This window comes from Streptomyces sp. H27-H1 (assembly GCF_026627445.1).
In the GTDB taxonomy this organism is placed as follows: Bacteria; Actinomycetota; Actinomycetes; order Streptomycetales; family Streptomycetaceae; genus Streptomyces.
Genome location: NZ_JAPNLJ010000016.1, coordinates 108969 through 163331, shown reverse-complemented (window position 1 = coordinate 163331; position 54363 = coordinate 108969). Strand labels below are relative to the sequence as shown.

Genomic DNA, 54363 nt, shown 5'->3' with positions numbered 1-54363 from the left:
TCACCGGGGCCATCAGCACCCCGCACTCGATGCCGGCGTCGGTCAGGGTGCGGACGGCCTGCAGCCGGGCGGCGGGGGAGGGGGTGCCCGGTTCGACCGTGCGCCACAGGGCGTTGTCGGTGAAGCCGACGGAGACGCAGATCCCGACGTCGGCGACGGCCGCGGCCTGCTGGATGAGGGGGAGGTCGCGCAGGATCAGCGTGCCCTTGGTGAGGATGGAGAAGGGGTTGGCGCGCTCCCGCAGCGCCTCGATGATCCCGGGCATGAGGCGGTAGCGGCCTTCGGCGCGCTGGTAGCAGTCGACGTTGGTGCCCATCGCGATGTGCGCACCGGTCCAGCGGGGCGAGGCGAGCTCGCGGCGCAGGAGCTCGGGGGCGTTGGTCTTGACGACGATCTGGGAGTCGAAGCCGATGCCGGTGTCGAGGTCGAGATAGCCGTGCGTCTTGCGCGCGAAACAGTAGACGCAGGCGTGACTGCAGCCCCGGTAGGGGTTCACGGTCCATTCGAACGGCATGCGCGAGGCGCCGGGGACCCGGTTGACGATCGACCGGGCCCGTACTTCGTGGAAGGTGATCCCGCGGAATTCGGGGGTGTCGAAGGTGCGGGTGACGACGGAGTCGGCTCCGAAGAGCGCGGCCGGCCCCGTAGTGCCCTCGGTCAGGTTGTCCCAGCGCATGATGCGCCTCCCTCGGTAGCTCGACTCCGAGAATAGAACAAACGTTCCCATGATCGTGCGGGGCGCATATCCGTTCAGTCGCGGCGGGCCCGCGTGAGAGGTTCGCCGGATGGGGGGAATGGGCCGGGAGGTCCTGGCCCTCGCCGAGATCCGGGCCGGGGCGGCAGTTCTGGCCGAGGAGACCGCGTCCCTGCCCTACCACCCCTGCGTGCTGACACTGGACGGCTGGTGGCGCGGCGAGGAGGGGCCGGTCCACGGCGAATGCGAGGCCCGGAGTCCTGCCCGCACCCCCCACGCCTCGCGGAACCGCCGTGCCATGCCGCGGCGCGCTACCTGGAGGCCCTGCCCGGGGACACCCTCCTCGTGGACGTGAGCTGCCACCTCTGACCCGGATTTGGGCGCCCGCGCCGGAGGTGGTTGGCTTGGCGCGACGAGGATCACCACTGCTGGAGGAGTAGCCATGGCGCAGGTCGAGGCCACCACGGAACGCATCATCGGGGCGGACGCGGAGACCGTGTTCGACGCGCTGGCCGACTACACCGGGACCCGGAGCAAGCTGCTGCCCGAGCACTTCAGCGAGTACGAGGTGCGCGAGGGCGGCGACGGCGAGGGCACCCTGGTCCACTGGAAGCTCCAGGCCACGAGCAAGCGGGTCCGCGACTGCCTCCTCGAGGTCAGCGAGCCCACCGACGGCCAGCTCGTGGAGAAGGACCGCAACTCCTCCATGGTCACCACCTGGACGGTCACCCCGGCGGGCGAGGGCAAGTCCAGGGCCGTCGTCACCACCGTGTGGAACGGCGCGGGCGGCATCGGCGGCTTCTTCGAGCGCACCTTTGCGCCCAAGGGCCTGGCCCGGATCTACGACAGCCTCCTCGCCAACCTGGCCACCGAAGTCGAGGGCTGAGCAAGGCTGTTGCCGGTGAGGCCGGGTATCGGGCCTCACCGGATCGGGTGAAATGAAACCCGCCCGACCCCGGGACGAAGGCGCGCGGAGGCCGGGCGTGGCCCCGGGCTCCGGCGACGGCCGGAAGGCTAGGGTGGGGGCCCTGAGCGCTACCGACCGCCCGGGGGCCCGATGAAGATCCTCATCTCCGCCGACATGGAAGGCGCCACCGGCGTCACCTGGCCCGCCGACGTGCTGCCCGGGACCCCGCAGTGGGAACGCTGCCGGACCATGTTCACCTCCGACGTGAACGCCGCCGTCCTCGGCTTCTACGACGCGGGCGCCGACCAGGTCCTCGTCAACGAGGCCCACTGGACCATGCGCAACCTGCTGCTGGAGCGGCTCGACGCGCGCGTGGAGATGCTCACCGGCCGCCACAAATCCCTCTCCATGGTCGAGGGGGTCCAGCACGGGGACGTCGACGGCATCGCCTTCGTCGGCTACCACACGGGCGCGGGCGCCGAAGGCGTCCTCGCCCACACCTACCTCGCCAACTCGATCACCGGGGTCTGGATCAACGGGACCCGCGCCAGCGAGGGCCTGCTCAACGCGCACGTGGTCGCCGAGTACGGGGTCCCGGTGGTACTCGTCACCGGAGATGACCTGACCTGCGTCGACGCCGCCGGCTACGCCCCGGACGCGGTGACCGTCGCCGTCAAGAACCACGTCTCGCGCTACGCCGCCGTCTGCCGCACCCCGGCCCGTACGGCCGCCGACATCCGGGCCGCCGCCAAGGAGGCCGCCGCCCTCGCCGTCCGCCACGAGCCGGTCCGAGGGGGGCCGTTCACGGTCGAGGTGGAGTTCGACGCCGAACACCTCTCGATGGCGGCAACGGTGGTGCCCGGAGTCGAGCGGTGCGGCGAGCGTAGGGTCGGCTACACCAGCGGGACGATGTACGAGGGGATCCGGACCTTCAAGGCGGTCACCACGATCGTCTCGGCAGCGGTGGAGGAGCAGTATGGCTGACATGTCCGACCCGGCCGGGAGCGGCGCCGGCACGCGCGTCGCCCCGGGCACGCGGGGCGCCCCCGGCGTCGCCGTCGACCTGACGGCGCTCGACGAGGCCGTCGAGTTCACCTCCGGTCTGATCCGCATCGACACCACCAACCGCGGCGGCGGCGACTGCCGGGAGCGGCCAGCCGCCGAGTACGTCGCCGAGCGGCTCGCAGGCGCAGGGCTGGAGCCCGTGCTGCTGGAGCGCACCCCCGGCCGCACCAACGTCGTGGCCCGGATCGCCGGCACCGACCCCGCCGCCCCCGCCCTCCTGGTCCACGGCCACCTCGACGTGGTGCCGGCCGAGGCCGCCGACTGGAGCGTCGACCCCTTCTCGGGCGAGGTCCAGGGCGGGGTGGTCTGGGGCCGCGGCGCCGTCGACATGAAGAACATGGACGCGATGGTGCTGGCCGTCGTACGGGCCTGGGCGCGAGCCGGAGTGAGACCCCGGCGGGACATCGTGATCGCCTACACCGCCGACGAGGAGGACAGCGCCGTCGACGGCTCGGGCTTCCTCGCCGACCACCATCCGGAACTCTTCGAAGGCTGTACCGAGGGCATCAGCGAATCCGGGGCCTTCACCGTGCACACCGCTCCCGGCCGGGCGCTCTACCCGATCGCCGCCGGCGAACGCGGCACCGCCTGGCTGAAGCTCACCGCCACCGGCACGGCCGGACACGGCTCCAAGCCCAACCGGGCCAACGCGGTCAGCCGCCTCGCCGCCGCCGTGGCCCGCATCGGCGAGTACGACTGGCCGGTCCGGCTCACCGATACCGTCGTCGCCTGCCTCACCGAACTCGCGGCCCTCCAGGGGATGTCGGTGAACCCCCGCGTCCCCGGCTTCGACCTCGACGCCGTGCTCGGCAAGCTCGGACCGGCCGCCACCCTCGTCGAAGCCACCGTCCGCAACAGCGCCAACCCGACCATGCTCAGCGCCGGTTACAAGCTCAACGTCATCCCGGGCACCGCCACCGCGTACGTGGACGGCCGGATGCTGCCCGGCGGCGAGGCCGAGTTCACCGCCACCCTCGACGCGCTCACCGGACCCGACGTGCGCTGGGAGTTCCACCACCGGGAGGTGGCCCTCGAAGCCCCCGTGGACGGGCGGACGTACGGGATCCTGCGCGAATCCGTCGAGGCCTTCGACCCCGACGGGCACGTGGTGCCCTTCTGCATGGCGGGCGGCACCGACGCGAAGCAGTTCTCCCGGCTGGGCATCACCGGCTACGGCTTCTCCCCGCTCAAGCTGCCGCCCGGCTTCGACTACTGGTCCCTCTTCCACGGAGTGGACGAGCGGGTGCCCGTCGACGCCCTGCACTTCGGCGTCCGCGTCCTCGACCGCGCCCTGCGCGCGCTGTGATGGACCTCGGGACGGCCCCCTACGGCAGCTGGCCCTCGCCCATCGGCGCCGCACTCGCCGCCTCCCTCGACGGGAGGCCCGAGTACGTCGGCGCGATCGGCGCCGAAGTGTGGTGGACGGCGCCCCGGCCGGCCGAGGGCGGCCGCCGGACCCTGGTCCGCAGGCCCGCGGACGGCGGGCCCGCGGTGTGCGCGCTGCCCGCGCCGTGGAACGTGCGCAGCCGGGTCACCGAGTACGGCGGCATGCCCTGGACGGGTACCGAACAGCCCCTGGGCGGGCCGCTGGTGGTATTCGTCCACTACGCCGACCAGCGGCTGTACGCGTACGAGCCCGACGCGCCAGGCAGCCCCGGGCCGCGGCCCCTGACCCCCGTATCGACGGTCGGCGGCGGGCTGCGCTGGGTCGACCCGGTGCTGCGCGACGGCGAAGTCTGGTGCGTGCTCGAGGAGTTCACCGGATCGGCGCCGACCGATGTGCGGCGCGTACTGGCCGCCGTAGCGCTGGACGGGTCGGCTGCGGAAGACCGCTCCCGGGTAAGGGAGTTGACCGACGACAGGTACCGGTTCAGCACCGGGCCCCGGCTCTCCCCGGACGGGGGCCAGGCCGCCTGGCTGGTGTGGGACCACCCCCGCATGCCGTGGGACGGCACCGAGCTGCGGCTCGCCGAGGTCACGCCCGACGGCCGGCTGGTGGATCCACGTACCGTACTCGGCGGGCCCGAGGAGGCCGTCGCGCAGGTCGAGTGGACCACCGGCGGAAGCCTCCTCGCGGTGAGCGACCGGGGTGGCTGGTGGAACCCGTACCGGGTGGACCGGGGGCCCGGCGGGGAAGCGGTGGCCGTCAACCTGTGCCCCCGGGAAGAGGAGTTCGGCGGGCCGCTGTGGAAGCCGGGGCTGCGCTGGATGGCGGCGCTCCCCGACGGGCTGGTCGCCGTCCTGCACGGCCAGGGCTCCCCGGTGCTGGGCGTGCTCGACCCGGAGAGCGGGGACCTGGTCGACGCGGCCGGCCCGTGGACGGCCTGGCAGCCCACGCTGGCCGTCAGCGGCACCCGGGTCTACGGGGTCGCGGCCAGTCCCCGCAGCCCGTACGAGGTGGTGGAGCTGGACACGGCCACCGGGCACGCCCGGGTGGTGGGCGGCCTCGGCTCCCCGGGGGCGCAGAGGACTCGCGGGGCCGACCGGGCCCAGCAGGGCGGCAGGGCCGGACAGCCGGACCGGGCCGACCCGGCGTACTACCCCGAGCCGCAGAGCAGGACCTTCTTCGGCCGGGGCGGCCGGGAGATCCACGCCCACGTCTACCCGCCGCACCACCCCGTGCTGCGCGCCCGGGCCGACGAACTTCCCCCGTACGTGGTGTGGGCGCACGGCGGCCCCACCGACCACGTGCCGCCCGTACTGGACCTGCACATCGCCTACTTCACCTCGCGCGGCATCGGCGTCGTCGAGGTCAACTACGGCGGTTCCACGGGCTACGGGCGCGCCTACCGGGAACGGCTGCGCGAACAGTGGGGCGTCGTCGACGTGGAGGACTGCGCCGCCGTGGCGCGGGCCCTGGCCGCCGAGGGCACCGCCGACCCGGACCGGCTCGCGATCCGGGGCGGCAGCGCGGGCGGCTGGACGGCGGCGGCCTCGCTCGCGGCCACCGGGCTGTACGCGTGCGCCGCGATCATCTACCCGGTGCTGGACCTGGCCGGCTTCGCCGCGGAGACCCACGACCTGGAGTCCCGCTACGTCGACGCCCTCGCCGGACCCCCGCAGACCCTGGCGCTGCGCAACCGCGAGCGCTCCCCGGTGGCCCGCGCCGACCGGATCACCGCGCCGTTCGTCCTGCTCCAGGGCCTGGACGACCCGGTCTGCCCGCCCGCGCAGGCGGAGCGGCTGCTGGCCGCGATGCGCGGTCGGTCGGTGCCGCACGCCTACCTCGCCTTCGAGGGCGAGGGGCACGGCTTCCGGCGTGCGGACACCATGGTCCGGGCACTGGAGGCGGAGCTGTCGCTGTACGCGCAGGTGTTCGGGTTCGAGCGGGATGACATCCCCCGTCTGGCCCTGTCCGACTGAGCCCCCGGCCCGCCGCGAGCCGACGATGGGGCCATGGGCTCTCACACGTCCAAGAGCCGCGGCAGGGGCCGCGGGCCGGTCACCCCGGGCCGCGCCGCCGTCGCCGCGCTCGCGGTGCTCACCCTGGTGTTCATCTTCGAGAACACCCGCCCCACCAAGATCAGACTGCTGATCCCGCAGGTGACGATGCCGCTGTACGTCGCCCTCCTGATCGCGGCGGTGCTGGGCGGACTGTGCGGCGCCTATTTCTCCCGGCGGCGCAAGGAGGGCCCGTAGAGCGCAGGCGGGACGGCGCTCGGCGGGATGGCGCTCAGCCCGAGTGGACCCAGATGCGGAGCGGGCCGATGGCGGTGAAGCCGTGGCGCAGCGCCACGGCGAGGTCGTCGCCCGACTCGTAGCCGACGGCCGGCAGGCCGGGCCAGAGCGCGGCGGTCAGGGTCAGCGCGCCCGTCCAGGCCTCGTCGTCCGGGGTTCCGTCGGCGCCGAACACGTTGGAGATCCCGACGACCTCGCCGGTGCGGTTGGCGGCGGCCCCGGCGAGGATCCGCCCCTCGGCGTCCCGGCCCGCGAGGAGGGCGATGTCCCCGGCACCCCCGGGCCCCGCGGCGTCCTGGCCGGCTGCGGGGAGCAGCCCCGGGTGGAACAGGCCGGCGCTCTCCTCGCCGTCCCAGGCCGTCTCCCAGGCCTCCAGCTCCGCGGCGGAGGTGATCCGGCTCCACTCCAGGGCCGGGGTGGCGCCAGGGAGGGCGGACGGGTCGGGCTGCGGCCCCTGCGGCCCCTGCGGCCCGCCGACGGCGCCGAGTTCACCGCCCGGGCGCGCGAGAGCCGCGAGCTCCACCATCCGTGGCTCTCCCCGCCCGCGACCGCCGCGGCCTACGAGGCGTACGCAGCCCCGCCGACGGCGGGCGCGGGAGCCGCCAAGGCCGGATTCCTCGTGTGCGAGCGGGAGTCGGGCGCCATCGCCGGCTTCGTGAACGTCAACAACATCGTCCTCGGTGCCTTCCGGTGCGGCGCGCTCGGGTACGGGGCCTTCGCGCACGCGGCGGGCAGGGGGCTCATGAGGGAGGCACTCGGTCTGGCCGTCGGCCACGCCTTCGCGGCCGACGGCCTCGCGCTGCACCGGCTGGAGGCCAATATCCAGCCGGGCAACACCGCCTCGATCGCCCTCGTCCGGGGGCTCGGCTTCCGGCTGGAGGGGCTCTCGCCGGACTTCCTCCACGTCGACGGCGCCTGGCGGGACCACGAACGCTGGGCGATCACGGCCGAAATGCCTCCTCCCGGGGCCCCGCATCGCACAGGATGAGTCCATGCGAACCCTCGTGCTCCTCGACGCACCGTCCAACCTCGGACTGCGCCCACCGTCCCCGGGCACCGTTCCCGGGGTGTACAAGCTGGCGGGGGCCCTGCGCGAACAGGGCCTGCTGGCCCGCCTTGGCGCGCGCGAGGGCGGGGTGGTCGTCCCGCCGCGCTACGACCGGGGGGACTGGAAGGAGGGTGACGGGGTGTTCCACGCCGGGCCCCTCGCCGAGTACACCGTCGCCCTCGCCGACCGGATCGAAGAGCACCTGCGCTCCGGGGAGTTCCCCGTCGTCCTCGGCGGTGACTGCTCCATCCAGCTCGGAGCCTCCCTGGCCATGCGGCGCCTCGGGCGGTACGGCATCGCCGCGATCGACGGCTCCGCCGACTTCCGCCACCCCGGGAACGAGACCGTCAACGGGCCCGTCGGCGCGGCCGGCGGCGAAGAGCTGGCGCTCGCCACCGGGCGCGGACAGGCGGACCTCGCGAACCTGGAAGGCCTCGGGCCCTACGTGCTCGACGAGGACGTACGGCTCTTCGGACTGCGCGACGGGGACCCGGACCTCCCCGAGTTGCGCGCCGCCGGGATCTTCGCCGCCACGGTCGGGGCGATCCGTGACCGCGGCGCCGGGCCGGTGGCCCGGACCGCCCTGACCGGGCTGCAGCCCCCGGCCACCGCCGGGTTCTGGGTCCACCTGGACGCCGACGTACTGGACCCGTCCGTGATGCCGGCCGTCGACAGCCCGGACCCCGGCGGGCTGATCCCCGACGAACTCGCCGAACTGCTCGGCGTGCTGATCAGTTCCCCGCGCTGCGTCGGACTCAACGTCACCATCTACGACCCGGACCTGGACCCCGACCGACGCGCCGGAGCCCTGCTCGCGGACCTGGTGGCGGGGGCCTTCGCCTGACGCGCCCTCCGGCCCGGCCCCGCCCGGGGCCGGGCCGGAGCGGGGATGCCGTTCAGACCCCGATCGCGCCGTCGATGCGCTCGCGCAGCAGGTCCGCGTGCCCGTTGTGCCGTGCGTACTCCTCGATCATGTGGATCAGCACCCAGCGCAGCGAGACCTCGCCCCGCCAGCCGTCCTTCCCGCTGACCTCCAGGTCGGGCGCCCGCCGCGTGAACCGCTCCGCGAACTCCACCTCCGTCCGCCAGGCCTCCCAGGCCCCTTCGGCCATCCCGGGCCCGGACACCGCACCGTCGAAGTCCCCGTCGGGATCGGCCGCGGAGGAGAACAGGGGCGGCGCCTCCAGTGCGGCCAGCACCTGCCGGAACCAGCGGCGCTCCACGTCGGCGAGGTGGCGGACCAGGCCCAGCAGCGACAGCGTGGACGGCTCCACCGACCGTGCGGCCAACTCCTCGTCCAAGCCCTCGCACTTGAGCCGCAGTGTCGCCCGCTGTGCTCCCAGCATGCCGACGAGCATCAGCCGCTCGTCGCCGGTCGCGGGTCCGGTGAACCGGCTCCCGGATTCGTCCCCCGCGAAGAACTCGCCTCTTCTGCTCAAGCCGCTCATGCCCTCCATGATCGGCCACCGGCCCGTGCGGCAGAAGGCTTTGCGTAATCCTGACCGGTGGTGATCCGCCGAATCCCTGTGCACCGGCGGCCGCGGCGTGTTCCATTTCCCTCATGGCCACCACCGTCCGCCGCTCCGTACTGACCCTTCCCGCAGCCCCGTTGGGTCCCGAGAATCCGCTGCCCGCCCTCCGTGCACCCGACGGGGTGCACGCGCTGGACGATCTCCCCCGGCCGCCGCTGGGAGGTGCCCCGGGGCGCGAGGGCCTGCCGCGTGACATGGCACGCCAGATCGGGTACGAGCCATTGCGCTCGCTGCTGCCCGTCCGGATCCGCGACGGTTATCAACGGCAGCGGAGCGAGGGGCAGTTCGAGACGATCGTCATCGAGAACGCGCATCTGCGCGCCGTCGTCCTGCCCGGGCTCGGTGGCCGGATCCATTCGCTCGTCCACCTCCCCACCGGACGCGAACTGCTCTACAGGAACCCGGTGTTCCAGCCCGCGAACTTCGCACTGAACGGAGCCTGGTTCTCCGGCGGCATCGAATGGAACCTCGGCGCCACCGGCCACACCACCCTCTCCTGCGCCCCGCTGCACGCCGCACTCGTCCCGGCGCCCGACGGGGGCGTCATGGTGCGGCTCTGGGAGTGGGAGCGGCTGCGCGACCTGCCGTTCCAGGTGGACCTGTGGCTGCCCGAGGACTCGGAGTTCCTCTACGTGGGCGTGCGCGTGCGCAATCCGCACGAGCGGCCCGCGCCCGTCTACTGGTGGTCCAACATCGCCGTGCCCGAGGACGCCGGCACCCGAGTCCTGGCCCCGGCCGACCAGGCCTGGCACTTCGGGTACGAGCGCTCCCTGCGGCGCGTCCCCGTACCCGGCTGGGAGGGCGCGGACCGCACCTACCCGCTGCGCAGCGCCTACCCGGCCGACTTCTTCTACGAGGTCGAAGCCGGGGCCCGGCCCTGGATCGCCTCCCTCGACGCGGCCGGGCAGGGACTCGTACAGACCTCGACGGCCCGGCTGCGCGGCCGCAAGCTCTTCGTCTGGGGCGCCGGCGAGGGCGGCCGGCGCTGGCAGGAGTGGCTGACCGAGCCCGGCACGGGCGGGTACGCGGAGATCCAGGCCGGGCTGGCCCGGACCCAGCTGGAGCACGTGAGGCTGGAGGCAGGCGCGGAGTTCAGCTGGCTTGAGGCCTACGGACCCCTGTCCGCGGACCCCGCGGCCGTGCACGGGGACGACTGGTCGGCGGCCCGCGCCGCGGCCGGGACGGCGCTGGAGACCGCGCTGCCCGGGCCGGCCGTGGACGCGGCGTACGAGGCGTGGCGCGGGTGCGCCGACACCGAACCGGGGGAGCGGCTGGCGGCCGGCTCCGGCTGGGGCGCGCTGGAAGTGCTGCGCGCGGGCCACAAGCTGCCCGGCACCCCCTTCGCCGAGGACACCATCGAGGAGGACCAGGCCCCCTGGCTGGAGCTGTGGCGCACCGGGGTCTTCCCCGCCCCGCGCCGGGTGGCGCCGCCCGGCCCGAGCCTGGTCGCCCCGCACTGGCGGGACATGCTGGAGACCGCTCCGGCGGACCCGCTCACCGAGTACCACCTCGGGGTCGCCCAGTGGCACGCCGGGGACATCGCGCAGGCGGTACGCAGCTGGGAGCGCGGGCTCGCCCTGGCCCCCTCGCGGTGGCCGCTGCTGAGGTGCCTGGCGGTCGCCGACGACCTGGCCGGCGACCCGGCCCGGGCCGCCCGCTGGTACGCCGAGGCCTTCGAGGACCTGACCCAGGAGAGCCGGGGCGGCGTGAGCTGGCTGGCCGCCGAATCGGCGCTGGGCCGGGAGGCACTGGCTTCCCTGCTGGCGGCGGGGCTGCTGCCCCAGGCGCGCACGGTGTGGGACCGGCTGCGTCCCGCCCTGCGCGACGAGGGCCGGTTCCGGCTGTCGGCGGCCCGGCTGCTCGCGGCGGAGGGTCATGTGGGCGCGGCCCGGCGGGTCTTCGAGGAGGGCTTCGAACTGGCAGACCTCCGCGAGGGCGAGGAGACGCTCTCGGAGGTCTGGGCCTCCCTCACGGACCGCCCGCTGCCGGCCCCGTACAACTTCCGGATGCGCCCGCCGGGCGAGTAGCCGGGCGGCCGAGTAGCCGGGCGGCCGAGTAGCCGGGCGGGCGGGCGGGGTGGCTACCGGGTGTAGGCGCGGATGCGGTAGCGCAGGCCGGCAGTCGAGAACTGCCAGTCCCCGTCCTCGGCCACGGTCCACGCCGGATCCAGGTCCGGGGCGTAGGTGTCGCCGTCCACCTTCGTGTCGACCTCGGTCACCGAGAGCATCGTGGCCTGGGCCAGGGCAGCACGGTAGACCTCTCCGCCGCCGATCACCCAGCACGCCGCGGCGGGACCGGCCGACGCGGCCGCGAGCTCCAGCGCCCCGGCGATGGACCCGGCGCGCTCCGCGCCCTCGGCGGACCAGTCGGGATCCCGCGTCACCACGATGTTGCGCCGGCCGGACAGCGGGCGGAACCGCGCGGGCAGCGAATCCCAGGTCTTGCGGCCCATCACCACCGCATGGCCGAGGGTGGTGGCCTTGAAGTGCGCCATGTCCTCGGGCAGCCGCCACGGAATCCCGTTGTCCGCGCCGATCACACCGTCGGGGGTCTGCGCCCAGATCAGTCCCACGTGCGCGGCGGCACCCGGGGCGGCGACACCCGCGGCGGCGGGCGCGCCGTGCGTACCGGCACTCATACCGCGACCGGGGCCTTGATGGCCGGGTGGTGCTGGTAGTCCAGCACCTTCACGTCGGAGTAGGCGTAGTCGAAGAGCGAGTCGGCCTGGTGCAGCTTCAGCTGGGGGAACTCGAGGGGGGTGCGGGAGATCTGCTCGGTCACCTGCTCGACGTGGTTGTCGTAGATGTGGCAGTCACCGCCGGTCCAGATGAAGTCGCCCGGCTCCAGCCCGGCCTGCTGCGCCACCATGTGTGTGAGCAGGGCGTAGCTGGCGATGTTGAACGGCACGCCGAGGAACAGGTCCGCGCTGCGCTGGTACAGCTGGCAGGAGAGCTTGCCGTCGGCCACGTAGAACTGGAAGAAGGCGTGGCACGGCGCGAGCGCCATCTTGGACAGCTCGGAGACGTTCCAGGCCGAGACGATCATCCGGCGGGAGTCCGGGTCGCGGCGCAGCGTGTCGAGGACCTCGCTGATCTGGTCGATGTGCTCGCCGTCCGGGGTGGGCCAGGAGCGCCACTGGGCGCCGTAGACCGGGCCGAGGTCGCCGTTCGCGTCGGCCCACTCGTCCCAGATGGTGACGCCGTGCTCCCGGAGCCAGCCGACGTTCGACTCGCCGCGCAGGAACCACAGCAGCTCGTACACGATCGACTTGAGGTGCACCTTCTTGGTGGTGACCAGGGGAAACCCCTGGGACAGGTCGTAACGCAGTTGGTGCCCGAAGACACTCCGGGTGCCGGTGCCCGTCCGGTCGGCCTTGGCCGTTCCGGAGGTGAGCACCAGCTTCAACAGGTCTTCGTACTGGGTATCCGCCACGGACACCGAGTCTACTGGGCCGCCGCCGGAGGTCGAATCAGCCCGCGGTCGAATCAGCCGGAGACCGGAGCGGCCTCGACCAGGCCGTCGGCGATCAGGCCGGCGAGGACCGCCTCGCCGACGGTCACGACCGCCGTCTGGGGGCGGATCATCACGGTGATCTCCTTGATCAGCCCCTCCGGGCCGGCGGAGTCCCCGGGGGCCAGGTGCAGCATGTCGATGCCGTGGACCTGGCGGCCGTTCACGGTGGTGCGGAACGGCAGGACCGTCGCCGGGCCCTCGACCCCGTCGGCGCCGTCGGCGCTGCCCTCGAAGTGACCGACGTAGCGGAAGTCCTCGAAGGTGCGCAGGAGGACGCCGAAGAGCGCCAGCACCATGGCCTTGCCCTCGAAGGGCTTCGACTTCACCGGGCTGTTGAGCCGGACGTCCTCGGTGAACAGGGCGTCCAGGGCGGCGAGGTCGCGGTTGCCCACGGCGGCGCGGAATCGGTCGGCGGTGCTCATGGCGGCTCCTGGGTCCTTCAGCCGGCGATCCGGACGGTCACCGGCCGGGATCTGAATAGTCATCGATCTGATTAGTCAGTTTCTTGACTATCATGAGCCGCGCGGTCCTGAGAAGACGCTGCCGCGCACGAACCCGAGGAGACCGACCGATGGCTTTGCGCCACGCCGTACTGGCGGCGCTGCTCGACGAGGAGCTGAGCGGCTACCAGCTGGCCAAGGCCTTCGGCACGGGCGTGGCCAACTTCTGGCACGCCCTGCCCCAGCAGCTCTACGCCGAGCTGGCCCGGCTGGAGGGGGAGGGCTTCATCGCGGGCCGCGAGGTCGTCCAGGACACCCGGCCCAACAAGCGCCTGTTCCAGGTCACCGACGCCGGACTGGCCGAGCTGGAGCGTTTCGCGGCCACCGCCACCAAGCCCTCCGTCATCCGCGACGACCTGCTCGTGAAGATCCAGGCCGCCGACCACGTCGACACGGGGGCACTGATCGCGCAGCTCGCGGAACGGACCGCCTTCGCGACGGCCAAGGCGGAGCTGTTCGAGACGCTGCTGCGCACGATGCGGGGCGAGCGCACGGAGGAGGAGTTCCTGCGCCGCGGCGCACGGATCGGCCCCTACCTCACCTGCCTGCGCGGCTTGGAGTTCGAGCGGGCCAACCGGGCCTGGTACGAGCGCACCACGATCATTCTGAACGAGAGGCGGGCATCCCGTGGAGAGCAGTGAGCAGCGGCGGCCGACCCGGTACGTGGCTCTCGGGGACAGTCAGAGCGAGGGCGTGGGAGACGGGGACGACCGCACCGGACTGCGCGGGTGCGCCGACCGGTTCGCCGAGCTGCTCGCGGTGCACGAGCCCGGTGTGCTCTACGCCAACCTGGCCGTGCGGGGCCGCCTCGCGGCGGGGGTCCGCGAGGGGCAGCTCGCACCCGCCCTCGCGCTCCGTCCCGACCTGGCCACCGTCGTCGCCGGGGTCAACGACGTGCTGCGGCCCCGGTTCGACGCCGACGAGGTCGCCGGGCACCTGGAGGCGATGTTCGCCGCGCTCACCGCGCAGGGCGCCCGGGTCGCCACCGTGACCTTCCCCGACATCGCCAAACTCGTCCCGCTCGCCAAGGGGGCGGCCCCGCGCGTCACCGCGCTCAACGAGCGGATACGGCGGGCGGCGGAGCGGCACGGGGTGGCCGTCGCCGACTTCGCCCGCCACGAGGCGTCCACCGACCCCCGGATGTGGAGCGCGGACCGGCTGCATGCCGCGCCGTCCGGCCACGCGATGATCGCCGCCGGTGTCGCGCACGCCCTGGACCTGCCCGGCAGCGACGACGCGTGGACCCGCCCGCTGCCCGGCCCCGCGCCCGCCGCCCCGGCGGGCCTGCGGGGCGTCGCCGGGGAGCTGCGGTGGGCCGTGGGCTTCGCCGGGCCCTGGATCGGGCGGCGGCTGCGCGGCCGCTCCTCCGGGGACGGCCGCACGGCCAAGCGGCCCGAGCTGCTCCCCGTACGCCTCGCGGCCTGACCGGGAACGGCGGACCGGGTGCGGCGGCCGGCCCGGCGCATGGCGGACCGGGGCTGAGCTTGAGGCGGGCCGGGGCGGGCCGTGCCTGAGCCGGACTGGGCCTGGACCGGGGACCCTGGGTCAGGCGCGGCAGATGATCTCGCCGTTCAGGACCGAGAACCAGGCGTCCGGGGCCGCGCCCCAGCTGTGCCAGGAGTCCGCGGCGGCCGCCAGCTCCGCCTCCGTCGCGTGTCCGCCGCCGGTCGCGAGCCCGGCGTAGGCCGAGGCCGTCGTACGGTCCGCCCACAGCGCGGACCACCACGCGGCGTCCTCCTCGGTCGCGTAGCACCACGAGGTCGCCGTGCAGGTCACGTCCGTGAAGCCGGCCGCCCGCGCCCACGCGCGCAGGCGGCGCCCCGCGTCCGGCTCGCCGCCGTTGGCGCGCGCGACCCGCTGGTACAGGTCCTGCCACTCCTCCAGGCCGGGGGTCGCCGGGTACCAGGTCATCGCCGCGTAGTCCGCGTCCCGCGCCGCCACGATCCCGCCGGGCCGGCACACCCGGCGCATCTCGCGCAGCGCCCCGACCGGATCGCCCACGTGCTGCAGCACCTGGTGGGCGTGGACCACGTCGAAGGAGTCGTCGGGGAAGTCCAGGCAGTGGACGTCGGCCGTGGCGAACTCGATGCCGGTCAGACCCCGTTCCTTCGCGTACGCGGCGGCCTGCTCGATCACGTCCTGCGCCGCGTCCACCGCCGTGACCCGGCCCTGCGGCCCCACCAGCTCCGCGAGGTCCGCCGTGATCGTGCCCGGGCCGCAGCCCACGTCCAGGACGGACATCCCCGGGCGCAGCTCGCCGATCAAATACGCGGCGGAGTTGCGGGCGGTGCGCCAGCGGTGCGAGCGCAGTACCGACTCGTGGTGCCCGTGGGTGTAGACGGCGGTCTCGTGCGTGGCGTTCATGAGAAGGGGCTCCTTCGTCGTCGAAGTGCTGTGTCGGGCGTGCTGTGTCGAGCGGTGGTTTCACCCTAAGGGATCTGTTCGTAGTGTGAGATATGTGTTTTGACATGTGGACACCATGCTTGCGTGCCAAGGGAATTGGGCGGGCGGGTGGCGGGCCGGGGTGGGGGCGAGGACAGTGAAGCCGGGGGAACGCGGTGGAGGGGACGACCCTGGTGAAGGACGGTGAGGTCCATGCCGGACCCGCTGCTCGACCGGCATGCCGAGGCGCTGCGGCTCTTCGGCCAGTACGTCCACGCGGTCCCGGACGCGCAGTGGGACGCGCCGACGCCCTGCGGCGAATGGAACGTGCGCGACCTGGTCAACCACGTCACCGCCGAACAGCTGTGGATACCGCCCCTGGTCACCGACGGCCGCACCGTCGAGGACATCGGCAGCACCTTCAACGGCGATGTCCTCGGCACGGATCCGGGCGCCGCCTGGGACGAGGCCTCGGCCGCCGCGCACACCGCCTTCGAGATCCCCGGGGCGCTCGGGCGGACCGTCCGGCTCTCGTACGGGCCCGCGCTGGGGTCGGCGTACTGCTCGGAGCTGACCGCGGACTGCGTCGTCCACACCTGGGACCTCGCCCGGGCCATCGGCGCCGACGACCGGCTGCCGGACGGCCTCGTCGAGTTCTCCATCAAGGAGGTCATGCCCTACGCGGGCGGGCTGGCCGCGAGCGGTATGTACGCGGCTCCGCTGGAGGTGCCGGCCGGGGCGGATGCCCAGACCCGGCTGCTCGCGCTGCTGGGGAGGAGCGGCTGACGGAGTGCGGCGCCACCGATGTCCACAACGGGCGATAGCTGGCGAATAATCGTATAAAGGCATGGTTGGCGAGCGCGGGTACGGCAGGGAGAGGTGGCGCGCGGTGTCGGGGATGCAGCGCACGACGGCCGAGGGCCGGGGCCCGGTCCGCTACGGTCCGCCCGCACCCCAGCCGGGCCTGCCCGTCCTGCCCGAGCTCACGGCCGTGCTCGCGGCGGCCGCCTGGCGGTCGGCCCCCGAGCCGCCCGGCGGGGGAGTACCCGTACGGGCCGCCGCGGCCCGGCACTGGGGGCGGCGCGGACTGCCCACCGACCCCGACCACGTCGCAGCCGGACCGGGCGCACCCGCCCTGCTGCTGGCGCTGCTCGGCGCGTACGGCGGTGACGTCATGCTGCCCCGCCCCTGTCCCGCCTGGTGGACGCCCCAGGTCCGGCTGCTGGGACGGCGGGCCTACCACGTGCCCACCCCGGCCGAGTGCGGCGGCGTACCCGACCCGTACGCCCTGCTGGAGACCGTGCGCCGGGTCCGCGCCGAGGGCGGCGACCCGCGGGTGCTGCTGCTGTCCGTCGCCGACGACCCCACCGCGACCGTCCCGCCGCCCGAGCTGCTCCTGGAGGCCTGCGAGGCCGCCGAATCCGCCGGACTGTTCGTCGTCAGCGACGAGACCTGGCGCGACACCGTCCACCGCCCGGCCCGCGGACTCCTCGGCGGGCCGGGCGGCGGCGCCCCCGGCGGGTCCAAGGGCTCCCGCGACAGGATCGTCGTGCTCAGCCCCGCCGAGATGCTGCCGGACGACACCGCGGTGCTCCTCGACCTCTCCGGCGCCCTGCTGCCCGCAGGCTGGCCCGCCGCCGTCGTCCGGTTCCCCGGCACCCCGCACGGCACCTGGCTGCGGGCCCGGACCCTGGACGTGCTCACCGCCACCGGCGGGTTCGTCGCCGGCCCCGTCGCCGGGGCGGCCGCGCACGCCCTCGACGAGCCCGCCTCCGTGACGGGACGCGCCGCCTCGGCCGCCGCCCTGCACGGCGTGGTGGCCGGCGCCGCGCACCGGGAACTGCTGGCCGCCGGGGTACTGGCCCGCCCCCCGCAGGCCGGCCGGCACCTCTACGCCGACCTGACACCGCTGCGCGCGGGGCTCGCCCGGCAGGGGGTCGGCGACGCGATGGAACTGGAGGACTGGCTGGCCGGCCGGCTCGGCGCGCCGACGCCCGGCGGGCAGCGGTTCGCGGACGAGCCGGTCGCCCTGCGGGTCCGGCTGTCGACCGGACCGCTGCTGGGCGCCACCCCGGAGGAGCGGCTCGCGGCGCTCACCGCGACCGACCCCCTCGCACTGCCCCACGTACGGGACTCCCTGGCCCGGCTCCGGTCGGTCCTGGCCGGACTGTCCGGCTGAGGCCCGCCGGACAGCACCCCGCCTTGGCGCACCCACCTTGCCCCCGACTGCCGCCGGTGAACGGAGACTTCTCGATGAGGGATCAGACGGACGCCCCCACGGCCTCCCGTGCCGAGGCCGCCGCGGACGTCCCCCCGGCGGTCATCGCGGACATCCCCGCCGACATCCCCGCGGACGCCCCCAAGGACGTCTCCGCGGACGTCCTCCCGGCGGCCGCGCGGGGTGGTGACGGCGCCCGGCACGTGCGGCCGCGGCCGCTGGGGGAACACCGGTTGTGGCCACGTTCGTTCGCGGACCGGCTGACCACCCCGCTGCCGGGGTTGCGCGCGTTCGCCCGCCTCGCCCGCGAGGGTGCCCTGCGCCCCGGCCCGGAAGGCCTGCGCGGCATCCCCGACCTGCCGTACGCGCCCACCCCGCTGCCCGCCGCGGCCGCCGGGACGGTGTCCGCGACCTGGGCCGGGCACGCCAGCTGGATCCTGCGGATCGGCGGGCTGACCGTACTGACCGATCCCGTCTGGTCCCGGAAGATCCTCGGCACCCCGGCACGGATGACCCCCGTCGGCGTGCGGTGGGAGGAACTCCCGCCCGTCGACGCCGTGGTGATCAGCCACAACCACTACGACCACCTCGACGCCCCCACCCTCAAGCGTCTCCCGCGCGGGACGCCGCTCTTCGTCCCGGCCGGGCTCGCCCGCTGGTGTAGACGGCGGGGGTTCACCCGGGTCACCGAACTCGACTGGTGGGAGTCGGCCGAACTGGGCGGCGTACGGTTCGAGTTCGTGCCCGCGCACCACTGGTCGAAGCGGTCCCTGCTGGACGCGTGCCGGACCCTGTGGGGCGGCTGGATGCTCGCCGACGCGCGGTCCGAGACGCCGAAGAAGGTGTACTTCGCGGGTGACACGGGCTACGGCCACTGGTTCGGCGAGATCGGACGGCGGCACCCCGGCATCGACCTCGCGCTGCTCCCGATCGGCGCCTACGCCCCGCGGTGGTGGCTGCGCGATGTCCACGCCGACCCGGAGGAAGCCGTTCAGGCCTGCCTGGACCTGGGGGCCCGCCGGATGGCCCCCATGCACTGGGGGACCTTCGTCCTGTCCTCGGAGCCGGTGATGGAGCCGCTGCACCGGGTACGGGCCGCCTGGGCCCGCACCGGACTGCCCCGGGAACACCTCTGGGACCTCCCGGTCGGCGCCTCCCGCGTGCTGTAAGCCCGGGCAGCCGAGGCCGAGGCCGGGGCCGGGCCCGGGTCAGTGGCGCAGACGCCGCCAGAGCGCCGGAGCGCCGCTGATGACCAGCGTGAGGGCGACCGCCAGGGCCACGCCCTTCCAGGGCTCCGCGAAGAGGGAGCCGCCCACGATGCCGATCAGGCCGTAGGTCGCCGCCCAGGCCAGGCAGGCGGGGCCGTCGCCGCGCGCGAACCGGCGCAGCGGGAGCTCCGCGAGGAGGCAGGCCAGCATGACCGGGATGCGGCCGCCCGGCAGCAGCCGGGAGACCACCAGGACCAGTACGCCGTTCTCGTCGAGCTTCCGCTGAGCCTGGGCGAGGCGTTCGGGGGTCGCCCGCCGGCGCAGGGCCTCCAGCCGTCGCGATCCGTTGCGCGAGCGCACCCCGCGCCGGCCCAGCCAGTACAGCGCCAGGTCCCCGGCGAACGCGGCCAGCGAGGACACCCCGAACACCAGCAACAGCCCGAAGGGCAGGGAGTCCTGGTGGAACGCCACCACCGCCGCCGTACTGACCAGCGCGCCCGTCGGGATCACCGGCACCAGTGCGCCCAGCACCACCAGCACGAAGAGGGTCGGGTAGCCGATCGCCTGCTGGGTGGATTCCGGCGGGACCTGCGCGGCCGCCTCCGCGAGCTCGGACAGGGCCGTCACGGCAGCCGCACCCGCTCACCGTGCGCGGGCACCCGTACCGTCACCTTCGGTGCCTCCCGCCGTGCACACCGCATGAACTCCTGGCCCGGCGCGTGGAACTCGTGCGGCCGCACCGCGTCCAACCCGATCGGCCAGTACGTGCCCCAGTGCACCGGGACCGCCGCCGCCGGAGCCAGCAGGGCCAGCGCCCGCGCCGCGCCCGCCGCGTCCAGGTGCCCGGGACCCAGGTAGGGCCCCCAGCCGCCGACCGGCAGCAGGGCCACGTCCACCGGTCCGACCTCCTCGGCCATCGAGTCGAACAGGCCGGTGTCCCCGGCGAAGTAGGTCCGGGACGAGCCCTCGATCACGTAGCCGAGCGCGGGAGCGAGCCGGGGCCCGAACGGCAGCCGCCGCCCGTCGTGCCGCGCGCTGACCGCCCGTACCCGTACGCCGTTCCCCACGGTCACCGTGTCGCCCGGCGCCAGTTCCGTGACCGCCAGACCCCGCGCCCCGGCCACCCGCGCCAGCCCCGGGACCGCGCCCGGCGCCCCGTGCGGCACCAGCAGCCGGGTTCCGCGCGCCAGCCGCGCCAGCGACGGCAGGTGCAGGTGGTCGGAGTGCAGGTGCGAGACGAGCACCGCGTCGGCGACCGCCGCCTCCGGCGGGGGCACCGCCCCGCGGCGTCGCCGCAGGTGCGCCAGACGGCGGGCGAAGAGCGGGTCCGTGAGCAGCCGGACACCGGAGTCCTCGACCGTGCACGTGGCGTGGCCCCACCAAGTGATGTCCACCGGCCCTCGATCCCCTCCCTGGTCCCCGCCCTCACCGGGTCCTGTCCGAGCCTAAAGGCTGCCCGCTCCAACCGCCCGGAACCGGGGAGCCGGGACTCCACGCCCCCTCCTCCCCGGCGGCGGATCGGAGTAGGGTCGGGCGGCATGGATGAGCTGCGCGTGGCCGCGATCGCCAGCCTGGCCCCGCTGGAGGATCTGGACACGGATCCCTTCGCCGTCGACACCCGGAGCCAGCACGCCATGTGCGTGCGCTGGGCCGCCGACCGCGGCTACGTGGTGACCCGCCAGCTGTTCGTCTACGGGCTGCGCGCCGACCACTGCGGACTGTGGAACGACATCGACGCCGGCCGCGTCGACCTGTTCGTCACCGCCAACCACCGGGTGCTGACCCGTGCGCTGCGCTCCGTGGAGGAGTTCACCACCGCATGCGAACTGCGCGGCGTACGGCTGGAAACCACCGGTCTCGACGAGCCGCGCTACACCTCCGCGATGAAGGCCGAGGTACACCGCCGCCTCTCCATGCCGACCGCCGGCTACGACGGCACCTGACCCCCCGAAGCCCCGTACGCATATCCGCCGCCCGTGTCACCCGGCCGGGCGGTTGCCGCTGTGCGAGCCTGGACACCGTGGAGACGGGGGCTCGTCGGCGCGGCGCGGGCCACGGTGCTGAGGTGGGTTGCGGGTGTTGCGAGGCCGGTGGCGGAGTACGGGCAGCGCCCTGCTGCGGGTGATCATCGTCTGGGCGGTGTCCACCCTCACCATGCTCGCCCTGGCCGGAATCCTTCCCGACTTCAGGCTCCAGGCGGGCGCCGGCGGCGACCGCGACAGCATCACGCAGATAGGCCTGACAGCCGCCCTCGGCGCCGGGGCGTTCGGTCTGCTGAGCGCGCTGGTGTGGCCGGTTCTCGTACGGGCCCTGCTGCTCGTGCCGGCCCTGGTGCTCGGCCTGCTCGTCTTCTTCCTCAACGGCTCGCTGCTGCTGCTGGCGCTCAGCCTGATCCCGGCCGGCCGCGGCGAGGCGGACCCGGAGACCGCCGTGGTGGTCGCCGCCGTGATGTCCGCCGTCGCGTCCGCGACCTCCACCGCGCTCGCCGTACGGGACGACGAGGCCTACCGGCGCCGGCTCTACCGCCTCGCCGACCGCCGCCGGCGCCGCCAGCACCGCGAGGGGATGCCCGGGGCCGCCGAACGCGCCCCCGCCCTGGTGTTCCTGCAGCTCGACGGGGTCGGGTACGAGGTACTGCGCCGCGCGGCCGGCAGCGGTCTGATGCCGACGGTGGCCGAGTGGCTCGACCACAGCCACCGCATCACCTCGTGGCGGACCGACTGGTCCAGCCAGACCGGCGCCAGCCAGCTCGGCATCCTGCACGGCTCCAACTTTGACGTCCCGGCCTTCCGCTGGTACGAGAAGGACACCGGCGAGGTGGTCGTCTGCAACCGGCCCACCAGCGCCGCCGAGCTCCAGCGGCGGGCCGTCGAACGCACCGGGGACGGCGGCCTGCTCACCCTCGACGGCGCCAGCCGCGGCAACCTCTTCAGCGGCGGCGCCGGCCAACTGGCCCTCGTCCTGTCCGTCTCCGCCCGGCGGGGCCGGGACAACCGCTCCCGCGCGGGCTACTTCGCGTACTTCTCCGACCCGGCCAACGCGGTCCGCACCGCGCTCTCCTTCGTCGCCGAGGTGGCCCGCGAGATCACCCAGTCGGTACGCGGCCGCGTACGCGGGTTGCGGCCACGCGTCGGACGCGGCGGGCTGTATCCGCTGATCCGGGCCTTCGCGACGGTGGTGGAGCGCGACGTCGTCGTCGCGGCGGTGATCGGCGACATGCTGGCCGGGCGCGCCGCGGTCTACGCCGACCTGGTCGCCTACGACGAGGTCGCCCACCACTCGGGCCCGCGCTCCCGGGACACCGAGCAGGTGCTCGCACGGCTCGACCGCAGCCTCGCGCTCATCGCCCGGGTCGCCGAGCACGCGCCCAGGGAGTACCGGATCGTGCTGCTCTCGGACCACGGCCAGAGCCCGGGGGAGACCTTCCTGGCCCGGTACGGGCTCACCTTGAAGGACCTGGTCCGCGCGGGGTGCGGACTGCCGGTGTCCCGGCGGGCCGGCCGTACCCACAGCGGGGCCGAGGCGCGGGCCGCCGTACGGGCCGCCCTGCACCGGCCGGTGGAGGAGACGGGCGACGAGGTACGTCCCGGGCCGGGCCCGGACCCGGTGGTACTGGCATCGGGCAACCTCGGGCTGATCTCCTTCCCGAACCTGGCCGGCCGGGCGTCGAAGGAGCGGATCGACCGCGCGCACCCGGCGCTGCTCGCCACCCTGGCCAACCACCCCGGGGTCGGATTCCTGCTCGTCGACGGGATCGTCCTCGCGGCGAACGGGGCCGAGGCGCGGCTCGACGAGCCGGGCGCGGTCGAGGAGCTGCTGGCCCGCTTCGGTCCGGGCGCGGCGCAGGCGGTCCGGCGCACCGACACCTTCCCGCACGTGGCCGACGTGATGGTGAACTCGGCCTACGACCCCGAGACGGGCGAGGTGCACGCCTTCGAGGAGCAGATCGGCTCGCACGGCGGCCTGGGCGGGGAGCAGGGCCACCCGTTCCTGATGTGGCCGGTGGAGCTCTCCGAGCCGGTGTACCGGCCGGACGGGGAACTGGTGGGCGCGGAGGCGGTCCACGGGGTGCTGCGCCGCTGGCTCACCGAGGCGGACGGGCCCCAGGTCCCGGTCCCCCCGGCGGTCTCCGCGACCCCCGTGGCAAAGACGCCCCCGGCGCGCTGAGCACCCGCGGCGTACTTTGGAGGGAGAGACCAGGGGGGCTCCGAGGGGTCATCATGTCCGCGATCAGCAAGAGCATCGACATCGACCGCCGGCCCGAGGACGTCTTCGACTACGTGACGGATCCCACGCACCTGCCGGAGTGGCAGGACAGCGCTCTCTCCGCGGTGCCGATGGGAGAACTTCCCGTCCACGTGGGTTCGAAGGTGGTCGTCACCCGGCAGATCGGCAAGCGCCGCATCCCCACGACCATGCAGGTCATGGAGCTGGACCCGCCGAGGAGCTGGCACATGCACGGACTCGACGGTCCGGTCCGGCCGGACGTGCGGGGCCGCATCGAACCCCTGGACGACGGGACCCGCTCGCGCGTGACCCTCGCCGTCGACTTCGAGGGCCACGGCGTGGGCAGGGCGCTGGTCCCGCTCGTGGTCAAACCGATGGTCCGCAAGGAGATGCCCCGGGGCGAGGAGAAGCTCAAGCACCTGCTGGAGCACTCCGCGGCCTGAGGGTCCGCTCCCCAAGGAGCTCCGGGCCCGCGGCGAGCGGCGAGCGACGGGGCCGCGGCGGCAGCGGCCGGGAAAAACCGGGTGCTTCGGGACTCGCGGTGCACCCACACTGGGCGCACCGCGTTCCCGGACCCCGAAGGGGCATCGTCACCCGTGCAGGCCGCCGTCACCGTCACCCCCGCCCAGCTCCCCGAACTGCTCCTCGGGCTCGCCACCGTGCGGCCCGTGTTCCTCTGGGGAGCGCCCGGCATCGGGAAGTCCTCGCTCGTGCGGAAGTTCGCCGACTCGCTGGGACTGGAGTGCGTCAGCCTGCTGGGTACGCAGCTCGCGCCCGAGGACCTGATCGGCGTACCGCAGATCCGTGACGGGCGGTCCGTGTTCTGCCCGCCCGAGGCCATCGCCCGCGACGAGCCCTACTGCCTGTTCCTCGACGAACTCAACGCCGCGAGCCCGGACGTCCAGAAGGCCTTCTACTCCCTCATTCTCGACCGGCGGATCGGCTCCTACGAGCTGCCCGCGGGCTCCATCGTCATCGGCGCGGGCAACCGGGCCACCGACAACGCCCTGGCCCGGCCCATCGCCTCCGCGCTCGTCAACCGGCTCACCCACGTCCACCTGCGGGCCTCCGCCGGGGACTGGCTGGTCTGGGCCGGCGAGCACGGCATCCACCCGTGGGTCACCGACTACCTCACCGACCGCCCCGACCACCTCTGGTCGCAGCCGCCCAAGACCGAGGAGCCGTTCTCCACGCCCCGCTCCTGGCACATGCTCTCCGACGCCCTGCACTCCTTCGGGCCGGACCTGGACGAGCAGACGCTCGGTGTGCTCGCGCACGGCACCCTCACCCCCGCGCACGCCGTCTCCTTCCGCGGCTACGCCAAGATCGTGCGTCACAGCTTCGGCATCGAAGCGATCATGAAGGGTGACGCCTCCTGGCCCACCCGCACCGCCGACCGCGATCTGCTCTACTACCTCGCCGAGGCCTTCCGGGGCCGCCTGGTCAAGGAACTGCCCGCGCAGCGCGAGCACGTCTCGCCCGCCCTGCGCCAGACCGCCTACCGCGCCAAGGCGCTGCTGGTCCAGCTCGCCGAGATCTCCGTGGAGGTGGCCCAGACCGTCATCGCCGACGACGCCGACGGGCTGCCCGTGCTGCCCTCCTGGTTCCTCGTGGAGGCCGCCCGGGACATGCCGCGCCTGGTCGAAGCCCGCCGGTGAGCGCGCCCCGCCGCCCGCAGAAGAAGGCGCCCGACCCCGCCGCCCAGGCCTTCGCCGAGGGGCTCGCCCTGGTGAAGCGGAACCCGGCCCTCGCCGCCGTCGGCGGGAGCGTGTGCGGGCACGCCCCGTGCCGCCTGACCCCCGCATCGGGCCTGGTCGCCGTGGATTCCAACGGTGTCCTGCACGTCCGCTCCGGCCGGCGCGCGGATCCCCGGACCTGGGCCTGGGCCCTGGCCCACGCCCTGCTCCACCTCGGCTTCGGCCACGTCCCGGCCGCGGACCAGGAGCAGCGGGCGCAGCCCGACCGCTTCGACCTCGCGGCCCGCTGCGCCGTCGTCAACCGCTTCCTGCTGACGCAGCCGTCCGTAAGGCCCCCCGACGACCTCCCCGCCGAGTACCCGGGCGGCGACGAGGAACTGCTCGCGGCCCGCTGGCGCCGCGACGGCATTCCCGCCGCCTACGAGGCCTGCGGCACGGCCGGCGACCACCCCGACCAGGTCCTGGTCACCTGGCGCATGTGGAACACCGCGGTCCCCGACTGGGAGACCGCCTTCGCGCACGCCCTGACCCGCAGCGTCTCCGCGGCCATGGAGGTGGCCGGCGGTCGCCGCGACCGGGTCACGGGGGAGCGCGTGGAGCAACGCCCGTGGGACCGGGCCCTGAACTGGTTCGTCTCCTCGTACCCGCTGCTCGGCGGCCTCGCCAGCGGTCTGAAGATCGTCGCCGACGCCGAGCTCGCCCGCGCCCAGGACATCGACGTCGCCGCCGTCAGCACGAGCGCCGGGGAGATCTACGTCAACCCGCTGCGCCGCTTCGCCGACGGGGAGTGGCGGTTCATCCTGGCCCACGAGATGCTGCACGCCGCCCTGCGCCACGGCGAGCGCCGCGGCGCCCGTGACCCGTACCTGCACAACGTGGCCGCCGACTACGTGGTCAACGGCTGGCTCGTGGAGATGGGCGTCGGCGAGATGCCCGAGGGGCTGCTGTACGACCCGGAGCTGAGGGACCTGTCCGTGGAGGAGGTCTACGACCGGATCACCGCCGACCTGCGCAGGATGCGCAGGCTCGCCACCCTGCGCGGCAAGGGCCGCGGGGACATCCTGGGCGAGCCGCTGCCCCACCCGGGCAGCGGACCGTACACCGATCTGGACGAGTTCTACCGGCGCGGCCTGGTCCAGGGCTTCGACCTGCACACCTACGAGGAGCGCGGCCTGCTGCCCGCCGGGCTGATCGAGGAGATCCGCTCCCTGGCGCACCCGCCGGTGCCGTGGGACGCCCGCCTGGCCCGCTGGTTCGACGAGTTCGTGCCGCGCCCGTACCCCGTACGCAGCTTCGCGCGCCCGGCGCGCCGCCAGGCCTCCACTCCGGACATCCCCCGGGCGGGCCGGTACTTCCCGCCCGAGGAGATCGCCCGCTGCACCTTCGGCGTGGTCCTCGACACCTCGGCGTCGATGGACACCGCACTGCTCGGCAAGGCGCTCGGCGCCATCGCCTCGTACGCGCAGGCCCGCGACGTACCGGCCGCCCGCGTCGTGTTCTGCGACGCGGCGCCGTACGACGCGGGCTATCTGCCCCCGGCCGAGATCGCGGGCCGGGTGAGGGTGCGCGGCCGGGGCGGAACCGTACTGCAGCCGGGCATCGACCTGCTGCAGAAGGCGGAGGACTTCCCGCCCGGAGCCCCGGTGCTGGTGATCACGGACGGGTGGACCGACACCCTGCGGATCCGGCGCGAGCACGCCTTCCTGGTTCCGCAGGGCGCCTCCCTGCCGTTCACGCCCCGCGGGCCGGTCTTCCGGCTGGCCTGAGGGCGCGGACCCCGTTTTTAGTCGAGGTAGTCGCGCAGCACCTGCGAGCGCGACGGGTGACGGAGCTTCGACATGGTCTTCGACTCGATCTGGCGGATGCGCTCACGGGTGACCCCGTACACGCGGCCGATCTCGTCGAGGGTCTTCGGCTGGCCGTCGTTGAGGCCGTAACGCATGGAGACCACGCCCGCCTCGCGCTCCGAGAGCGTGCCCAGGATGGACTGGAGCTGCTCCTGGAGGAAGGTGAAGCTCACGGCGTCGGCCGGCACGACCGCCTCGGAGTCCTCGATGAGGTCACCGAACTCGCTGTCGCCCTCCTCACCCAGCGGGGTGTGCAGGGAGATCGGCTCACGGCCGTACTTCTGGACCTCGATGACCTTCTCGGGGGTCATGTCGAGTTCCTTGCCCAGCTCCTCCGGAGTGGGCTCCCGGCCGAGGTCCTGGAGCATCTGGCGCTGGACGCGGGCCAGCTTGTTGATGATCTCGACCATGTGGACGGGGATGCGGATGGTGCGCGACTGGTCGGCCATGGCACGCGTGATCGCCTGCCGGATCCACCACGTGGCGTACGTGGAGAACTTGAAGCCCTTGGTGTAGTCGAACTTCTCCACGGCGCGGATCAGACCGACGTTGCCCTCCTGGATCAGGTCCAGGAAGAGCATGCCGCGGCCGGTGTAGCGCTTGGCGAGGGAGACCACGAGGCGGAGGTTGGCCTCCAGCAGGTGGTTCTTGGCCCGGCGGCCGTCCTCGACGAGGATCTCCAGCTCGCGCTTGAACGCGGGCTTGTGGTCCTCCTCCTCTTCGAGCTTGTACTCGGAGAAGAGACCGGCCTCGATGCGCTTGGCGAGCTCCACCTCCTGCTCGGCGTTGAGCAGCGGCACCTTGCCGATCAGCTTGAGGTAGTCCTTGACGGGGTCGGCGGTGGCGCCGGCGACCATGACGGTCTGCGCCGGGGCGTCGTCCTCGTCGTCGTCGGACAGGACGAAGCCCGCGCTGCCGCCCGTCTTGGGCGTCTCCTTCTCGTCACCCTCGTCGGGGTCCTCGGCCGCCCAGTCCTCGCCCGTGGCCGCGGGGGTCTCGTCGTCGTCGCCGTCCTTGGCGCCCTTTTTCGTGGCCGCCGTCTTCTTCACGGCGGTCTTCTTCACGGCGGTCTTCTTGACCGTCCGCTTCTTCGGCGCGGCGGCGGCCTCGGCCGCCACCTCCTCCTCGGTCCCGGAGGCCGTCGGATCGGATATCGCCGCGGCGGTGGTCGTGGCAGCAGTCTTGCGCGCACCGATGAGACGCGGCGGGGCAGCGGCCTTCTTGGCGACGCGCGCCGGGGCGGCGGCCGCCTTGCGCGGCTTCTTGGCGGCAACCTTCGTGGCGGGCGCGGCGCTGACGTGCAGCGCGACACCCTCCTCGTCCAGGACCTGGTTCAGGCTGCGCAGGACCCGCTTCCACTGGTCCACCGGGATGCGGCCGGCCTCGAAGGCCTGGCGCACGTCATCACCGTTGATGTGACCCTGCTCGCGGCCGCGCTCGACAAGCGCGACCAGGGCCTCGGATTCGGCGATCTCCGTGGGGAACGTACGGGACGGGCTGAGCGACACAAGGAGCCTCTCGTTGCGAACAGATTGCGAACAGATATGGGGGGTGGCGGGACATCATCGCGCGAACTCGGGAAACAGACCCGAGGGGGGTCTGTATTCCGCGCCGCACGAGGACACCTGTCGGTTCATCGCATGCCCGAGTAGATTCGTTACGCGCTGAATTGAGTGACCTGCGCCACGCTGTGACCGGGCAACCGGTCGAGGGTGGCCGCGTCCGCCCGTTTTGTCAGCCCGTTTTGCGGGCCTCGACGAGGAATCGGGCGGTGTGCGCGACGAACGGGCCTTCGTGCTCGATCTGTTCGTGCAGCTCGCGCAACCGGTCCCGATGCTGCCCGACCGTGAAGCCGGGCACCATCCAGATCACCTTCCGTAGAAAGTAGATCACGGCTCCGATGTCGTGGAACTCCGTCCGCAGTCGCTCGGAGCGCAGATCGACGACCTCCAGCCCTGCCTTCGTGGCGTCGGCGACCGCGTCGTCGGGGTGCCGGGCCCGCCGGACCTCTTCCGGCTGCGGGCCCAAGAAGTATTCCACGAGCTCGAAGACACTGCTCGGGCCGACCTGCTGGGAGAGGTACGAGCCACCGGGCCGCAGCACCCGCGCGACCTCCTCCCACCAGATCGTCACCGGATGCCGGCTGGCGACGAGCTCGAAGGACTCGTCGCCGAACGGCAGCGGCGGCTCGTCGGAGTCGACGACCACCACCGCGCCGAGCGGGTGCAGCAGCCGGGTCGCCTTGTCGATGTTCGGCGGCCACGACTCGGTGGCCACCGTCAGCGGGGGCAGGGGGCCGGCCCCCGCGAGCACCTCTCCGCCGCCGGTCTGGATGTCCAGGGCGGAGCGGACCCGCGCGAGGTGCTGTGCGAGGAGGCGCTGGTAGCCCCAGGAGGGGCGCTGCTCGGTGGCGCGGCCGTCGAGCCAGGAGAAGTCCCAGCCGTCCACGGAGACGGATTCCGCTTCCGCGACGAGATGGTCGAAAGTGCGCGTCATGTCTCGATCGTCCCAGCTGCGGCGCCGGTCATCCACCGGATTGCCGGCCCCGGGGCCCACGCCGGACTCCCCGGGGCCCACGCCGGACTTCCCGGGGGTTCGCCTACACTGGGCGGCGGGCCGTGACTGGCGTTCGGGTGGATCACCACCGGGGAGCGGCCCGGCGTACTCCCGTACGTCGACTGCCGCGCGCCTGGGCGAACCGCGATCCCGCAGCGACGCTCAGGAGACCCCATGACGACTGCCCCGACCGTTTCCGGCGCCCCCGCCGACCAGCCGGAGCGCACCGCCCGGCTGATGGACGGCACGGCCCTCGCCCGCCGCATCTCGGAGCGGACCGCCGACCAGGCCGCGAAGATCACCGCGCGCACGGGCACCGCGCCCTGTCTGGCGACCGTGCTGGTCGGCGAGGACCCCGCGTCCGTCACCTACGTCCGCATGAAGCAGAACCGTTGCGCCAGGGCCGGGATCACCTCCCGCCACGTGGAGCTGCCGGCCGCGACGACCACCGAGGAGCTCGTCGCCGCCCTGACCGCGCTGTCCGAGGACCCGGAGATCAGCGGCATCCTGCTCCAGCACCCCGTTCCGCACCACATCGACGAGCGCGCCGCCTTCGAGGCCATCGCACCGGGCAAGGATGTCGACGGGGTCACCATGCACTCCTTCGCCGCCATGGGCTTCGGACTGCCGGGCTTCGTCTCCTGCACCCCCGGCGGCATCATGCGCCTGCTCGAGGCCTACGAGGTGGACCTGACCGGCAAGCACGCCGTGGTCGTCGGACGCAGCGCGATCCTCGGCAAGCCCGCCGGAATGCTGCTGCTGGAGCAGAACGCCACCGTCACCTACTGCCACTCCCGCACCGTGGACCTGCCGTCCATCGTGCGCCAGGCGGACGTACTGGTCGCCGCCGTCGGCAAGGCCGAGTTCATCCGGGGCGAGGACATCAAGCCGGGCGCCGTGGTCCTGGACGCCGGCTACAACGAGGGCAACGTCGGCGACGTCCACTTCGAGTCGGCCGCCGCCCGCGCCTCGCTGATCACCCCGGTACCGGGCGGCGTCGGCCCGATGACCATCGCGGTACTGCTGGAGCAGACCGTCCAGGCCGCCGCCGCGCAGGCCGGCCTGGTCCTCGCGGACCTCTGACCAGGGCCCCGCACCCCACGCCACGACGAACGCCCCGGGCCCTGGGCCCGGGGCGCTCCGTTCCTTCCGGTAACGGGCCGAAAGGCCGATCCCGGCCGAAGGGCATGGCGTTCCAATGAAAATGTGAACGCTTCGATGGATATGCAGAGGCCTGGCCTGACCCGAGACGGGGGCGCCTGCCCCAGGGCCCTGCGAGGGCCCCTGGGGCAGGCCTGTGCGGCCCAGGGGCAGCGGGAGGCCGCGAGGGGCCCGGAGTCAGGCGTGCGTGGCCTGGTCGCGGGCCCGGGCCACGATGGGGGAGGTCTGGAACGCGCGGGCCAGCTCCGTCAGCGGGCGGGAGTCCAGGGGGTACGGGCCGGGGCAGCCCGGGGCGTCGTCGTCCGCGTGGGCGGCCGCCCCGTCGGCCGCCGTCCGGCGCCGGCAGGCCGCCGCCAGCATGGCCGCGTCCGCCACCAGGGCGGCCTCCTCCTCGGACCGGCCCTGAGCGCGCGCGGTACCGTACGCCTCCTCGCGCACGGCGGGGTCGAACCAGTGGACGAGCGCCAGGATGCCGTCGTCGATCACCGATTCGCGGTGGATCAGCCGGATCCCCACCGGTGACCACCAGGTCAGCGGCACGGGCCGCATCCCGCACGGGGAGAACCCGCGCAGCGCCGCCCAGAGCGGCCGCAGCCGCCGGTAGCGGCAGTAGTCCTGCCAGGGCGCCGAACCGCCGACCAGCGGCACGATGAACCCGATGCCCACCAGCAGGGCCGCGGTGGCGCCGAGCGGGGGCGCCGCGTACGTGGACAGGTGGTCCAGGTTTCCGCCGCTCCAACGCGCGCCCATCGCGGTCCACTTCGCGGCGAGGAAGCCCAGGCCGAACGCCCCTCCCAGCATGAGGACGGCCAGTCCCGTGCGCAGCGGCCGCATCGAGGGGTCCAGCCGGCGCAGCCACTTCCAGCACAGCACGGTGAGCGCGATGCTGCTCACCGTGTGCGCCGACAGATAGCAGATGATCATCTCGCGCAGCCAGGGCGTGTTGGCGTAGTACGTGTCCAGGTCCCGCACCCGCTCGACCGGCGCCTCGCCCCGCGCGAACAGGGCGACGATCGCCACCGCCACGGTGCCGTACGCGGCCATGGTCAGGCGGGTGGCCCGGCGCACACCCGGGGTCGGGGTGCCGCTCCAGTGCAGGATCAGGACGACACAGGCGCCGGAGAAGACGGTGATCAGGCCGTACACCAGGGGAGCCGAGAAGTTGACGACCCCGGTCAGCCGGTTGACGACGACGATGGTCGGCGGCGCCGACAGGAACACGGAGAGCGCGCCCCCGACGAGGAGGGTGCACACGGCCCGCATCAGGGGCTGCTCCCACCTCCGCCTCAACGTCGGGGCCTTGACGATCAGCGCCCCGACGATCACCGCGCCCGGCACGTAGAGGACGAGGGCTTCGATCATCGCGCCTGTCCGACAGGGTCGACGGGCTCGACGGCGTCGACGGGTCCGACAGGGCCCAGGGGACCGCCGAGGCCGGTCGGCCCGGCCTGGTCCAGGCCCGCGACCGTCCGCTCGGCGGCGGTCAGCGGCGCGGCCTCCAGGGCGCCTCGGCGACAAGCACGCCGGCCACAAGCGCGCAGCACCTTGCGGAGCACGCCGGGGCGGATCCAGTACGTGGGTGCCCGGTTCACGGTGACGCCCTGGAGCCGGGCGGCGGTGAGCGGGGCCCTCGTGGTGGCACCGGCCATCAGGCGTTCGACGTACCCGTTGAGCAGCCCGGCCCAGGGGCGCGGCCTGGTGCCCGTGGCGCCCGGGTACCGGATGTCCTGCGAGGTGGCGAACTCCCAGGCGACGGTCACCTGAGGGGCGATGGCCCGCTGCGCCTCACGGCCGACGCCCGGGTGGGCGAGGCCCTTCTCGCGCAGCAGCGCACGGACGGCCAGCAGCGCCCGGGCCGCGACCGTCATGCCCTGTCCGTGGAGCGGGCTGAAGGTGGCTACCGAGTCTCCGACGGCGAAGAAGCCGTCGGGGATTTCAGCCTTCTCGTAGAAGATCCGGCGGTTGGCGGTGCACTGGGTGACGGCGACGTCGGTGAGCGGCTTCCTGCCTTCGAGGAGTTCGCCGACGAGGGGGTCGCGCACCCCCTTGGCGAACGGGATGAAGGCCTGGGGGTCGGCGGTGGGCCGGCCGCCCCGGGTGCCGGCCAGGGTGGCCTGCCAGCGGCCGTTCTCGATCGGGACGATCGTCGCGCTCTGGCCGGGTACGGGCGCCCGGGGGTCGGACTGGACGTCGACGATGGGGAAGCCCAGGGTGTGGGCTCCCTCCGGGGCCTCGAAGACGCGGGTCGCGCAGACGAGCCCGGAGTCCACTCGGGCTTCCTCGAGGCCGCTCACGCCGAGTGCCTCCAGCCAGCCGCGGGCGCGGGAGCCGCGGCCGCTCGCGTCGACCACGAGATCGGCGGTGATCAGGCGGTTCTCCTCGCCGGCGGTGTTCGCCCGGACCCCGGTGATGCGGGCGGCGCTGCCCTCCAGGCCCCGGACCCGGCTCTGCTGGAGGACGGTGACCCCGGGCAGCCCGACGACGCGGGAGCGGACCACCGAGTCCAGGAGGTCACGGCTGCAGGAGATGGTGAACTGCATCTCGTCGTGGCGCGGCAGCCAGCCCCGGGCGGTCTTGGAGACCAGGTCGGTGGGGAGGCTGCGGCGGAAGGCACCGGCGGCCGTCCAGGCGTCGGTGATGCCCGGCAGGATCTCCTCGACGGCGCGTGCGCCGCCCGACCACAGCAGGTGGGTGTGCTGGGCCTGAGGCAGTCCGCGGCGAGGTTCGGGGCCGTCCGGCAGGGTGTCCGCTTCGATGATCGTGACCGTCGCGTGCTCGGCGAGGACGGCTGCGGCGAGCAGGCCGGACAGGCTGCCGCCGATGACGACGGCGTGCCGTGGCCGGGCGGTGGGCGGGGAGGAGTGGGTCATCGTGTGGTGCTCTCTGTCAGGGCCGTGTGAAGGTTCATCGGCGGAAGAAGGGCGTCGGCGGGCAGGGCGGCGGTCGGCCGCCGGTGTTGCCGACGGGCGTGGCCGCCTGTGTGGCCGACGGGCGTGGCCGCCTGTGTGGTCGTCGGGCCCGCGCTCAACGTCCCCAGCCGAGCGAGCTCTTGATCCGTTCGATGGCTTCGGGGACCTGCTCTTCCCGGGGTGCCGGAAGGAATGTCTGGAGGATCTTGCCGAGGTGCAGTCCGAAGGTCTCCGCGCGGATCTCCGCCGGATCCTCCCGGTCGGCGCGGGCGGCGGCCTGCCGGACGACGGAGCTCAGCCCGCAGTCGGACCTCAGCAGGTCGGCGAGGCTGCCCTGGGGGCCCGTGAGCCGGGCGGCGACGGTCATGCCGGGGCCGTGGCTGCCGCAGGTGCCCTCGTCCACGTGCCACAGCTCGTGGCAGGCGATGACGAGCTGGTGTTCGGGCCGGGTGCGCTCCTCGATGACGAGGAGGTCGCGGTCCTCCATCCCGAGCCACAGTCCGCTGGCGGTGTCGGGAGGGAAAGTGGCGAACCGGAACTCGACCCGGCGCCCGCCGCGGACGCGCCCGTAGGCGGTGCAGAGGCTCCCGATGATCTCGGCGGCCCCGGCCGGCGGCGTCAGGCACGCGGCCGTCCGCAGATCGTCACCGAGCCTCCGCATGGCCCGTGTGGTCCTCATCGCGCTTCCCCCTCGGCGGTTCCTGAATGGTCGGTGCCCTCGTCGCCACCGGGCCGGACGGCGGCTGCCCGGCCGTCCGCGGGCTGTGGGGAGGGCGCCGACGCATGCCCCAACTGGCCTTCCCGCGCCAGCAGTTCGTCAAGATGGTCAGCCAGTGACTTCCAGCCGGCCGGCGAGAGCCGGCCCGCCCGGGTCACGATGCCGCGTACGTCGTGCGCCCGCATCACGGCGAGCATCGGGTTCTCGGCGGGCCTCTGCGCCGATTCCAGTTCGCGCTCGATCCCGGCGAGGGCGACGGCGAGCGCCTCGGCGTCCTCGGCCAGCAGGAAGCCGCCCTCGACGCCGTAGAACCGCTGGATCCCCGCGGCCGCCGCCAGGTTGGGGAGCCCTTCGCCCTGGGCGAGGCGGGTCAGCGACTGGCCCGAAGCGTCGAAGGAACCCGCGATGGCGGACAGGGAGTGGGGCTGCCCGTCCTCCCGTGGGCGGGTGCGGCGCAAGTGCTCGAACCGGCTGCGCACCTGTTCCTTCAGCGGGAGTCGGGGCGGACGGCCGTCAAGGGTCAGCCGGATGTGCTCCTGGGTGATGCCCGTGAGGTACGAGAGGCGCTCGAGGTCGTCCGCGGCGCCGTCCGCCCGGTGCCCGGGCCCGGGACCGGTGGTGGCCAGGGCGTGTTCCACGGCGCTCTTGCTGTCGGCGAGCAGGAATCCGGCGTAGACCCCGAAGAACCGCTGTACGCCGGCCGCGTGGCCCAGCCGGGGCAGTCCGGTGCCCGCGTTGAGCGGGCCGAGGGAGGCGCCGGGGGCGTCGAAGTCCTCGGCTATCGCGGCGAGCGGCCACTCCCTGCCGTGTCTGGCCCGCCGGGTGGCGCGCAGCCGCAGGAAGCGCCGGTGCACCCGGTCGCACAGCGGCAGCTCGGCGGCGGTGCCCGCCAACACGGCCGCGACGCGGTCGGGTTCGACCCCGGACAGGCGGCTGAGCCGCTCCGCGCCGAGCACGTGTGCCGGGTCCTGCCCGTGCCGCTCCGCCGACGCCGCGGTACGGGCCCAGGCCGCGGTGAGGTCGGATCGGTCGGCGGCTCGCACCGGGCGTTTCTCCGTCAGTAGAGAGAAGGTTCGATGTGGTTGCTCTGCGTGAAGCCTATCCCCCTGATCCGTGGCGGCAGGGAAGCGCCCCCACCTTTCCTTCCGTCCAACTCAAAGAAGGTGGGGGCCACATGTGGTAGGGCGCCCCTGACGGCCGAGGCGACAAGCGCCCCGGAGAGGTGCCGGGAAGAACCTGTCTGCCTGCCGGCCGGCACCTCGACGAACCCGGCGCGCCGACACGCTGACAGGCCTGGTAGAGGCGGCGTATAGAGGGTTCTGCGACGGACCAGCCGCGCCGACTTCGCCGTCCGGCGTCCGGCTCATCCGGCCCAGGACCCGGCAACAGGAGGATTCGCCAGTGACCGCGCAGATCAAGCACTACTTCCAGGAACGCGGCTTCCCGATCGTGAAGCCGTTGGGCCAGGGCATGGAAGGGGCCGTGTACGACCTCGGAGACGGCCGGATGGGCAAGGCGTGGTTCCGCCGGGGCGCAGATGCTGGACGTACTGGCCGTCCTGCGGGAGATCGAGGTCGGCCCCGCCGCCCGTCGCCTGGCGGTCGTGGACGAGGACTCCGCCCTGTGGTCCGAGGAGGGCAACGGTTGGGCCCGGGCCCTGACCGGACTCATGGACCGGAAGGTCTCGCGGTTCCGGCCTCAACTCCGGGCCGCGGTGACCGACTTCGACGCCAAGTACGAACAGGCACGACTGCGACTGCAACGACTGCCCCAGACCCCGGTGCGCGCCGTGCACGGCGACCTCGTCCCGGAGAACGTCATGGTCGACGCGGACGGCCGGCCCGTCGCGGTCCTGGACTGGGGTTTCCTCTCCACCGCCGGCGACCCGGCCTTCGAGGCCGGGCTCACGGCAGCGCTGTTCGACATGTACGGCCCGGGAGCGCGCGACGCCGAGGAGGACCTGCTGGCGCGCATTCACGAGTCCGCCGGCTACGGCCTCGGCCATTACCCCAGAGGTAATCGACCCGGCGCGGGCCCCGGCTGCACAGTGGAGCCATCGGGTTCCGGGGCCGCGCACTCGGCTCCGGGGCCCGGGTCATCCGTACTCCACCAGCACGTTCGACCCTCGATGGAGGCTGATCCGCCATGTCCGCAGCCCTGTTCACCGCCGTAGCCCGTACCGCCGCCCCGCGCACGGCCCTGCGCCGGTTCCTCGCCCTCGACTCCGTGGTCACCACCGGCAACGGGCTCGCCTACGCCGCGCTCTCCGCGCCCCTCGGCCGGCTGCTCGGCGTCGGTCAGGGGCTGCTGCTGGGGCTGGGGGTGTTCCTGGCGCTGTACGGTGCCGGCGTCGGCCTGCTCGCCTCGCGCCGGCAGCCCCCGGCCCTCCCGGTCCGGTTCGTCATCGAAGCCAACTACGCCTGGGCCGCGCTCAGTCTCGTCGCGCTCGTCGTCTGGTTCACGCCCACCACCGCCGGTGCGGTGTGGATCGTGGTGCAGGCCGCCGTCGTCGCCTCCTTCGCCCTCCTCCAGCAGCTCGCGCTGCGCGAGGGCTCAGGACGACAGTGACCGCAGGTACTTCGCCGTAGCCGGGTCGGCCGGCAGGAGGGTCTCGATGGCCAACTCGGCGACCGTCACGTCCATGGGGGTGTTGAAGGTGGAGATGGAGGACACGAAGGAGAGCAGGTGCCCGTCGTGCTCGATCCGCAACGGGAGCGCGATGTACGGGACGGCCTCGTCCGGCTCGTCGTCCCCGTCGCGCGGCCGCTCCGGCACGGGATAGGCCGCCACCTCCTCGTACAGCGCGCGCAGCGGCTCCGAACGGGCCAGTGCGATCTGCCGCTCCATCTGGGCCAGCAAGTGGCCTCGCCACGCACGCAGGTTGTGGATCCGGGGGGCGAGGCCCTCCGGATGCAGGGTCAGCCGCATCGCGTTGAGGGGGCCGGTGAGCAGGTGCTCCGGCAGCCCCTCCATCAGCATCAGGACGCCCCGGTTGGCGGCCACCACGTCGTACGCGGAGTCCACCACCAGGGCCGGATACGGCTCGTAGCCGGTCAGTAGCCGCTCCAGCCCCTCGCGCAGCACCTCCATCGAGGGGTCGTCCAGCGGGGTGTGGGCGTACCGGGGCGCGTAACCCGCCGCCAGCAGAAGGGCGTTGCGGTCGCGGACCGGAACGTCCAGATGGTCCGCGAGCCGCAGCACCATCTCCTCGCTCGGCCGGGACCGGCCCGTCTCCACGAAGCTGATGTGCCGGGAGGAGGAGTCGGCGCGGCCCGCCAGCTCGAGCTGGCTGAGCCCGCGCCGCTCCCGCCACACGCGCAGCAGGGCGCCCACCGTCGCAGCTGTCATGCCATGACGTTAGCCCAGCCGGGTCAGCCCAGGTCGAAGGCGTTCCGCAGGCCGAGACGGTAGCGCCACAGGTCGTGCCGCTTCAGGGTCTCCACCTCCGGGGCCCGGTACCGCGGTGTCACCGCACACCGCGAGGCCTTCGAACCGTCCCTGTCCAGCAGGGAGTTGACCGCAGCTCTCGCCGAGGCGTTGGCCCCCTCCATCGTCGCGAGGTCGATGTCGACGGACACGTAGTCCCCGCTGAGGAAGAAGTTCGGGATCCGGGTGCCGGCGCTCGGCCGGTTGTGGAAGGTTCCGGTCGGGTGGATCAGCAGCTGGTCCTGGTTGGTCGGATGCGGAGTGCCGGTGCCGTCCACCCCCGGGTCCAGGTACCACGAGTGCAGCTTCCCGTCCGACAGCGGGGTCTTCCCGGTGTCGTTCAGTGAGGCCTTCAGCTGCGCCCAGACCTCACGGGCGATCTCCTCGCGGGTGCACTGCTTGGCCGTCTTCCCGTAGAGGATCCCCGGCTTGTCCCATTCGGAGATGTCCACCGACAGGCAGTCCACGGCCGTACCGTCCCCGTAGGAGGCGGGGAAGTCCCGTGCGGGCCAGTGCTCGGCCTGCTGGATCGCCGTCAGCGACCAGGGCGAGTCGATGCAGTTGAAGTGGCCGTGCACGAGGGGGGCGCGCTCGGTCAGGTAGAACTGGATGCCGGTCATCCAGTCGGTCTGCAGCAGGTCGCACCGCCCGAGCATCGGATCGGCGGCGCGCAGCGCCGGGCTCCAGGTGCGGCGGGCGTGTTCGACGGGCAGTGCGCTGACGTAGTGGTCGGCGGTGACGCTCTGGACGGCTCCGGCCGGGTCCTCGATGAGGACCCCGCTGACGCGGCCGTCCCCGTACCGGACCTCGCGCACCGTCCACCCGATCTTGAACTCCACGCCCAGCGAACGCAGATGGGTCTCCCACGGGTCGATCCACGCCTCGTTGGTGGGCAGGTTCAGGATCCGGTCCGGCGGGCCGTCGGCGCCACGCCCCAGCAGGTTGAACACGAAGGCCTCGCCGAGCGTGCCGACGGTACGGGTCGAGGCCTCCTCGGCCTTGGTGGCCACGATGTTGCGGGTGATGCCGATGGCGAGGATCCGCTGGTACTCGCTCGACATCCGCGCGGCCCGGGTGAACTCCCACCACGGGGTGCGCTCCCACTGCTCGTCGCGCCGCTCGTCGCAACTGGTCAGGAAGACCAGGGCACGGTCGACGAAGTACGCCGTCTCGTGGAGCGGCAGGCGGACCAGCGACTGGAGGATGCCGGTGAGGGCCCGGCGCAGCTCGTCGGGGGTCAGCTCGGCGGGGGAGTGGTCCGGCCAGGGGATGGGGGCGCGCAGGTCCTCGCGTCCCGCCGACCGGGCGAACATCATCTCGCGCGGGGCGGTCAGGTTGTCCCAGACCCCGTTCGCGTTGCCGGGGAAGGGGATGCGCCGCATGGTGTCCGGCAGGTTGTGGTAAATCCCCGGGATGAAGCGGAAGCCGTGTTCGGCGGGGAGCGGGCGGCGGCCGCCCCGGGCGCTGCCGGGCACGTCCATGCTGCGGGCCTTGCCGCCGAGTGCCCGGCGCTCGTAGACGGTGACGGCGTAGCCGCGTTCGGCCAGCTCGTGCGCGGCGGTGAGGCCGGCGACCCCGCCGCCGAGGACGGCCACGCGGCCGGGCTGCCCGGCCGCGACCGGTCCGGCGGCGGGTGCGGTGGCGGCCGCGGCCGGGAGGCTCCCGGCAGCCGATAACGCGCCCGCGGTGGCGGCGGCCCCCGCCATGAAGGTGCGCCTGGAGTTTCCTGTGCGCGTCACGATGATGCTCCCTCGATGCCCGGCTGCACCGCTCGGCTATTACCGGCGGTAACAGTCACGTCCGGCGCAGGAGCATAGGGGCGGCGCGGTGGCCACGGAAGGCGCGGAAGCACCCGCACGCACTATGGCGCGAAACCTTCCCTCCGGCCCTGGCTGTGCGAACCTTGACCTCACGTCAGATCAATCGGGCAGTCGCGTACGGGGAAGGAGCCTGCGGATGTCGAGAGAGCCGCTTTCGCAGAAGGAGATCGAGGACCGGCTGCGGGAACTTCCCGGCTGGGCCTTCGAGGACGACCGCATCATCCGCACCTACCGGCTGGGCAGCCACTTCGCGGCGAGCGCGCTGGTCGCCCACATCGCCAGCGTGCAGGAGGAGTTGAACCACCACTCCGACCTCACCCTCGGCTACAACACCGTCCGCCTCTCCGTGAACACCCACGACGCCGCGGACTCCGTCACCGCCGCCGACTTCACCCTCGCCGAGCGCGTCGAATCCCTGGCCCCCGCCCACGGCGCCGCCTGATACCGGAAGTACCACCGATACCCGTGCCCACGCCGCCGCAGAAACCGCTCCTCGACTACGACGCCGAAGCCGAGGCCTACGACGCCACCCGCGGCGGGACACCGCGCGCCGAGGCCGCCGCCGCGGCGGTCCTCGGCCTGCTCCCGCCGGCCGCCGCCACCCTGCTCGACCTCGGCTGCGGCACGGGCATCGTCACCACCCGCATCGCCGCTGCCCGCCCCGGGCTGCACGTCTTCGGCGCGGACACCTCCTACGGGATGGCCGCCATGGCGCGCTCCCGGGGGATCCCGGTGCTCCTCGCCTCCGGGGCCCGGCTCCCGGTCCGCTCGGGCTCGCTCGACGCGGTCAGCGCCGTCTGGCTGCTGCACCTGCTGCGCTCCCCGGGCCTGGTGGCCGCCGTGATCTCCGAGGCCGGGCGGGTGCTGCGGCCCGGCGGGGTGTTCGTCACCACCGTCGACAAGGACTCCGCGCACGACGTCGGCAGCGATATCGACGAGGTGCTCGCCGAGCACCTCACCGCCACCCCCGCCGACTCCGCGCAATCCGTCACCGCCCACGCTGCCGGGGCTGGCCTGCACCCCGCCGGCGAAGCCCTGTTCACCGGCCACGGCCAGGGCCGCACCCCGCTCGGGGCGGCTGCCGCGCTGCTCGCCGGGCGGTACGCCTCCCGGGTCCACCCGCGCGGGATCACCCCGCGCGAGCTCGTGGACCGGCTGGAACTCCTGCCCGGACCGGACACCCCGCGCGCGGAGCCCACGTACCGGCTGCGCGGCTTCGTACGGGACTGACGGGCCGGGCAGGGGCCCCCGCCCCGCCCGTCAGACGGGCTCCAGCCGCCACCACTGCGCGGGGGAGTCGGTGTCCTCGCACTGACGGGCCCGGCCCTCCGCGTCCGCCTCCAGCGGCAGACCGCTGATGGCCGCGATCAGCGAGACCACGCCGGGGTCGTCGAGGTGCTCCTCCACCACCCACTCCTGCGCCCCGAAGGCGTTCGCCTTCCAGACCTGGACCCGGGTACCGCTCTCGGTCGACGCGTTCGCGACATCGAGCCGCTTGCCGTTGTGGACGCTGACCAGGTGGAAGATCCCGCCGCCGCTGTGCACCGGAGTGATCTCCCACCGCCGGGCCCCGGCAGGCTCGCCGTCCGGCCCGACACCGACCCGGTTGCCGCTCTCGACCTGGAGCAGCAGCCCGCTCGCGGCATTGCGGATCCGGTACACGCCGTCGGGCGCACTCGTACCTGTCATCCGGGGCTCAGAAGTCGAACTCGGCCGGGTCGGGACCGATCCGGCGGCCCGCCCCGTCCGCGCCCAGGGCGTCCAGCGCGGCGATGTCGGCGGCGTCCAGCTCGAAGCCGAAGACGTCCAGGTTCTCCCGGACCCGCGCGGGGGTGACGGACTTGGGGATCACGACGTTGCCGAGCTGCAGGTGCCAGCGCAGCACCACCTGCGCCGCCGAGCGGCCGTGCTTCTGCGCGATCGCGGTGACGGCGGGCAGGGTGAGGAGCTCCTTGCCCTGACCCAGCGGGGACCAGGCCTCGGTGGCGATGCCCAGGCGCGCGTGCAGGGCGCGCAGCTCGGTCTGGGGAAGCAGCGGGTGCAGCTCGATCTGGTTCACGGCCGGGACCAGGGAGCTCTCGGCGCCGAGCCGCTCCAGGTCGGCCGGGCGGAAGTTGGACACGCCGACGGCCTTGGCACGGCCGCTCACGGCGATCTCCTCGAAGGCCTTCCAGATGGCCACGAAGTCCTCGCGCATCGGACGCGGCCAGTGGATCAGGTACAGGTCGACCTCTTCGAGGCCGAGCTTGGCGAGCGAGGCGTCGAACTCACGCAGCACGTTGTCCCGGCCCCAGGTCTCGGACTTCCCGTTCCACAGCTTGGTGGTGACGAAGAGCTCCTCGCGCGGTACCCCGGCGGTGGCGATGGCCTTGCCGGTTCCCTCCTCGTTGCCGTAGATGGCGGCCGTGTCGATGCTGCGGTAACCCGCCTCCAACGCGGTCCGGACGGCCTGCTCCGCCTCGGCGTCCGGAACTTGCCAGACGCCGTACCCGAGCTGGGGCATGAGCGTGCCGTTGTTGAGCTTGATCCCGGGGACCTGGTTCACGTCGGTCGTTCCCTCTGGTCGTCGCTGTGCGAGTGCTGACTGCCGGTACGGGCGCTGCTGTCCGTACGACCGGCGACAACCGGACTCCCGCCTGGCCTATTCCCGCCGTACGAGTGAATCGGCACGCCGGGAACGGGCGGGGACGGGAGTGGACGGGAGGGCGGTCCCCCGTCGGCCTGCCGGTACGCCAATGCGTTGCGTCGGCGGGGCCCACGGCCTCCACGGTCCTGGCCGGCGCCGCCGTGCCCCGCCCGCCCTGCGGCGGCTGCAGTTGCACGCCGCGCTGGCCCCGGCCGGCGCGAGGGCGGCGGACCCGCCTGTCGGTGACAGGTGCAAGGAGGGGGCAGCGGGACCGGCATGCTCGGCCGCAGCCCCTGCGTGCGGCACGGGCTGCGGGGGGTTCACCGCTGACGGAAGGATCGGTGGCCCGGACCACCGCGTCCGCTTCTCCTGGCCGGAACGCTCCGCCGGATACGGAGGACAGGCCCTACGCCCCCAGGTATGCCTCCCGGACCAGCGCGTTGGCCCGTACCTCGGCGGCCGTGCCCTCGGCGAGCACGGTTCCCAGGTCCAGGACGACCACCCGGGTGCAGAGGTCCATCACGAAGGCGACGTTGTGCTCGACCAGCAGCACCGCGCAGCCCTCCTCCGCGAGCCGGCGCACGACCGCCGCCAACTGCTCGCGTTCGGGCGCGGACATGCCCGAAGCGGGCTCGTCCAGGAGCAGCACCCGGGGCGGGTCGGCCACGGCGCGGGCCAGCTCGACCATCCGGGCCCGCCCCACCGGCAGACCGCCTGCGTACGAGTCCCCGAGCGCGCCGATGCCGCAGTCGGCCAGCACCCGCGCGGCCCGCTCCCGCCGCTCCCGCTCCCGGCGGCGCCGGGTCGGCGAGGCGACCAGATCGGCGGCGAAACCGCCGCCCCCGCCCCGCCACTCCTGCGCGACCAGGACGTTGTCCGCGACGCTGAGCTGCCCGAACAGCTGCTGGCGCTGAAAGGTCCGGCGCATGCCGTGCCGGGCCCGCCAGACGGGGGAGCGGCGGGTGATGTCCACTCCGTCGAGCAGCATCCGCCCCTGGTCGGGGCGACGGATCCCGGACAGAACGTCGAACAGGGTGGTCTTCCCGGCCCCGTTCGGCCCGATCAGCCCGCACACCTCGCCGGCCCGGATCCCGAGGTCGACCCCGGTCAGTGCCTTGACCCCGCCGAAGCGGACGCTGATCCCGGACGCCTCCAGCACGCGCTCACCGTTGCGGCTCATGTCGCCATCCCCAGATAGGCCTCGGTCAGCCGGTCCGCCTCCACCTCGGAGCGCGGGCCGCACCAGGAGACCCGGCCCTGCGCGAGGTAGGCGACGGTGTCGGCGATTCCGAGGATCTCGGCCGCCTTCTCCTCCACCAGCAGTAGCGCGGTACCGGCGGCACGGAGCTCCATGAGCAGTCCGTACACCTCGTCCACCACGCGCGGAGCGAGCCCGAGCGAGGGTTCGTCCGCGATCAGCACCCCGGGCGGCCTCTGCAACAGCGGTGCCAGGGCCAGCATCTGCTGCTCCCCGCCGGACAACGACCCCGCGGGGACCGCTCGACGCTCGCGCAGCCGGGGGAACCGGTCGTAGACGGCGGCCCGTTCGTCCGCGTCCCCGAGGTACAGGGCGAGGTTCTCCTCGATGCTGAGCGAGGGGAAGATCCCCCGCCCCTCGGGCGCCAGCAGCACCCCCGCGCGGGAGCGGCCCACGGCCCCGTCGCGGGTGGCGTCGCGGCCGCCGACACGAACGGTCCCGCCGGCAACGGCCAACGCCCCGGCCGCCACCCGGCACGCCGTGCTCTTCCCGGCCCCGTTGGGCCCGAGCACCGCCAGGATCTCCCCCTTCCGCACGAGCAGATCCACCCCGTGCAGCACGAGCCCACCGTCATACCCGGCGGTGACCCCACACAGCTCCAGCGCGGGCCCGCGGGGCGCGGAGTCGATGCTGGCGCCTCGGGGTGCCCCTGCGGGGTTTTCCCCCACCCCGCCCCCACCGCCGGCCCTGGCCGCGGGAACGGCCCCGGCCGAAGCACCGACTCCGCCGGCAGCCCCGGCCAGGGGCACGGCTCCGCCCGAACCACCGGCTCCGCCCGAGGGCACAGCTCCAGACCCGGCCGAGGCTCCGACCTCGGCTCCGGCCGCAGCTCCGGCCCCGGCTGAGGCACCGCCTCCGGCCGAGGTCCCGGCACCGGCCGAGGCTCCGGCCGACGAAGCCGTCCGTCGCTTCGCCATCCGCACCGGCACCGCCGCGCAATACCCGTCCGGGTCATTGGCCAGCGCCAGCCCCGCCAGCCCGAACAGGATCACCGGCAGGTGCGCCGACTCCGTCACGTAGTCCGCCATGAGTCTCGGGGCGACGGCGAAGACCAGCCCGGCCACCACTGCGTACTGCGGGCGCCGGACCCCCGCCGCCACGACCACGGCCAGCCAGACCAGTCCGGTCATCGCCGTGAAGTCCGTAGCCGTGATGCGGGTGTTGTACGAGGCATACATCACGCCTCCGAACCCGGCCAGTCCCGCCGACAGGGTGAACAGCAGCAGCTTCGTCCGCAGCACGGACACCCCGGAGGCCATCGCGGCCGCGGGAGCCGACCGTACGGCGAGCATCGCCCGGCCGGAGGGGGAGTTCCGCAGCGCGCTCAGCCCGGCGGCGACGGCCGCGACCAGCAGGACCAGCGCCACCCCGAGCGCCCGGTCGTCGGACAGGTCCACGGGCCCGAGGACGGGGCGCGGGACGGACCAGCCGGCGTCCCCGTTGCGCAGCCACCGCATCTGGAAGAGCACCTGGTCCGCGAGGAAGGCCAGTGCCAGCGTCGCCAGCGCCAGGGAGCGTCCGCCGAGCCGTAGGGCGGGCAGTGCGACCAGGGCTCCCAGCAGGGCGGCCACGCACGTGCCGACCGCCAGCGCCGCGAAGAACGGCCAGCCGCGGCTCATCAGCAGTCCGGCGACCAGTGCGGCCGCCGTGACGAAGGTGCCCTGGGCCAGGGACACCATCGCGCCGAGCCCGGTGACTACGGTGAAGGACATGAACACCAGGGCCAGCGCGAGACCTTGGGCGAGGAGTCCACTCCAGAACGGCGTGGTCACGGTGTAGAAGGCGAGGCACAGGCCGGCTCCGAGCACGGCCCACATTCCCCACCGCCGCCCCCAGGAGGCCCCGGCCAGGTGGTCCGGCGAGGCCACGTCCACGGTGGCGGTCCCGGCGGCCCGGGCCCGCCGGGTGAGCACCAGCAGTCCCCCGAAGAGGATCAGGAAGGGCACGGCCGTCCTGAACCCGGTGATGGAATCGGCGAAGGACGCGTAGCCGACGACCAGGTTCTGCAGTACGCCCAGCCCCAGCCCGCCCGCGAAGGCGAGCGGTACGGAGGCGAACCGGCCGATCACGGCAGCCGTGGCCGACACGAACAGGAACAGCGTGAAATCGTGCGCGGACAGCCCCAGCAGTGGAGTCGCCAGTACCCCTGCCAGTCCCGAGGCGATCATCCACGCCACGGAGGACAGCCGGTCGGCGTCGATGCCGCGCAGTTCGGTGAGCGAGCGGTTGTCGACGGCGGCCCGCAGCCGCAGCCCCAGCCGGGTGTGCCGCATCAGCACCCACAGGGCGACGGCGACCGCGGCCGTGGCCAGCCAGGTGATCAGCTGGTCGGAGTCGATGCCCACGTCGGCGGTGAGCTGCCAGGACTTCGCGGGGCTCGGCCCCACCCCCGGCAGGCCGAACTGGTTCTCCGCCGGCTCGAGCGGCGCTCCCGCGTCGGTCAGGAGTTCCACCGTCCACAGCCCGGCCGCCGGCAGGGCCACCAACAGGCCGATGGTGGCCACGATCTGCGCCGTCTCACCGACCTGGGCGAGCCGTCGGAACATCAGCCGGTCCAGCGCCCATCCGAGCCCGGGTGCCAGTACGAGGACCACCAGCAGCGCCGCCGGGACGGCAGGCCAGCCGAGCCCGGAGTGCAGTTCGTAGAAGGTGAGGGCGCACAGGTAGGCGGTGGCCCCGTGGGCGAAGTTGAACAGGCCGGACGCCGAGTACGACAGCACCAGCCCGGTGGCGAGCAGTGCGTACAGGGCGCCGGACACCAGACCGCTCAGTACGAAGGCGAGCAGATCTCCCATCGTGTTTCCCGCACCCCTACTTGAAGGGGATGGGCTCGTGGCACTTGAACGGTACGGAGACCTCGTACGCGCCGTTCTTCAGCTGTACGAGGGCTCCGCAGCCGAAGCTGTCCTTCTGGCCCTTGGGCTCCGAGCGGTTGCCGACGAGGGTGTCGGTGTCGGAGAAGCCCTGCGCGGCGGCCTGGAAGGATTCGACGGTCAGGTCCTTGCCGGCCTTCTGCGCGAGGGACACGAACAGGTCGGCGGACATGTAGCCGGTCATCATGTGCATGTTGCTGGAATGCTGTCCAGAAATGCTCTGACCAGCGGACAACCTTCCCAGTTACCCCCCAGTGGGAAACAACTGGGAAACCGTCAGCTCGACTCTGCCAGAACGCGGCCGAGAGTTCGCTTCACCGTCGCGGCCTTAACGTCCGACCGCTGAGCCTGAACCAGCGCCAGCACGTCGGCGTCCCTCCCGTGCTCGCCCACGACCGCACGCACCAGGGAAGCGACCGAGGGCCGCTGAGCGAACTCAGGCGGCAGCGCCTGCCCCGGACGCCAGGTCGGCAGCGCGAGCCCTGCCCAGCGGGCTTGGAGCGTCTTCCGCAGCATCTGCTCCATGGGCACGGTCACGCTGCTGTACGTCGCCTCAACGCCCTGCATCTCGTGGCCCATCCGCGTCTCCACGGTGTAGCGGGAGTGAACCCCTTCTTCGTCGAGCATCGCCTTGTGCCCATGCCGGAGCAGGTACATGCGCCGACCGACGAACGACGGCACGGCCGGCGTCTCCGGCCTCGGCCGCTTCGCCCAGGGGCTTACGTTCGCAGGGCTTCCGTCAGCGATCGGGCGCCAGTACTCGCGGTCGAACGACACGCTGGCCAGGCAACTTCCCTCAATCGAGGGGAACACCCACTTTGAATCGTGCGAAGCCAACAGCAGATCGAGAGCCTCGGCCAGGAAGTCTGGGATGACCAGGGTCCTGTACGACTCGTACTTGGGAGGGAAGAAGCGCAGCTCGCTCTCCTCGTACTGGATCTGGCGCTGTACGCGGATCGCCGGCATGCGCTCCGGCCCGCGGCCATAGCGGAGCAGGTCGTCGGCCCGTTCGTCGGCGGAGTCGGCGTCCGTCCGGGGGTCCGACGCAGGCCAGGCCGGATAGCAGTGCTCGCGGGTGAGGCCGAACAGTTCGCCCGGCCGCATGCCGGTCATGGCCATGGTCCAGAAGAAGACATGCCCTGCGTCACCCCATCTGAGTTGGGCGTTCGAGGCGAGTTGGTGCACCACCTCGACGGGGATGTCCCTCTTCCGTTCCTTCGGCTTCGCTTCGTACTTCCCGCGGCGGGACAGGGTCTCCACGGGGGAGTCCTTGCGGAGACCTGTCTTGACGGCATCGGCCATGATCAGGCTGAACACGCCCACGACCTGGCGGGCGTGCTTCTCCTTCACCTTGGCTTTGACTGTTTTCCTGAAGGCCCGGAAGTCGAGGATCGTCAGCTGGCCGACGGTCTTGCCCTCGAAGTAGGGCTTGATGTGAATCTTGATTGCGGAGCGGTAGTTCCGGATCGATAGATGGCCCAAGTCGAGCGACGCGAGCCAGGTGTCAGACCAGTCGGCTACGGATGTGGCGCCATCCTGCTTGCTGACGTGGGTACCCTCGCGGATCTCGTGCAGCTGCTTCTGGCCGTGCTTGAAGGCTTCGTCTTCATCCGTGAAGCCGCCCTCGGACTCGAACCGCTTCCGTCCGCTGGCGTAATACTCGCCCGTCCACCACTTCACGCGGAAGGTGGCTCCGCCGCGCCACTCGGTGTAAACGTCGTGGGCTCTCCTGGCCAAAACGGTCCCCTACCTGTGCCGGCCGTCGCGGTGTCCGGCAGCCCCATGCTGCCAGGACCCCACGACGTGCTCTGTGCGTCAGGCCTTTGCGCCCACTGGGCACTTGCGGCAGCTGTCGCAGTTACCGCCAAGCCGCTGAACCAGTTCCCGCATGAGCAACCTCGCCGTATCGCGAACTGGTTCCTGGCCTGGTATTACGCAAGCGATCCCTTCGCCAGACTTGACCGCCTCACCACGAAAGTGAGGACCGTAGTCGACTATGAGTGCGCCGTTGTGAAGCATGGCTCCCCCTAGAGTCAGGGCCTTGCGGGAGCCTCCGAGGACTTGTACCGACTCTGCCACGCGTTGTTACATTTGGAACTACCTGAGCACAAAGTGGTCAGAGAAATTCCCGCTGTAGCGGTCGATGCCCAAACGGTTGTACTCGAAACGGCTGATTTTTGGACTAGATGAGACCGGCTTCGCGGAGATCCTTCACCGCTCGCTCGCTCATGGCGCGAATCTGGTCCGATGGCAGGCCGCTCGTTGTCGCGAGCGCGGCCAGCTGAATGACCTTGAGTGCCTCCGCCTTGTGCGCCTCAGGCGTGAGTACGGAGATGACGGTGCCGGACTCCGCCTTCGACGGGTCGACAGGCACCGGCTCGCCGCCTTCGAGGACGGTGATGCAACTGCCGGGGGCCCACTGGAGCAAGCGGTCGATCTTCACATAGTTCGTCTCGCGAATCTCCAGCGCCTTCTCTACGCGCTGCCAAGTCCTCTTCGCAATGTCGCCGGCCTTGGCGTTGATGTCGTTGAGGGCAAGACCGAGCACCGCACGGCGCTTGCGTGCGGAGTCGGCGAGGCGGTCGAAGTCACGGGGTGCCATGCCCCCATCTTGGCAGGACTAGTGGGGACCAGCCAGGACTGGGTTCATTTTTGGCTGCAAGTTGCTCATGCGTTCATGCAGGTGAGGGGCCTGTAAGGGGGGCACGTGTCCCCTGGCGGGCACTGGAGGTGCATCTATGGGTAGACAGCTGGAACATCTATGGCTATGTTTTCGGCATGCACCAAGCACCAACCACCTTCCAGGTGGAGGGGGCGGCGATATGCACCAAGCGCATGCAAGCAGGTCTCTCGGTGAAACAGCTCGCTGACCAGGTCGGCTGCAGTTCCAGCTACCTCAGAAAGCTCGAACGAGGCACCCGCAGCCGCATGGGCCCGGAGTACTACGTCCGCCTCCGCACCGCGCTTGACGTGACTGATAACGCACTCCTCGGGCTCACGAGGAGCGACTGAAAGGAAACCAGTGGCTATCTCCCGGTCCCCCAACTCGAAGGTGCCGACTAAGCCGGAGCACCTTGATGCGCCGTTTTTCACCGCGGCGGAGGTGGCATGGCTCATGAACGTAAGCACGAAGACCGTCTACCGGCGCGTGGCCGAGGGTGCCCCCTGCAGTCGGAACGGCACGGGCCCGATCCTCGTCAGTCAGGCGGACCTGCAGCACTGGTACAACGCCAACCGCGTTCAGCCGATCCGCCAGCCGCGACGCACCAACCGCAAGTCGCTCGCCTCCGCCGCTTAGCGGCTATGCGGCCCCGACCGCCGGTTTCTTCCCGGTCCCCGGCCGGCCAGGGCCTACGAAGTTCCGCCCCTCACCTGCATCTAAGTGCAAGGAGAAGAGGACCCCATGAACCACATGATGCCCGCCGAGTCGGGCGACACCAACCCCGAGCAGCTGTACACCGTCGCTGAGGCGTCGGAGCTTCTGCTGAGCCCTCAGAGCTCCATCGCTCGGCGGGGTCAACTGAAGCCCGCCGACCGCGACCTGATCGCCGCCCTGGACGACCACGCACTGTGGATGATCCTGCACCACGACGAGTGCGAGAGCGACGCGTGCACCGGCTGCATCAACGAGCCGGCCCCGACGCCCGAGATCGCCCGCCTGGACGTGCCGCTCGCCGAGCTGACGGCCGACCTGCAGATGCTCGCCCTGAAGCGGCAGGCCGCCGCCGATGCGAAGGCCGGCCTACTGGAGGAACAGCGCCTCGACATGGCGTACCTGAACCTCGACTCCCCGACCTACCCCGGCTTCGAGGCCTGCGTCTGCATCGTCTGCCCGATCCGGACCGCCGGTGGTGCGGCGTGAGCATCGACCTGATGAGCATCGAGGACCCGGAAGCCTTCGAGTTCTTCGCCGCCGCCCGGAAGTCCCTCAAGCGGGCAGCGAGGCTGCCGGTCAAGCCCACCCCCGTCGCCGACGAGCCGGACCTGTCCGACCTCACCGGCATGCCGGACGGCCCGCACCCGAACGACGTGATCGACAGCTCCTGGGTGCTTTCCACGATGCAAGCCAAGCTCGACGCCCAGAAGCGATTCTGCGCGAACGAAGCGGCCCGCAAGGCCGGCGAGTGCCAGGCGTCGGGCCGCTGGATTCGGGACTGGCACACCAGCCGCTACTCCACGGTGCTGTCACTCCTGGCCGCCGCGGAGCAGAACGCCCCCGAAGCTGAGCGGCCCTGGCACGCGGCCCGACTCGACTCCTACGCCGCCGCCCACGGGCTTCGCGGCTGGTATCGAGGCACGGACTACTGCGGCAGGCACTACATCCAGGTCAACCACATCCGCACCCGCGAGGAAGGCGACCAGGGCCGATATTTCCCGACCACCGCGTGGCGGGAGGCACCCCGCAACCACATCGTCGTGGACCGCGACACCGGCCGAACCGCCTACAAGGCTCCTAGCTCGGGCATCGCCCGGCAGTGGATCGCCGAGATGGAGGGCTCGCCGTGACCCTCCGCCGGATCGCCGCCTGGGACCTGCTGCTCGCCGCCGCATCGACCGCGCTCGTACTCCTCGGGCGCCGCATCAACCGAGGAGCCTGTCGTGGCTGACATCCGAATAGCCGCCGAATGGCGGGCCGAACCCTGCTCCGACGAGTACCGCGAGAACTGTGCCTGCATCGTCGTCGCTGGTGCGGGCGACCGCATCCAGTACATCGCCGACGCCGAGACCCCGGAACTGGCCGAGCGGATCGCCGCCGACCACAACCGAGTCATGACGCTGGCGCAGGCCGGAGCTGCGGGGGCCCTCTCATGAGCTTCCGTCCCGTCACCAGCTTCATCGTCGTCTGCGACATCTGCCTGCGGGCCATGGAGACCGGCGATCACGTGGCCCTCTTCGCTCTCTCGGAAGAGGGAGAGGCCGAAGCGGTCGCCGCCGGCTGGACGCAGCTCCGGGAGGGCGGCACGGTCTGCCCCCGCGAGGACGTCAGCCACCGGCTCGCCAGCCACCAGCAGACCACCGAGGAGGTTCCGTCATGACCGTCCGCCCCCCGATCGTCGGCGCGGCCCTCTGGTCCGCGGTCATGAAGGCCGCCGGCCATCGCTGCCAGTGCCAGGGCGTGTGCGGCAAGAAGCACGCCGACCGGGCCCGGAAGGCCGGCCGCTGCGAGCGGTACAACGGCGAGCACATCAGCAAGAAGGGCGAGGTCGTCCTCGTCGCCACGCCGCGGGACCCGGTGAATGAGGGGTCCTTCACGGAGGCGGCCAGGCTGCCAGCCCGGCGGCTGATCGCTCTCTGCCCGACCTGCTACGACGCGGTCCGCGCCCTGTTCCGGCGGGCCGAGAAGAAGCTGCAGCCGCAGGACGACGGGCTGTTCGGGGCGGAGGAGTTCCACGTCGCCAGGGCGGCCGAGAACGACGCCGCCTGACCACAGACCGGTCCGCGCACCTCGAATGCAGCGAGGTCGAGGGCGCGGACCCCAAGACCAACCGACCGGCCGTCGAGCGCCCACCGCTCCGGCCAGAGCCGCCGCTCCACCTCCCCCTCGGGGCGGCGGCTCACCCATCCCTGAACCAGGAGATCGACATGTCCGGCAGCCCCGCGATCGACAGCAACCTCGCGAACCAAGTCCTCTGGACCTTCGGCTACCAGGGGTTCGCGCCCGGCACCTTCCAGGGCAAGCTCCTCGACCTCATCGCCCACGCCGACAAGACCAACGAGGCCAAGCTCGCCCTCGGCTTCCCCGCCGAAACCGCCGCGGTGCTGCTCGCCAAGAACGACCCGGACGGCATCGCCAAGCTGACGGCCATCGCCGACGGGCAGGTCGCGGCGTGATCACCTGCATCCGGTGCGGTGCCGCAGATGGCCCGTTCGACCGCACACCCGAAGGCCACATCTGCGAGGACCAGCCGTGCGGGCGGACCGAGGAGTCGGGGTGACCGCCGAGATCGAACCGGGCCTGTACGACATCCCCGCTGATCTCTACCACTCCGACCCGGTCCCCGGCGGCAGCCTCTCCTCCTCCGGCGCCAAGCTGCTCGCCGACTGCCCGGCCCGCTACAAGTGGCAGCTCGACAACCCGCAACCCCACAGGCCGGCGTTCGAGTTCGGAACCGCGGCCCACACGGTGGTTCTGGGCGACGGGCCCGAGCTCGTCGTCGTCGACGCGGACCTCTGGAACACCAACGAGATCAAAGCCAAGGTCGCCGCCATACGAGAAGGCGGCGGGATCCCCCTCAAGCAGGGCGACTACCAGCGGATCTGCGACATGGCTGAAGCACTGGCTGCGAACGCAGAGGCAGCCGAGATCCTCGCCCCCGACTCCGGAGCGGCCGAACAGTCGATCTTCTGGCCTGACGGACAGGTCTGGTGGCGCAGCCGCTTCGACTGGCTGCGGCCCGACCTGATCGCCGACTACAAGACCACCCAGTCCGTGCGTCCCGACAAGCTCGAGCGAACCGTCTACGAGTACGGCTACCACATCCAGGAGCACATCTACCGGCGCGGCGCCTACGAGCTCGGCCTGCTCCCCGACGGCGCGGCCTTCAAGTTCATCTTCCAGGAGAAGCAGCCGCCCTACCTCGTCCAGGTCGCGGAGCTCGATCCCGTCGCCCGGTACGCCGGCCAGCGCGACACCCATCGCGCCGTCGGCCACTACCTGCACGGCCGCGAGACCGGCCAGTGGCCCGCCTACTCCGAACACTCCACCGTCGTCTCGCTGCCGCCGTACATCGAGCGCCAGTACTCCTAGGAGTCACCGTGTCCCAACTTCCCCCGCCCACCCGCACAGGCCGGGCACCGCAGCAGCAGGCCGACGAGTACAACGACGCTCCGCTCGTCTTCCGGCCCGCCACGAAGGACGGCCACAAAGCCCGCCTCTCCATCCAGGGCCCGTCCGGATCCGGCAAGACGTGGACCGGGCTGCAGATCGCCGCCGGGCTCGCCGAGGGCAAGCGGTTCGCGGTCATCGACACCGAACGCGGAGCCGCCTCCCTCTACCTCGACGACATCAGGACCCCGTTCGACACCCTGCCGATGCACAACTACGACCCTCACAACCTCGTCAAGGCGTTGGCTACGGCCGGCCACGCCGGCTATCCGGTCGTAATGGTCGACTCCCTCACCCACTTCTGGAAGGGGGCGGACGGCACCCTCGACCAGGTCGAGAAGTTCGCCAAGGAGAAGTTCGGCGGCAACACCTTCGCCGGCTGGGGGCCGGCGGGCGCCCTGCAGAACGACATGATCGAAGCGCTCATGGCGTACCCCGGCCACGTCGTTGCCACGATGCGCGCATCCGAGAAGTGGGCCCTTGAACGCGGCCGGAAAGACCCGGTCAGCAAGGGGATTCAGGCCGAGCAGCGCAAGGGCATCGAGTTCGAGTTCGGTGTCGCCGCCGAGATGAACACCGACAACCAGCTTCGCTTCATCAAGGCTCGCTGCCCAGCCTTCCGCGGCCTGGAACTTGACCAGCCCGACGGGGCGCGCGACATCGCGAAGCCCTACCTGGACTGGCTCCGCGCAGGCGCCAAGGAGATCGACCCCGCGGTGTGGATCGACGCAGCCGGCAGCGAGACAGCCACACCGGACAGCCTCCTCGCCCTCTACCGCGAAGTCGAAGCGGCCAGCGCCCTCGCCACCCCGCTCATGCACCCGGAGTCCGGACAGCCGACCAGCCTCGGCGACTACATCCGGATGCGCGGCACCGCCCTCAAGGCCGCCGCTCAGCAGTAGCAGCACTCGGCCGGCCTCGCGGGAATCGAGGCCGGCCACCACCCAGCACACCATCGGAAGGACATCGCTATGGAGCTCACGCCGGAGCAGGCCCGCATCCAGGCCAACCAGCACCTCGCCTCCCTCTACGCCAACGTCGCCGACTGGACCGAAGCCACCTACGACCAGGCCGTCGCCGCGATAGCCGCCGGCGGACAGCCCTTCTCCATGAACGACGTGCGAGTCGTCCTTCCCGACGGTCAGCACCACCAGGCAGGCCTGTACTTCCACAGCCTCCTGATGCGGGAGCCGCACCTCCTGATCCAGGTCGGCGAGGTCCGCTCCGCCAACCCGAAGGCCCGCGGCAAGAAGGTCTGCACCTATCGCCTGACGACCAGCCCGAGCCGGTTCTTGAAGGTCCGACGGGCCGAGCGCGACAGGAAGTCGGCCCAGGCGAAGGCCCGCGCCGCACGGCAGGAGAAGGCCGCATGAACTGGCTGCGATGGGGCCTCGCCGCCTGGATCGCATTGGACATAGCCGCCGTCGGCTGGTGGGCCCGGCATCGCAGCCGGGAGAAGGCTGGCGACATCGAGCAGCAGCTCATCGCGCTCGGTGAGCTTCAGGCCCGCGTAGCCCAAGCCACCCGTGGCATCGACGCCGCGAAAGCCACACGGCTCCGGCTCGTACACAACGCAGCACTCCGCACCACCATCCCGCCTCAGACCCGAACGGAGGACCCCCAGTGATCATCAAGGCCACACGCATCCGGAGTGAATCCACGATCATCCGGCTG

At 72.6% G+C, this 54363-nt stretch carries 60 protein-coding genes, 1 pseudogene and 1 riboswitch (2 of these 62 running past the window's edge); of the genes and pseudogenes, 37 read left to right on the top strand and 24 right to left on the bottom strand.

Translation table 11 applies throughout. From position 1 onward, the window contains the following. Nucleotides 1-676: the 5' portion of an Rv2578c family radical SAM protein gene (locus tag OTB20_RS19870; RefSeq protein WP_267819263.1), read on the bottom strand. The gene continues 356 nt to the left of window position 1, outside the view; 676 of the gene's 1032 nt are visible here — the first part of the coding sequence; it begins with the start codon at nucleotides 674-676; its stop codon lies off the left edge, out of view. 109 nt (nucleotides 677-785) lie between these two features. Between OTB20_RS19870 and OTB20_RS19865 the strand changes: the two genes are divergently transcribed. From OTB20_RS19865 to OTB20_RS19840, 6 genes are all read left to right on the top strand, one after another. Beyond that, nucleotides 786-1049, top strand: coding sequence for a hypothetical protein (locus OTB20_RS19865; RefSeq protein WP_267819262.1), 264 nt, complete (start codon nucleotides 786-788; stop codon nucleotides 1047-1049). An 87-nt stretch (nucleotides 1050-1136) separates the two neighbouring features. Further along, a complete protein-coding gene (locus tag OTB20_RS19860; protein ID WP_267819261.1) occupies nucleotides 1137-1580 on the top strand; it encodes an SRPBCC family protein in 444 nt (147 codons plus the stop codon). A gap of 171 nt (nucleotides 1581-1751) precedes the next feature. Further along, nucleotides 1752-2585, top strand: coding sequence for a M55 family metallopeptidase (locus OTB20_RS19855; protein ID WP_267819260.1), 834 nt, complete (start codon nucleotides 1752-1754; stop codon nucleotides 2583-2585). Between the two features lies 1 nt (nucleotide 2586). Then, the gene (locus tag OTB20_RS19850; RefSeq protein ID WP_267819323.1) at nucleotides 2587-3972 is read left to right on the top strand and encodes a M20/M25/M40 family metallo-hydrolase; all 1386 of its coding nucleotides are present in this window, start codon (nucleotides 2587-2589) and stop codon (nucleotides 3970-3972) included. Then, nucleotides 3972-6029 (top strand): prolyl oligopeptidase family serine peptidase, encoded by a 2058-nt coding sequence (locus OTB20_RS19845; RefSeq protein ID WP_267819258.1) that lies wholly within the window; start codon nucleotides 3972-3974, stop codon nucleotides 6027-6029. The genes OTB20_RS19850 and OTB20_RS19845 overlap by 1 nt, the downstream gene beginning before the upstream one ends. 33 nt (nucleotides 6030-6062) lie before the next feature. Further along, nucleotides 6063-6305 (top strand): LapA family protein, encoded by a 243-nt coding sequence (locus tag OTB20_RS19840; protein ID WP_267819256.1) that lies wholly within the window; start codon nucleotides 6063-6065, stop codon nucleotides 6303-6305. A 34-nt stretch (nucleotides 6306-6339) separates the two neighbouring features. Here OTB20_RS19840 and OTB20_RS19835 read toward each other — a convergent pair whose 3' ends face one another. Next, nucleotides 6340-6870 carry a hypothetical protein gene (locus OTB20_RS19835; protein ID WP_267819324.1) on the bottom strand — a complete coding sequence of 177 codons (531 nt, stop codon included), beginning with the start codon at nucleotides 6868-6870 and terminating at the stop codon, nucleotides 6340-6342. Between OTB20_RS19835 and OTB20_RS19830 the strand changes: the two genes are divergently transcribed. Both OTB20_RS19830 and OTB20_RS19825 read left to right on the top strand, forming a co-directional pair. Continuing rightward, on the top strand, nucleotides 6790-7332 hold the full coding sequence (locus tag OTB20_RS19830; RefSeq protein ID WP_267819321.1) for a GNAT family N-acetyltransferase: 543 nt from the start codon (nucleotides 6790-6792) through the stop codon (nucleotides 7330-7332). The two genes, OTB20_RS19835 and OTB20_RS19830, sit on opposite strands and share 81 nt — an antisense overlap. A 4-nt stretch (nucleotides 7333-7336) precedes the next feature. Then, nucleotides 7337-8236, top strand: a complete 900-nt coding sequence (locus tag OTB20_RS19825; protein WP_267819254.1) for an arginase family protein — start codon at nucleotides 7337-7339, stop codon at nucleotides 8234-8236. A gap of 52 nt (nucleotides 8237-8288) precedes the next feature. Here OTB20_RS19825 and OTB20_RS19820 read toward each other — a convergent pair whose 3' ends face one another. Further along, complete coding sequence (locus tag OTB20_RS19820; RefSeq protein ID WP_420716441.1) at nucleotides 8289-8840, bottom strand: DinB family protein; 552 nt, start codon at nucleotides 8838-8840, stop codon at nucleotides 8289-8291. Between the two features lie 113 nt (nucleotides 8841-8953). On the opposite strand from OTB20_RS19820, the gene OTB20_RS19815 reads away from it, so the two are divergent. Beyond that, complete coding sequence (locus tag OTB20_RS19815; protein WP_267819252.1) at nucleotides 8954-10951, top strand: DUF5107 domain-containing protein; 1998 nt, start codon at nucleotides 8954-8956, stop codon at nucleotides 10949-10951. A gap of 53 nt (nucleotides 10952-11004) precedes the next feature. Here the strand turns inward: OTB20_RS19815 and OTB20_RS19810 are convergent, their stop codons facing one another. Genes OTB20_RS19810 through OTB20_RS19800 form a run of 3 tightly spaced genes read right to left on the bottom strand, consistent with a single transcriptional unit; the run spans nucleotide 11005 to nucleotide 12859 of the window. Continuing rightward, nucleotides 11005-11562 carry a dihydrofolate reductase gene (locus OTB20_RS19810; protein WP_267819250.1) on the bottom strand — a complete coding sequence of 186 codons (558 nt, stop codon included), beginning with the start codon at nucleotides 11560-11562 and terminating at the stop codon, nucleotides 11005-11007. Next, nucleotides 11559-12356, bottom strand: coding sequence for a thymidylate synthase (locus tag OTB20_RS19805; RefSeq protein WP_267819248.1), 798 nt, complete (start codon nucleotides 12354-12356; stop codon nucleotides 11559-11561). Before OTB20_RS19805 ends, OTB20_RS19810 begins: the two co-directional genes overlap by 4 nt. A 53-nt stretch (nucleotides 12357-12409) precedes the next feature. Beyond that, on the bottom strand, nucleotides 12410-12859 hold the full coding sequence (locus tag OTB20_RS19800; protein ID WP_267819246.1) for a nuclear transport factor 2 family protein: 450 nt from the start codon (nucleotides 12857-12859) through the stop codon (nucleotides 12410-12412). 149 nt (nucleotides 12860-13008) lie between these two features. On the opposite strand from OTB20_RS19800, the gene OTB20_RS19795 reads away from it, so the two are divergent. Together OTB20_RS19795 and OTB20_RS19790 are read left to right on the top strand one after the other, a co-directional pair. After that, nucleotides 13009-13578 carry a PadR family transcriptional regulator gene (locus OTB20_RS19795; RefSeq protein WP_267819245.1) on the top strand — a complete coding sequence of 190 codons (570 nt, stop codon included), beginning with the start codon at nucleotides 13009-13011 and terminating at the stop codon, nucleotides 13576-13578. Next, nucleotides 13565-14362 carry an SGNH/GDSL hydrolase family protein gene (locus tag OTB20_RS19790; protein ID WP_267819243.1) on the top strand — a complete coding sequence of 266 codons (798 nt, stop codon included), beginning with the start codon at nucleotides 13565-13567 and terminating at the stop codon, nucleotides 14360-14362. Before OTB20_RS19795 ends, OTB20_RS19790 begins: the two co-directional genes overlap by 14 nt. Before the next feature lie 120 nt (nucleotides 14363-14482). Here the strand turns inward: OTB20_RS19790 and OTB20_RS19785 are convergent, their stop codons facing one another. Continuing rightward, on the bottom strand, nucleotides 14483-15301 hold the full coding sequence (locus OTB20_RS19785; RefSeq protein WP_267819241.1) for a class I SAM-dependent methyltransferase: 819 nt from the start codon (nucleotides 15299-15301) through the stop codon (nucleotides 14483-14485). A gap of 231 nt (nucleotides 15302-15532) precedes the next feature. Here OTB20_RS19785 and OTB20_RS19780 point away from each other — a divergent pair, with 231 nt between their 5' ends. The 3 genes from OTB20_RS19780 to OTB20_RS19770 all read left to right on the top strand — a co-directional run bounded on the left by OTB20_RS19780 (nucleotide 15533) and on the right by OTB20_RS19770 (nucleotide 18706). Continuing rightward, nucleotides 15533-16105 carry a TIGR03086 family metal-binding protein gene (locus OTB20_RS19780; protein WP_267819239.1) on the top strand — a complete coding sequence of 191 codons (573 nt, stop codon included), beginning with the start codon at nucleotides 15533-15535 and terminating at the stop codon, nucleotides 16103-16105. A gap of 112 nt (nucleotides 16106-16217) precedes the next feature. Further along, a complete protein-coding gene (locus tag OTB20_RS19775) occupies nucleotides 16218-17498 on the top strand; it encodes an aminotransferase class I/II-fold pyridoxal phosphate-dependent enzyme (protein ID WP_267819237.1) in 1281 nt (426 codons plus the stop codon). Nucleotides 17499-17572: 74 nt separating this feature from the next. Further along, entirely contained in the window at nucleotides 17573-18706 is a 1134-nt protein-coding gene (locus OTB20_RS19770; protein ID WP_267819236.1) for an MBL fold metallo-hydrolase, read from the top strand. 39 nt (nucleotides 18707-18745) lie between these two features. On the opposite strand, the gene OTB20_RS19765 is transcribed toward OTB20_RS19770, so the two are convergent. Together OTB20_RS19765 and OTB20_RS19760 are read right to left on the bottom strand one after the other, a co-directional pair. Continuing rightward, nucleotides 18746-19363 (bottom strand): DedA family protein, encoded by a 618-nt coding sequence (locus OTB20_RS19765; RefSeq protein WP_420716442.1) that lies wholly within the window; start codon nucleotides 19361-19363, stop codon nucleotides 18746-18748. Between the two features lie 5 nt (nucleotides 19364-19368). Continuing rightward, nucleotides 19369-20139 carry an MBL fold metallo-hydrolase gene (locus OTB20_RS19760; protein ID WP_267819232.1) on the bottom strand — a complete coding sequence of 257 codons (771 nt, stop codon included), beginning with the start codon at nucleotides 20137-20139 and terminating at the stop codon, nucleotides 19369-19371. Between the two features lie 144 nt (nucleotides 20140-20283). Here OTB20_RS19760 and OTB20_RS19755 point away from each other — a divergent pair, with 144 nt between their 5' ends. From OTB20_RS19755 to OTB20_RS19735, 5 genes are all read left to right on the top strand, one after another. Continuing rightward, a complete protein-coding gene (locus OTB20_RS19755) occupies nucleotides 20284-20688 on the top strand; it encodes a hypothetical protein (RefSeq protein WP_267819230.1) in 405 nt (134 codons plus the stop codon). 133 nt (nucleotides 20689-20821) lie between these two features. Next, nucleotides 20822-22912 (top strand): phage holin family protein, encoded by a 2091-nt coding sequence (locus OTB20_RS19750; RefSeq protein ID WP_267819229.1) that lies wholly within the window; start codon nucleotides 20822-20824, stop codon nucleotides 22910-22912. A gap of 53 nt (nucleotides 22913-22965) precedes the next feature. After that, nucleotides 22966-23415: an SRPBCC family protein gene (locus OTB20_RS19745; RefSeq protein ID WP_267819227.1), complete on the top strand. Its 450-nt coding sequence runs from the start codon at nucleotides 22966-22968 to the stop codon at nucleotides 23413-23415. 153 nt (nucleotides 23416-23568) lie between these two features. Then, complete coding sequence (locus OTB20_RS19740; protein ID WP_267819225.1) at nucleotides 23569-24630, top strand: ATP-binding protein; 1062 nt, start codon at nucleotides 23569-23571, stop codon at nucleotides 24628-24630. Beyond that, nucleotides 24627-26435, top strand: a complete 1809-nt coding sequence (locus OTB20_RS19735; RefSeq protein ID WP_267819224.1) for a DUF2201 family putative metallopeptidase — start codon at nucleotides 24627-24629, stop codon at nucleotides 26433-26435. The genes OTB20_RS19740 and OTB20_RS19735 overlap by 4 nt, the downstream gene beginning before the upstream one ends. Nucleotides 26436-26452: 17 nt before the next feature. Here OTB20_RS19735 and OTB20_RS19730 read toward each other — a convergent pair whose 3' ends face one another. Beyond that, on the bottom strand, nucleotides 26453-28024 hold the full coding sequence (locus OTB20_RS19730; protein WP_267756733.1) for an RNA polymerase sigma factor: 1572 nt from the start codon (nucleotides 28022-28024) through the stop codon (nucleotides 26453-26455). 226 nt (nucleotides 28025-28250) lie between these two features. Beyond that, entirely contained in the window at nucleotides 28251-29012 is a 762-nt protein-coding gene (locus OTB20_RS19725) for a methyltransferase domain-containing protein (RefSeq protein ID WP_267756732.1), read from the bottom strand. A gap of 112 nt (nucleotides 29013-29124) precedes the next feature. Beyond that, nucleotides 29125-29218: riboswitch (ZMP/ZTP riboswitch) on the top strand. Between the two features lie 28 nt (nucleotides 29219-29246). On the opposite strand from OTB20_RS19725, the gene OTB20_RS19720 reads away from it, so the two are divergent. Beyond that, on the top strand, nucleotides 29247-30155 hold the full coding sequence (locus OTB20_RS19720) for a bifunctional 5,10-methylenetetrahydrofolate dehydrogenase/5,10-methenyltetrahydrofolate cyclohydrolase (RefSeq protein ID WP_267819222.1): 909 nt from the start codon (nucleotides 29247-29249) through the stop codon (nucleotides 30153-30155). A 255-nt stretch (nucleotides 30156-30410) separates the two neighbouring features. Here OTB20_RS19720 and OTB20_RS19715 read toward each other — a convergent pair whose 3' ends face one another. The 4 genes from OTB20_RS19715 to OTB20_RS19700 form a co-directional block, all read right to left on the bottom strand. Continuing rightward, entirely contained in the window at nucleotides 30411-31595 is a 1185-nt protein-coding gene (locus tag OTB20_RS19715) for an MAB_1171c family putative transporter (protein WP_267819221.1), read from the bottom strand. Continuing rightward, nucleotides 31592-33103 (bottom strand): FAD-dependent oxidoreductase, encoded by a 1512-nt coding sequence (locus tag OTB20_RS19710; RefSeq protein WP_267819220.1) that lies wholly within the window; start codon nucleotides 33101-33103, stop codon nucleotides 31592-31594. Before OTB20_RS19710 ends, OTB20_RS19715 begins: the two co-directional genes overlap by 4 nt. 154 nt (nucleotides 33104-33257) lie before the next feature. Further along, nucleotides 33258-33821, bottom strand: a complete 564-nt coding sequence (locus OTB20_RS19705; RefSeq protein ID WP_267819219.1) for a toxin-antitoxin system, toxin component — start codon at nucleotides 33819-33821, stop codon at nucleotides 33258-33260. Continuing rightward, nucleotides 33818-34903 (bottom strand): hypothetical protein, encoded by a 1086-nt coding sequence (locus OTB20_RS19700; protein WP_267819218.1) that lies wholly within the window; start codon nucleotides 34901-34903, stop codon nucleotides 33818-33820. Before OTB20_RS19700 ends, OTB20_RS19705 begins: the two co-directional genes overlap by 4 nt. Before the next feature lie 482 nt (nucleotides 34904-35385). On the opposite strand from OTB20_RS19700, the pseudogene OTB20_RS19695 reads away from it, so the two are divergent. Then, nucleotides 35386-36033: pseudogene (locus OTB20_RS19695) on the top strand (phosphotransferase family protein); the annotation flags it as partial. Further along, on the top strand, nucleotides 36006-36428 hold the full coding sequence (locus OTB20_RS19690) for a hypothetical protein (protein ID WP_267819216.1): 423 nt from the start codon (nucleotides 36006-36008) through the stop codon (nucleotides 36426-36428). The pseudogene OTB20_RS19695 and the gene OTB20_RS19690, both read left to right, overlap by 28 nt. Here the strand turns inward: OTB20_RS19690 and OTB20_RS19685 are convergent. Continuing rightward, on the bottom strand, nucleotides 36414-37208 hold the full coding sequence (locus OTB20_RS19685; RefSeq protein ID WP_267819215.1) for a helix-turn-helix domain-containing protein: 795 nt from the start codon (nucleotides 37206-37208) through the stop codon (nucleotides 36414-36416). The genes OTB20_RS19690 and OTB20_RS19685 overlap by 15 nt on opposite strands. A 23-nt stretch (nucleotides 37209-37231) precedes the next feature. After that, on the bottom strand, nucleotides 37232-38992 hold the full coding sequence (locus OTB20_RS19680) for a hydroxysqualene dehydroxylase (protein ID WP_267819317.1): 1761 nt from the start codon (nucleotides 38990-38992) through the stop codon (nucleotides 37232-37234). A 250-nt stretch (nucleotides 38993-39242) separates the two neighbouring features. Here OTB20_RS19680 and OTB20_RS19675 point away from each other — a divergent pair, with 250 nt between their 5' ends. Together OTB20_RS19675 and OTB20_RS19670 are read left to right on the top strand one after the other, a co-directional pair. Then, entirely contained in the window at nucleotides 39243-39548 is a 306-nt protein-coding gene (locus tag OTB20_RS19675) for a 4a-hydroxytetrahydrobiopterin dehydratase (protein ID WP_267756724.1), read from the top strand. Nucleotides 39549-39571: 23 nt separating this feature from the next. Continuing rightward, nucleotides 39572-40336, top strand: coding sequence for a class I SAM-dependent methyltransferase (locus tag OTB20_RS19670; protein WP_267819213.1), 765 nt, complete (start codon nucleotides 39572-39574; stop codon nucleotides 40334-40336). Between the two features lie 30 nt (nucleotides 40337-40366). Here the strand turns inward: OTB20_RS19670 and OTB20_RS19665 are convergent, their stop codons facing one another. From OTB20_RS19665 to OTB20_RS19635, 7 genes are all read right to left on the bottom strand, one after another. Continuing rightward, nucleotides 40367-40795 (bottom strand): RICIN domain-containing protein, encoded by a 429-nt coding sequence (locus OTB20_RS19665; protein WP_267819211.1) that lies wholly within the window; start codon nucleotides 40793-40795, stop codon nucleotides 40367-40369. A 7-nt stretch (nucleotides 40796-40802) separates the two neighbouring features. After that, entirely contained in the window at nucleotides 40803-41651 is an 849-nt protein-coding gene (locus tag OTB20_RS19660) for an aldo/keto reductase (protein ID WP_267819209.1), read from the bottom strand. Between the two features lie 487 nt (nucleotides 41652-42138). Beyond that, on the bottom strand, nucleotides 42139-42912 hold the full coding sequence (locus OTB20_RS19655) for an ABC transporter ATP-binding protein (RefSeq protein WP_267819208.1): 774 nt from the start codon (nucleotides 42910-42912) through the stop codon (nucleotides 42139-42141). Continuing rightward, nucleotides 42909-45785 carry an ABC transporter permease subunit gene (locus OTB20_RS19650; RefSeq protein ID WP_267819206.1) on the bottom strand — a complete coding sequence of 959 codons (2877 nt, stop codon included), beginning with the start codon at nucleotides 45783-45785 and terminating at the stop codon, nucleotides 42909-42911. Before OTB20_RS19650 ends, OTB20_RS19655 begins: the two co-directional genes overlap by 4 nt. Nucleotides 45786-45801: 16 nt before the next feature. Further along, nucleotides 45802-46056 (bottom strand): hypothetical protein, encoded by a 255-nt coding sequence (locus OTB20_RS19645; protein WP_267819204.1) that lies wholly within the window; start codon nucleotides 46054-46056, stop codon nucleotides 45802-45804. 83 nt (nucleotides 46057-46139) lie between these two features. Beyond that, nucleotides 46140-47543, bottom strand: coding sequence for an integrase (locus OTB20_RS19640; RefSeq protein ID WP_267819203.1), 1404 nt, complete (start codon nucleotides 47541-47543; stop codon nucleotides 46140-46142). A 502-nt stretch (nucleotides 47544-48045) separates the two neighbouring features. After that, nucleotides 48046-48465 carry a hypothetical protein gene (locus OTB20_RS19635; RefSeq protein ID WP_267819201.1) on the bottom strand — a complete coding sequence of 140 codons (420 nt, stop codon included), beginning with the start codon at nucleotides 48463-48465 and terminating at the stop codon, nucleotides 48046-48048. Nucleotides 48466-48641: 176 nt separating this feature from the next. Between OTB20_RS19635 and OTB20_RS19630 the strand changes: the two genes are divergently transcribed. The 13 genes from OTB20_RS19630 to OTB20_RS19570 form a co-directional block, all read left to right on the top strand. Beyond that, nucleotides 48642-48875, top strand: a complete 234-nt coding sequence (locus OTB20_RS19630) for a helix-turn-helix transcriptional regulator (protein ID WP_324290396.1) — start codon at nucleotides 48642-48644, stop codon at nucleotides 48873-48875. A 103-nt stretch (nucleotides 48876-48978) separates the two neighbouring features. Next, entirely contained in the window at nucleotides 48979-49161 is a 183-nt protein-coding gene (locus OTB20_RS19625; RefSeq protein WP_267819200.1) for a hypothetical protein, read from the top strand. A 105-nt stretch (nucleotides 49162-49266) separates the two neighbouring features. Beyond that, entirely contained in the window at nucleotides 49267-49725 is a 459-nt protein-coding gene (locus OTB20_RS19620; protein ID WP_267819199.1) for a hypothetical protein, read from the top strand. After that, on the top strand, nucleotides 49722-50369 hold the full coding sequence (locus OTB20_RS19615) for a hypothetical protein (RefSeq protein WP_267819198.1): 648 nt from the start codon (nucleotides 49722-49724) through the stop codon (nucleotides 50367-50369). Before OTB20_RS19620 ends, OTB20_RS19615 begins: the two co-directional genes overlap by 4 nt. A gap of 93 nt (nucleotides 50370-50462) precedes the next feature. Further along, on the top strand, nucleotides 50463-50675 hold the full coding sequence (locus OTB20_RS19610; protein ID WP_267819196.1) for a hypothetical protein: 213 nt from the start codon (nucleotides 50463-50465) through the stop codon (nucleotides 50673-50675). After that, nucleotides 50672-50899, top strand: coding sequence for a hypothetical protein (locus tag OTB20_RS19605; protein ID WP_267819194.1), 228 nt, complete (start codon nucleotides 50672-50674; stop codon nucleotides 50897-50899). The genes OTB20_RS19610 and OTB20_RS19605 overlap by 4 nt, the downstream gene beginning before the upstream one ends. Continuing rightward, nucleotides 50896-51288, top strand: coding sequence for a hypothetical protein (locus tag OTB20_RS19600; RefSeq protein WP_267819193.1), 393 nt, complete (start codon nucleotides 50896-50898; stop codon nucleotides 51286-51288). The genes OTB20_RS19605 and OTB20_RS19600 overlap by 4 nt, the downstream gene beginning before the upstream one ends. Before the next feature lie 158 nt (nucleotides 51289-51446). Continuing rightward, the gene (locus OTB20_RS19595) at nucleotides 51447-51695 is read left to right on the top strand and encodes a hypothetical protein (RefSeq protein WP_267819191.1); all 249 of its coding nucleotides are present in this window, start codon (nucleotides 51447-51449) and stop codon (nucleotides 51693-51695) included. A gap of 100 nt (nucleotides 51696-51795) precedes the next feature. After that, nucleotides 51796-52611: a PD-(D/E)XK nuclease-like domain-containing protein gene (locus OTB20_RS19590; protein ID WP_267819189.1), complete on the top strand. Its 816-nt coding sequence runs from the start codon at nucleotides 51796-51798 to the stop codon at nucleotides 52609-52611. Nucleotides 52612-52619: 8 nt separating this feature from the next. Continuing rightward, nucleotides 52620-53591, top strand: a complete 972-nt coding sequence (locus OTB20_RS19585; RefSeq protein WP_267819187.1) for an AAA family ATPase — start codon at nucleotides 52620-52622, stop codon at nucleotides 53589-53591. Between the two features lie 69 nt (nucleotides 53592-53660). Next, entirely contained in the window at nucleotides 53661-54062 is a 402-nt protein-coding gene (locus OTB20_RS19580) for a hypothetical protein (RefSeq protein ID WP_267819185.1), read from the top strand. Continuing rightward, nucleotides 54059-54316 (top strand): hypothetical protein, encoded by a 258-nt coding sequence (locus tag OTB20_RS19575; protein ID WP_267819184.1) that lies wholly within the window; start codon nucleotides 54059-54061, stop codon nucleotides 54314-54316. The genes OTB20_RS19580 and OTB20_RS19575 overlap by 4 nt, the downstream gene beginning before the upstream one ends. After that, nucleotides 54313-54363, top strand: the 5' portion of a protein-coding gene (locus OTB20_RS19570) for a hypothetical protein (protein ID WP_267819182.1). It continues 501 nt past the right edge of the window; 51 of the gene's 552 nt are visible here — the first part of the coding sequence; the start codon lies at nucleotides 54313-54315; its stop codon lies beyond the right edge, outside the window. The genes OTB20_RS19575 and OTB20_RS19570 overlap by 4 nt, the downstream gene beginning before the upstream one ends.

Bases quoted from the DNA above. Each gene is read 5' to 3' on its own strand.
- OTB20_RS19865 (WP_267819262.1), top strand. From the start codon at position 786: ATGGGGGGAATGGGCCGGGAGGTCCTGGCCCTCGCCGAGATCCGGGCC.
- OTB20_RS19860 (WP_267819261.1), top strand. From the start codon at position 1,137: ATGGCGCAGGTCGAGGCCACCACGGAACGCATCATCGGGGCGGACGCG.
- OTB20_RS19855 (WP_267819260.1), top strand. From the start codon at position 1,752: ATGAAGATCCTCATCTCCGCCGACATGGAAGGCGCCACCGGCGTCACC.
- OTB20_RS19850 (WP_267819323.1), top strand. From the start codon at position 2,587: ATGTCCGACCCGGCCGGGAGCGGCGCCGGCACGCGCGTCGCCCCGGGC.
- OTB20_RS19845 (WP_267819258.1), top strand. From the start codon at position 3,972: ATGGACCTCGGGACGGCCCCCTACGGCAGCTGGCCCTCGCCCATCGGC.
- OTB20_RS19840 (WP_267819256.1), top strand. From the start codon at position 6,063: ATGGGCTCTCACACGTCCAAGAGCCGCGGCAGGGGCCGCGGGCCGGTC.
- OTB20_RS19835 (WP_267819324.1), bottom strand. From the start codon at position 6,870: ATGGTGGAGCTCGCGGCTCTCGCGCGCCCGGGCGGTGAACTCGGCGCC.
- OTB20_RS19825 (WP_267819254.1), top strand. From the start codon at position 7,337: ATGCGAACCCTCGTGCTCCTCGACGCACCGTCCAACCTCGGACTGCGC.
- OTB20_RS19820 (WP_420716441.1), bottom strand. From the start codon at position 8,840: ATGAGCGGCTTGAGCAGAAGAGGCGAGTTCTTCGCGGGGGACGAATCC.
- OTB20_RS19815 (WP_267819252.1), top strand. From the start codon at position 8,954: ATGGCCACCACCGTCCGCCGCTCCGTACTGACCCTTCCCGCAGCCCCG.
- OTB20_RS19810 (WP_267819250.1), bottom strand. From the start codon at position 11,562: ATGAGTGCCGGTACGCACGGCGCGCCCGCCGCCGCGGGTGTCGCCGCC.
- OTB20_RS19800 (WP_267819246.1), bottom strand. From the start codon at position 12,859: ATGAGCACCGCCGACCGATTCCGCGCCGCCGTGGGCAACCGCGACCTC.
- OTB20_RS19795 (WP_267819245.1), top strand. From the start codon at position 13,009: ATGGCTTTGCGCCACGCCGTACTGGCGGCGCTGCTCGACGAGGAGCTG.
- OTB20_RS19785 (WP_267819241.1), bottom strand. From the start codon at position 15,301: ATGAACGCCACGCACGAGACCGCCGTCTACACCCACGGGCACCACGAG.
- OTB20_RS19780 (WP_267819239.1), top strand. From the start codon at position 15,533: ATGCCGGACCCGCTGCTCGACCGGCATGCCGAGGCGCTGCGGCTCTTC.
- OTB20_RS19775 (WP_267819237.1), top strand. From the start codon at position 16,218: ATGCAGCGCACGACGGCCGAGGGCCGGGGCCCGGTCCGCTACGGTCCG.
- OTB20_RS19770 (WP_267819236.1), top strand. From the start codon at position 17,573: ATGAGGGATCAGACGGACGCCCCCACGGCCTCCCGTGCCGAGGCCGCC.
- OTB20_RS19755 (WP_267819230.1), top strand. From the start codon at position 20,284: ATGGATGAGCTGCGCGTGGCCGCGATCGCCAGCCTGGCCCCGCTGGAG.
- OTB20_RS19745 (WP_267819227.1), top strand. From the start codon at position 22,966: ATGTCCGCGATCAGCAAGAGCATCGACATCGACCGCCGGCCCGAGGAC.
- OTB20_RS19725 (WP_267756732.1), bottom strand. From the start codon at position 29,012: ATGACGCGCACTTTCGACCATCTCGTCGCGGAAGCGGAATCCGTCTCC.
- OTB20_RS19720 (WP_267819222.1), top strand. From the start codon at position 29,247: ATGACGACTGCCCCGACCGTTTCCGGCGCCCCCGCCGACCAGCCGGAG.
- OTB20_RS19715 (WP_267819221.1), bottom strand. From the start codon at position 31,595: ATGATCGAAGCCCTCGTCCTCTACGTGCCGGGCGCGGTGATCGTCGGG.
- OTB20_RS19710 (WP_267819220.1), bottom strand. From the start codon at position 33,103: ATGACCCACTCCTCCCCGCCCACCGCCCGGCCACGGCACGCCGTCGTC.
- OTB20_RS19705 (WP_267819219.1), bottom strand. From the start codon at position 33,821: ATGAGGACCACACGGGCCATGCGGAGGCTCGGTGACGATCTGCGGACG.
- OTB20_RS19690 (WP_267819216.1), top strand. From the start codon at position 36,006: ATGTCCGCAGCCCTGTTCACCGCCGTAGCCCGTACCGCCGCCCCGCGC.
- OTB20_RS19685 (WP_267819215.1), bottom strand. From the start codon at position 37,208: ATGACAGCTGCGACGGTGGGCGCCCTGCTGCGCGTGTGGCGGGAGCGG.
- OTB20_RS19680 (WP_267819317.1), bottom strand. From the start codon at position 38,992: ATGGCGGGGGCCGCCGCCACCGCGGGCGCGTTATCGGCTGCCGGGAGC.
- OTB20_RS19675 (WP_267756724.1), top strand. From the start codon at position 39,243: ATGTCGAGAGAGCCGCTTTCGCAGAAGGAGATCGAGGACCGGCTGCGG.
- OTB20_RS19665 (WP_267819211.1), bottom strand. From the start codon at position 40,795: ATGACAGGTACGAGTGCGCCCGACGGCGTGTACCGGATCCGCAATGCC.
- OTB20_RS19655 (WP_267819208.1), bottom strand. From the start codon at position 42,912: ATGAGCCGCAACGGTGAGCGCGTGCTGGAGGCGTCCGGGATCAGCGTC.
- OTB20_RS19650 (WP_267819206.1), bottom strand. From the start codon at position 45,785: ATGGGAGATCTGCTCGCCTTCGTACTGAGCGGTCTGGTGTCCGGCGCC.
- OTB20_RS19645 (WP_267819204.1), bottom strand. From the start codon at position 46,056: ATGCACATGATGACCGGCTACATGTCCGCCGACCTGTTCGTGTCCCTC.
- OTB20_RS19635 (WP_267819201.1), bottom strand. From the start codon at position 48,465: ATGGCACCCCGTGACTTCGACCGCCTCGCCGACTCCGCACGCAAGCGC.
- OTB20_RS19630 (WP_324290396.1), top strand. From the start codon at position 48,642: ATGCACCAAGCACCAACCACCTTCCAGGTGGAGGGGGCGGCGATATGC.
- OTB20_RS19625 (WP_267819200.1), top strand. From the start codon at position 48,979: ATGAACGTAAGCACGAAGACCGTCTACCGGCGCGTGGCCGAGGGTGCC.
- OTB20_RS19620 (WP_267819199.1), top strand. From the start codon at position 49,267: ATGAACCACATGATGCCCGCCGAGTCGGGCGACACCAACCCCGAGCAG.
- OTB20_RS19605 (WP_267819194.1), top strand. From the start codon at position 50,672: ATGAGCTTCCGTCCCGTCACCAGCTTCATCGTCGTCTGCGACATCTGC.
- OTB20_RS19600 (WP_267819193.1), top strand. From the start codon at position 50,896: ATGACCGTCCGCCCCCCGATCGTCGGCGCGGCCCTCTGGTCCGCGGTC.
- OTB20_RS19595 (WP_267819191.1), top strand. From the start codon at position 51,447: ATGTCCGGCAGCCCCGCGATCGACAGCAACCTCGCGAACCAAGTCCTC.
- OTB20_RS19580 (WP_267819185.1), top strand. From the start codon at position 53,661: ATGGAGCTCACGCCGGAGCAGGCCCGCATCCAGGCCAACCAGCACCTC.
- OTB20_RS19575 (WP_267819184.1), top strand. From the start codon at position 54,059: ATGAACTGGCTGCGATGGGGCCTCGCCGCCTGGATCGCATTGGACATA.